Origin of the sequence: Kitasatospora sp. GP82 (genome assembly GCF_029892105.1) — a bacterium.
Taxonomy (GTDB): domain Bacteria; phylum Actinomycetota; class Actinomycetes; order Streptomycetales; family Streptomycetaceae; genus Kitasatospora.
The window spans coordinates 168,742-226,412 of sequence record NZ_JARZAJ010000005.1 but is presented as its reverse complement, the minus strand read 5'-3'; the positions used below and the strand labels follow the sequence as shown (position 1 = coordinate 226,412).

The following is a 57,671-nucleotide window of genomic DNA, read 5'->3' as shown; positions in this document are numbered from 1 at the left end:
CCGCCCCACCGGTGATCGCGGCCGGCCCCTCCGTCAGGGCACCCCGCAACTGGCCGAACATCGCCGGATCGGGGGCCACATGGGCGAACAACGCATGTACCGACCACCCGGGCAGTCGCGTGGGACCGGCCCACTCATCGGGCCTCAGCTGCGCCCCGCGTTCCGCCCACGATCGCCACAGAGTCGCCAACAGGTCTGTGTTCGAGTCGTTCTGATGCTGCATCATCTATACCTCCTTCGCTCGGCGAGCCTACGCTCCGCCCGCCCACCGATGGCCTCGCTGTGCAACTGTGCAGCCGATCAGCTCTCCGCCGTGCCGAGTTCATGTGCCTGGCGCAGCCAGTCGGCGAACAGCCCGGGCTCTACGTGTTCGGGCTCTGCGCGTCCAGGCGGGAGGGCAGGCCGAAGAGTGGGAAGAGCGCAGCGGTGTCGAGGAAGGAGTTGAGCCCGACGATCCGACCGGCTGACACCTCGATCACCTGGAGTGCCCACGGCTCGTAGCCGCCGTCGGGGCTCGGTCGGTACTGGCCGAAGGCGGGGGTGCCGTTGGCCGCGGTCGTGATCAACTGTGAGCCACGGCATCCGCTGCCCGGACCGAGCATCCACTCGCGGATGTCGGCGTGCCCGCGTAGCCACAGCTCGTACGGCGGCATCGACAGCGTGGCGTCCTCGTGCAGCAGGCCGGCCAGTCCGTCCATGTCGTAACGCTCGAACGCCGCGACGTAGCGGGACAGCAGTGCCGCCTGCTCCTGGTCCATCGGCCGGAGTGGATCGGTGGCTGCTGCCTTGCGCGCCGCCAGCGTCGAACGGGCCCGCTGCAGTGCGCTGTTGGCCGAGGCCACCGTGGTGCCGAGCAGCTCGGCGACCTCGGTGGCCCGCCAGCCGAGCACCTCGCGGAGGATCAGTACCGCCCGCTGCTTCGGCGCCAACCGTTGCAGCGCCGAGACGAACGCCAGCCGCACCGACTCCCGCTGCATGGTCAGCTCTGCCGGATCCCCGGACTCCGTCACCACCCGCCCGTCGGGCACCGGGCCGATCCACGTTATCTCTGGGAGCTTCGCGAGGCTCGCCGTCGCCACCGTGGACGGGCTCGCCAGGTCCATCGGACGGGCCCGGTTCTTCCGGCCGTTCAGCACATCCAGGCACACGTTGGTCGCTATCCGATAGAGCCACGACCGCAGCGCTGCTCGGCCCTCGAAGCCCTGGTGGCCCCGCCATGCCCGGATCATCGTCTCCTGCACGGCATCCTCGGCCTCGAACGCCGATCCGAGCATGCGGTAGCAGTATCCGGTCAGTTCGGTGCGGAACCGCTCCAGCTGAAGCTCCAACGGTTCGTCGGTCGGGGCTGACGCACCGTCTGCCAGCTTGAGATCAGCCATCGAAGCCCCCACGTCGAGTCCATGTGCAGCGAAACCTACCGGACGTCTCCGACACAGCTGCGGGGCCAGGCGTGGGCGGCGGGAAGGCGGACTTCTTCGGTGAGGCAGCTGGTGGGGGACGCCTGCCGGATGGGGACCGATTCTTTCGATCAAGAAGGGTCGGCAGGAACTGCCGCCGGCCGCCGCTCGATCCCGGGAATCGTGCGGGGCTGCAGCAGGGCGTAGTACGCGAAGGGTGGGCCGATGAGCTTTCGCACGGCAAGCCCTGCGGAGTCGGCGTGGGCGATCAGGTGGGCGGGCCGGATCTGATGGCGGTCGAAGAACTCGCCGACCACCAGCCTGCCGCCGGGCTTCAGCACGCGACGCAGCTCGCTCAGTGTCTGCGTCGGTTCAGGTATTTCGCCGAGTGCAGTCACGAGATAGGCGGCGTCGAAACTGGCGTCGGAGTAGGGAAGTCGGTGCGCATCAGCCAGGGCGGGCACGATGTTCCCGATGCTCCGCTCGTCTGCGCGACGCATGACATGGTCGAGCATCGGCTGCTGGATATCGACGATGTCCAACCGCCCCTCGGAGCCCAGCTGCGGTGCGACATGGAGGGACTGCAGACCCGTGCCCGGCCCGATCTCCAGCAGCCGCTCGCCAGGACGCGGGCCGAGCATCACATCCAGTCGACGCAGTGTCAGGAAGGGGAGTGGAAGGTCCAGCAGTCGGTGTTGGGCGTACGGGTAGGGAGCGGTGTCGAATGCCCACCAGGCGGCCACGGCCGCTGCGACGGAACCACCGATGGCCGTGCGCCGAAGGGCTCTGCGGGAGGTGGGTGAGGTCGGGACATTGATCACGGTTACAGGTGCCTCTCTCCGAGGAAGTGTGTCTGATTGGGTGGTGGCCATGCGGCCGAGGCGCCCGTGCGGATGCTTCATAGGCGTAGCTTCTGGTCCGAGCGGCCGAGGCCGGGCTTCGAAGCTGCTTCAACGATCGCGGAGAGCGCGCCCAGTGTCGTTAACGCTGGCACCCGACTTTGTGGTGGCGCTAGCTACACCATGAGCAATGTCCTTGTGGGTCGCGCCGGTTACGGAGCGGCGAGCGCGGTCGCGCCAACTGCCGCTCCAGCGTGAGGGAAGCGTGGTTCGAGCCGGGGATAGGTGAGAAGGAAGCGGGGACGCTGAGGCTGGACTGGGCGGAGGTCGGGGTGAGTTCAGCTCCCGGGGTGAGGGGACGCCCGGACGGCGAGCGTCGCGCATACGGCCGCCAGGGGCAGCTCGGCGCAGACAGCCATGGCCACGGCTATCGTGAAGTCGGAGCCGGGGGCCGCAGTCATTGTGTCGAACCACGCGTCGACCACGAGTAGAGTCGAACTGACCATGGCTGCCAGGGCAGTTCGGCCGTTTCGCCGCCGGAGGAGCATGCCGGTCGAGAACAGGGCCAGGGCCTCCAGGGAGTCCAGCCCCGTCCATGTCCAGGCCCAGCGTGAGGCCACCGCGGTGGCAGGCAGGCCGGTGTGCAGGACGATGACCCACGGGACCATGGCCAGACCGAGAAGCGCCAGCGCGGTCGCTGTCCACCGGTGCAGGCCGGTGGACGGACCGCCCGCATCGACGGCGCCGCCCGAACCACCCGCATCAACGGCTCTGCCGGCCCCGGCAACGCAGATGCGCTGCTCGGGAGCGCTCGCCCGGCCGCGTTCCGCCTGCTCGGAAGCGAGCGTTGTCTGCTCTGCGATGGCCATGGCAGCTGACTCCTTCCCGCACTCGGATTTCGAGCACGTTCTTGAGCATGGCCCGCGAAGAGAGCGGAAACAGTAGCCCAGCTATCCGACTTGGGGGTGGTGCTAGCTTCACCATGCCGCCCGAGGTGGCTGTCCGGAACGGCTCAATCTGCCGACTGTCGAAGGCGGTTGTGAGCTGTGGCGCTGCTGTGATCCGCTGCGGGTGGGCCGTTGGATCGCGGTTGCGACTATTGCGGGGGCGGCCGACGCGACGCGTACGGGGCGGTGGGCATCATCTGCTGCCTGCGACGCCCAGCTGGGCGAGCAGCGTCTGGTTGTCCTCGATGCGCCTAGTCTTCGACGGCCTCCTGCTGCGCTCCGGCCCTCCGGTGCGCCGCTCTCTCGTCGCCCGCACCCGCACCCGCAACGCCGGCGACCCCTTGCGCCGCGAGCTTGATCCACGGGTGGTCGGCCGTCGGTGCACCGAGGTCACTGATGTCGTGCGCGGAGGCGCGATAGCCTCGTCCCTCCGCGAGACCGCCGACGAACCATGAAGCGGTGGACAGCAGTTGGGCGGCGATGGCGCCCCAGGTGAGCGCCCTTCGCATCCCGCTCATCCGCCGGCCCCCCTTGCCTTCGGTGCTGTCACCCGTGGCGGCCGCAAGCACTCGCCCGCGCGACCGTAGGCGCGGAGCGGGATGGTGCCGGCAGCGTCGCACCCAGACTGGTGATACGGTTGTATCAGATCCTGGAGGTGCTTGAGAAGTGTCCACCCGCGTCGATCACGAGCAGCGCCGTGCTCAAATCGCCGAGGCGCTCCTGCGGATCGCCGACACCCAGGGCCTGCAGGCGGCCAGCATGCGGGTCGTTGCCGCCGAGGCCGGTGTGTCGCTGCGTCTGGTGCAGTACTACTTCCATACCAAGGACGAGCTCCTCATGGACGCGCTCGCCCGCCTGAGCGCACAGCTCCAGGTCCGCATGCAGAAGTGGATCGCAGCTGCGGGCAGTCCGCCCAACCCACGCAGCATCGTCACCGCGATCCTCTCCAGCATCCTGCCCACAGATGCCGAAAGTCGGCGGATCACCCGTACCTACGCCGCCTACTACACCCTGGTCCTCAGCGAGCCGAGGCTCGCGGAACAGCACGGCACCACGTATCCGGACATGCTGGAATCCTTCCTGGCCAAGCAGATCCGGGCCGCCCGGCAGTCCGGAGACGTCAGTGCCGAGCGCGACCCCGAGCTGACCGCCGCCGGCCTGCTGGCCATGACCAACGGCCTCGGCTCCAGTGTCCTCGGTGGCCAGCGCAGCGGCGAGGCCGCGCTCGCGGTCCTCTCTCACCACCTCGACGAACTGTTCGGACCGGCCGCCGCCACCGACCTTTCCCCGCGGTGAGCCGAGCGCCGCAGAGTGTTGGACCTGTCACCCCAACCCTCCTGGCGTGAACCGAGGTTGTGCATGTTCGGTTCGCCCGAGGTCCATTGCCCTCTTCGTGATACGCCTGTACCGTCAGGGCCGGCTCCTTGTCGTACTGAACGGAAGGCTCCCGATGACGCGATTCCCGATACTCGTGGCGGCCGCACTGATCGCGGCTCTCGCCTCACCCGCGGTGCCGGCCCGGGCCGCGAGCCAGGACGTGGTGGTCGCCACGCACTCCGGTCCGGTGCGCGGCACAGCCCATGACGGCTACCAGAGCTTCCAGGGTGTTCCCTACGCCGCGCCGCCGGTCGGCGAGCTGCGCTGGCGCGATCCGCAGCCGGTGGCACCGTGGTCCGGGGTACGCGAGGCGGCCGTACCCGGCAACCCGTGCCCGCAGGGGCCGGCAGACCACCTCACCGGCAACGAGGACTGCCTCTACCTCAATGTGACCGCACCGGCCGGGGCCAAGCGGCGACCGGTGGTCGTCTGGTTGCACGGTGGCAGCTTCGATTCCGGGGCCGGAAGCGACTACGACCCGCACCGGATGGCGGTCACCGGTGACGTGGTGGTGGTGACCGTCAACTACCGGCTGGGCGTCTTCGGCTACTTCGGCTACCCCGGGCTGCCCGACTCGGGCACCTTCGGGCTGGCCGATCAGCAGGCCGCGCTGCGATGGGTACGGCGAAACGCGGCCGCCTTCGGAGGCGATCCCCGGAACGTGACACTGGCCGGGCAGTCCGCCGGCGGAATGAGCGTGTGCTCCCAGCTGACCTCGCCCTCGGCGGCAGGCCTGTTCGACAAGGCGCTGATCCAGAGCGGTTCCTGCCTCATCGACTACCCGAAGAACCTGTTCTGGCCGGGTATGCCGGCCGGTTCGCCCTGGACCAGCCGGACCGCGACAGAGGCCACCGGCAGCGGGTTCGCCGCCCGGGTGGGCTGCGGCACGCTCGAGTGCCTGCGGCACAAGTCCACCGCCGACCTGTCCGCGATAAGCACCGGCATGTTCACCAAGCCCGCCTACGACACCCCTCTTCTCCCGATCGAACCGGGGTCGGCGCTACGCGAAGGCCGGTTCCAGCGCGTTCCGGTTCTCGAAGGCGGCAACCGCGACGAGCACCGGGGATGGGCGGCAGCCCTGAACGCGCACGAGCCGATCACCCCGCAGCGCTACCGGCAACTGCTCACCGACAGCTTCGGCAGCCAGGCAGACCTGGTCGCCGAACGGTATCCGCTCAGCGACTACCCGTCACCCGTGCTGGCCTGGGCTGCCGTCGCCACGGACCGCATCTGGTCCTGCCCCACCCTGACCGGTGACCGCCTGCTGGCCCGGCGCACCCCGCTCTATGCCTACGAATTCGCCGACCGTGACGCACCCGCTCCGCTCGGGCTTCCGCCCGGATTTCGCTACGGCGCCTACCACGGCTCGGAGTTGCCCTACCTGTTCGATGTCACCAACTGGCCGGCGAAGCTCACCCCGGACCAGCAGCTCCTCTCCGACCGGATGATCCGCTCCTGGGCGGCTTTCGCGAGTACCGGCCGGCCCTGGCCTCGGTTCCGGGACGCCGGCGCGGTGGCCCTCAGGCCCGGCGGCGTCCAGTCCGTCGACCTCGCCAAGGAGCACAACTGCGACTTCTGGTCCCAGCTGCCCTGACGAACATCACCCGGTGCACGCCAACCCCGGCGGCGGTGCCCTGGGTTTGGAGGCCGGGCAACTGCGGCCGACTCGCCCCTGGACGTCCGCACACGGCGTAGCCTTCGGGGCATGGCAGAGAGCAAGGCCCGAAAGGTCGCGGCAGTGAAGGCGGTCGCGAAGCCGAGGAAGCCGGAGTCGCACCTGGCGATGGTGCGGCGTGCCCGCAGGATCAACCGGGCGCTGGCGGAGCTGTACCCGTACGCACACCCGGAGTTGGACTTCGAGAACCCGTTTGAACTGCTGGTGGCAGTGGTGCTGTCGGCACAGACGACGGACCTGCGGGTGAACCAGACGACACCGGCGTTGTTCGCGAAGTACCCGACTCCGGAGGACATGGCGATGGCCGTGCCGGAGGAACTGGAAGAGATCATCCGGCCGACGGGGTTCTTCCGGAACAAGGCGAAGGCGCTGATCGGCCTCTCGGCAGCCATCCGTGACCGTTATGACGGCGAGGTCCCCGGGCGGCTGGACGATCTGGTCTCGTTGCCCGGCGTCGGTCGGAAGACCGCCAATGTCGTGCTCGGCAACGCGTTCGGCGTGCCGGGTATCACCGTGGACACCCACTTCGGGCGGCTGGCCCGGCGGTTCGGCTGGACGACCGAGGAGGACCCGGAGAAGGTCGAGGCGGCGGTGGCCGAGATCTTCCCCAAGTCCGAGTGGACGATGCTCTCGCACCGCGTGGTCTTCCACGGCCGCCGGATCTGCCACTCCCGCAAGCCTGCCTGCGGCGCCTGCCCGATCGCCCCGCTCTGCCCCTCGTACGGGGAAGGGGAGACCGATCCCGAGAAGGCACAGAAGCTGCTGAAGTACGAGATGGGTGGCCAGCCCGGGCAGCGGCTCAGGCCGCCGGCCGACTACCCGGGCCAGGCCGCCGGCGCGGCGAACGGGATCGGCGCGGCAGTGGGCGTGGAGACGATCGGGGGTAACGAGTGACGGGCGCGGTCGAGCGGGACGGGATGCCGGAGTGGCTGCTGCCGGTACGGGCGGCAGCCGAGAGGCTGCGGCCGGAGCAGATCAGCAGGTTCCTGCCGCCACCCGAGGGTGGTCGGCGCTCTGCGGTACTGATGCTCTTCGGGGAGGGCCCTTCGGGGCCCGACCTGCTGCTGATCGAGCGGGCTCGTTCGCTGCGCTCGCACGCCGGGCAGCCCTCGTTCCCCGGCGGCGCGCTGGACCCGGAGGACGGTGACCCGGACGGCGTCGGGCCGGTGGCCGCCGCGCTGCGCGAGGCCGAGGAGGAGACGGGTCTTGACCCCTCGGGTGTGCAGGTCTTCGCGACGCTGCCCGCGCTCTACATCCCGGTCAGCGCCTTTGTGGTGACCCCGGTGCTCGGGTGGTGGCGCCGGGAGACGCCGGTGGGTCCGGTGGATCCGGCGGAGACCGGTGCGGTGTTCCGGGTGCCGATCGCCGAACTGGCCGATCCGGCGAACCGGGCCCGGCTGGCGCATCCCTCGGGTCACCTCGGTCCGGCCTTCGAAGTGGCGGGGCGGCTGGTCTGGGGTTTCACCGCCGGGGTGATCGACCGCGTGCTGCACTACAGCGGACTGGAGCGCCCGTGGGACACCACCCGTACCCTCACCCTGTCCGAGGAAGCCGCCGGTCTCGCTCTCCGCAGCGCCGCTCGCCCGCGCAGCTGACGGACACGAGCAGAACAGGGCAGACGATAACGAGCGCAGGCCCTGGTTTGTCCGCCGCCGCACGCACAATGCAGTCAGGCCGACCGTGAGGACCGTGAAGACCAGGCAGCCCAGGCGGACCGGGCCGACCGGACAGACCGGACAGACCGGACCAATCGTGAGGACCGGGCCGACCGTCACCACCGGTCCGGCCGGGGCCGCCGCCCCCCGGGTGGGTGCACGTGGGAGGGTATCGGGGTGAATGTCCTGGATCTGCTGCTGATCGCCGCCGCACTCGGCTTCGCCGTGTCGGGATACCGGCAGGGCTTTGTGGTTGGTGTGCTGTCCGTCCTGGGCTTCCTGGGGGGTGGTCTGATCGCGGTCCAGCTGCTGCCCCTGCTGCTCAGGCACCTCAGCCCGGGGACCACGGCCTCGGTGGTGGCGGTGGTCGTGGTGATCGTCTTCGCGGCGGTCGGCCAGGCGGTGACCACGCACTTCGGCTGGAAGCTGCGTGGCCACATCGGCCGCCGCCAGGCCAGGGCGGTGGACGCGATCGGCGGCTCGGTGGTCAATGTGATCTCGATGCTGCTGGTCGCCTGGCTGATCGGCTCCGCGCTGGCCGGTACCTCGCTGCCCACCATCTCCAAGCAGGTGCGCACCTCCAGGGTGCTCAGCGGGGTGCAGAGCACGCTGCCCGCCGACGCGCCGAACTGGTTCTCCGACTTCACCAAGGTGCTGGCGCGCAACGGCTTCCCGCAGGTCTTCAACCCCTTCGAGCACGAGCCGATCACCGAGGTCGAGGCACCCGATCCGGCGCTGGCGGGCAGCCCGGCGGTGGCGATGGCCAGGCAGAGCCTGGTCAAGGTGGTCGGTACGGCGACTGCCTGTGGCAAGACCTTGGAGGGCAGCGGATTCGTCTTCGCCCCCCACCGGGTCATGACCAACGCCCACGTGGTCGGGGGTGTCAACGAGCCGACCGTGCAGGTCGGTGGCACCGGTCAGCTGTACGACGCCACGGTGGTCCGCTACGACTGGCAGCGCGACATCGCCATCCTCGACGTGCCCAGGCTGAACGCCCCCGCACTGGCCTTCGCCGGAGACGCCAGGTCCAACGACAGCGCCATCGTCGCGGGCTTCCCGGAGAACGGCGCCTTCAACGTCCAGCCCGCCCGTATCCGCGGCCGTATCGACGCCAACGGCCCGGACATCTACCACCGGGGCCAGGTGGTCCGCGACGTCTACTCGGTCCGCTCCCTGGTCCGCCAGGGCAACAGCGGCGGTCCGCTGCTCAGCCCGGACGGTCATGTGTACGGGGTGGTCTTCGCCAAGTCCCTGGACAGTCCGGACACGGGCTACGTGCTGACCGCCGACGAGGTCCGCCAGGACGCCGTGCTCGGCAGCCAGGCCACCGGTCGAGTGGACACCGAGGGCTGCGCCCTCTGACCTGCCGCGCCATCTGACGGGCCGTCGGCGCCCGAATCCGGCGGTGTGTCAGTTCCTCCTGATAGCGTCGGCCGCGCTCACCCGTTCGGCTCAACCGAGCAGCACCGGAACGGGTCCGACGGGAGGTCGTAGAACGTCATGATGGGTCACTCGCACGCGGTCAGCGGCGCAATGCTGTACGCGGTCTCCGCGCCGTTCCTGCCCCCGCTGCTGCTGGGCACCCATCTGAAGCCGGCGGACATCCTGATGGGTACGGTGCTCGCCGCCGGCGCCGCGCTGCTGCCGGATCTGGACCACCACGACGGCACCATCGCCAACTTCATGGGCCCGCTCTCCAAGGCGCTCTGCCGATTCGTCGCCTGGGCCTCCGGCGGCCACCGCCACGCCACACACTCGCTGCTCTTCGTCGCGCTGATGGGTGGCGGCACCTGGGCGGGTGTGACGTTCGGCGGGCGCTGGTTCACCGTCGGCATGACGTTCTTCCTGCTGGCCATGGCGCTGAAGGCGCTCAACGCGCACGTGCCGGGCCATGGCCACCACACCTGGCTCACGGTGGTGGGGCTGGCCGGGCTGGGCACCGTGGTGCTCGACCGCTACCTGCCGGACGCGCCGGGCTGGCTGCCGTACGCGGTGGCACTCGGCACGCTGGCGCACCTGCTGGGCGACTGCCTCACCAAGATGGGTGCGCCGCTACTCTGGCCGCACAAGGAGCGCTACGAGATCGTCCTCATCAAGCGCACGGGCAACAAGATGGAGACCAACATCCTGGTCCCGATCATGAGCGCGGTGACGTTTGTGATGTTGGGCTTCGCCTTCCTGGGGCCCACCGTCGTCAACTGACCGGATCAACGAGGTCCGGCAGACGGTACTCGGGGCGCTCGGCTCAACCCTCGCGCCTCAGGCGTGCGCTCACCCAACGGGCGCGCCGCCCAAGAATGCGCGGGATGCCCAGCCGATGCGCCCCTGAGCGCCGGGGCCGCCCGGTGCCGTCGTACGGCCAGTCGGGCTGCTGAACGAGGTGCTGCGAGCTGCTGCGGCGGCGTTGGCGCGGGGCAGCATCGCGGTCGGGCATCCAGGTCATACCGGATGGATGCCCGTGGGTCGAGGGAGGTAATCGTGCCGGGCGATCCATTTGTCCTATGCGATTGTCATATGATCCATCGTTACTAAATCGGCGCCCGGCCGCTCGGTACCTGACGGACCGGCGGCCGGTAACCGGTGGGGCCCTGCGTTACCCCTGTGGCGTTACGCCTTGTGCTCCCGCACCCAGCTGATCAGCTCCGCCGAGAACTGCTCCGGCGCCTCCTCGTGCGGGAAGTGCCCGACGCCGGGCAGCAGCCGCCACCGGTACGGCGCAGAGACGTACTCGCCCGCGCCGAGCGCCGTGTGCGAGAGCACGACCGGATCGGCCGCACCCTGGATGTGCAGGGTCGGCGCGGTGATCGGCTTCTTCATCCGCCGGGCGAACTGGATCCCGTCGGGCCGGGCCATCGAGCGCAGCAGCCAGCGGTACGGCTCGATCGAGCAGTGCGCGGTGCTGGGGATCTGGATCGCCTGTCGGTACGCCGCGAGGGCCTCGGGCGGCAGTTGGTTGGGGCCGGTCCAGGCGTTCAGGTACTCGGCGATCTGCGCCGCGTCGTCCGCGACCAGTCGGCGTTCCGGTATCCATGGCCGCTGGAAGCCCAGGACGTGGTCGAAGGCGGCCATCTGCCGACGGTCGGTCAGCAGGGCGCGGCGCAGCTGGCGCGGGTGTGCGGCGGAGACCACGGTCAGGCTCTGGATCACCGAGGGCCGCATCACGGCCGCGACCCAGGCCAGCGAACCGCCACTGCCATGGCCGACCAGGTGGGCCCGCCGCTCGCCGAGCGAACGGATCACGCCGGTGATGTCCAGGGCCAGGTTGCCGGGGTCGTAGCCGCGCGGGGTGCGGTCGCTGCCACCCATACCGCGCAGGTCGAGGGCGACGGCCCGGAAGCCGGCCTCGGCGAGTGCGGTGAGCTGGTGCCGCCAGGCCCACCAGTACTCGGGCCAGCCGTGCACCAGCAGGACCAGCGGGCCCTCGCCCGCCTCCGCGATGTGGAAGCGGGCGCCGTTGGCCGCCAGATCGCGGTGCGTCCACGGGCCGTCCGAGCGGACGGTCCAGGCGGTCTCGGCGGGCCTGGGGTCGGCGGCCGGAGCGGGCACGGGCTTCTGGTCCAACGGCATACCGAGAGCCTGTCATACCTCGGCCGAGAACACGTCCCCGGCACTCGTCCGGCCGGTGAACGCCCTGCCGCACACCGGTGCCGCCGTACATCGGCAGCGGCGCACATCGGCGCCGCCGCGCACTGACGCCGCCGCCCGCCGGCTCCCGGTTACTGCGGGATGCGGCCCAGGGCGCGGTCGATCTCCTCCTTGGTGGCCGGGCGCGGTCGGGCGTTCTTCAGCACGTCCGCCGTCGCCTGGGCGCCCTCGATGGTGCGGTGCGGCTTCTCGATCTTCTTGAACGAGCGCAGGGCCAGCAGCCCGAGCACCGCGGCCAGCAGCAGGTACGCACCGGCCACGATCAGGAACGACCAGCCAAGGGTCAGGCCCAGGGCCTGGAGCCCGTACGCGGCGGCGAAGCTCAGCATCGGGATAGCGGCCAGTGCCACGACACCCGCGACTGCCAGTGAGACGCCACCGGAGACCCCACGCTTGACGTCCTGTCGGATCTCCGCCTTGGCGAGCGCGATCTCGTCGTGCACCAGGGCGGACAGGTCGGCGGTGGCCGCCGCGAACAGCTGGCCCACCGAACGCTCGCCCTCGTAGGGCACCCGGCCGTTGCTGGACGGGTCTGCGGCTCCTGCGGGCATCAGCGGTTCTCCTTCGACACGGCTTCCGTTTGCTCGACAGCTCAGAATCATGCCCCTACCGGTCAGTCAGGCACCACTCCGGGGGCTCCGCCGGGCGACGTGTCATGGCAGCGCCCACCTGACACGCCGTCCTCTCAGGCCCGCTGCCGGTACACGTCCGGGCCCTGACCGTCGAGAGGGCCGTCGCCGTCCGAGTCGCGGTCCTCGTCCTCGCACAGCTGCCGGTAGTGGCGATTGCGCAGCTTCAGCAGCACGGTGGCGACCAGCGCGCAGAGCAGCGAGCCGACCAGCACGGCGGCCTTGGCCCGGTCGGCGAGGGCCGGGTCATCGGGGAAGGCCAGCTCGCTGATCAGCAGTGAGACGGTGAACCCGATGCCCGCCAGGGTGGACACCGCGAACAGGTCGGCCCACTTGAGCTGCGGGTTGAGCTCGGCCCGGGTGAACCGGGCGGCCATCCAGGTGCCGCCGAAGATGCCGACCGTCTTGCCGACCAGCAGGCCGAGGATGATGCCGAGCGGCGTCGCCTGGGTGAAGACCTCCTTCAGCGCCGGGCCCGAGATCGTCACCCCCGCCGCGAACAACGCGAAGACCGGCACCGCGACGCCCGCCGAGAGCGGGCGCACCAGGTGCTCGATGTGCTCGCCGGGGGAGTGTTTCTCGTCGCCCTCGGTGTGGCAGCGCAGCACCAGGCTCATGGCCACACCGGCCACGGTGGCGTGGATGCCGCTCTCGTGCATCAGCGCCCAGATCACCAGGGCCAGCGGCACGTACAGGTGCCAGCCCCGTACGCCGTGCCGGTGCAGGAACCAGAACAGCACCAGACCGGCGAAGGAGAGACCGAGCGCCCAGAACTTGATGCCCGAGCTGTAGAAGATCGCGATGATCAGGATGGCGATCAGGTCGTCCACGACCGCCAGGGTGAGCAGGAACGCCCGCAGTGCGGAGGGCAGGTGACTGCCCACCACGGCGAGTACGCCGAGCGCGAAGGCGATGTCGGTCGCCGTCGGGATGGCCCAGCCGGAAGGGTGGCCGCCCGCGCCGCTGTTGGCGAGGGCGAAAACGATCGCGGGCAGCGCGACGCCGCAGACCGCGGCGACCACCGGGAGCATTGCCGCGCTCGGCGTGCGCAGCTCACCGGCCACGAACTCGCGTTTGAGTTCGATACCGGCCACGAAGAAGAAGATGGTCAGCAGACCGTCCTTGGCCCAGGCTTCAAGACTCAGATCGAGGTGGAGCGGGACCGAGGGCCCTATATTCCAGTCGAGGACACTCGCGTAGGCATGTGGCCAGGCGTTGGCCCAGATGAGTGCGACCACGGCCGCGATCAGCAGGAGGATGCCGCCCACGGTCTCGGTGCGCAGCGCGTCGGTGATGTATCTGCGCTCGGGGAGCGAGAGCCGGTCGAGGAACTGGCGGCGATCGGTGGACGGCGGAGTGGCCACGAGGGGACCTCCAAGGCGGGGGCGGCAGATGGATGCACCTGTGGTGCAGTGCCGACCAGACTTCCCGGCGCGCCTCAGAAACCTTGTTGCGTTTTTGACAGTCTACTGGGAACTTCGGCACGATATCCGGTTTGTCGTATTTTATGGCCTATGTTCTGACCTATGCCCTGACCTTTGTCCGCCACTGTCAGGAGGGCACTCGTCGGCTCACCCTGGCCTCGGGGCCCGGTTCTCAGTGCCGAGGTAGCGCAGAACGGCCAGCACCCGGCGGTGATCGGCGGAGGAGACGGGCAGGTCCAGCTTCAGGAAGATGTTCGCCACATGCTTCTCGACCGCCCGCTCGGTCACCACCAGCTGCGCGGCGATCGCCGCATTCGACCGCCCCTCCGCCATCAGCCCGAGCACCTCGCGTTCGCGCGGGCTGAGCCTGTCCACGGCTCGGCGGCTCGGGCTCGCCCCGACCAGCTGGGTCACCACCTCGGGGTCGAGCGCGGTGCCGCCACCTGACACCCGCTCCAGCGCGTCCACGAAGTCCTGGGTGTCCAGCACCCGCTCCTTGAGCAGATAGCCGACCCCCGCCGAACCGCCCGCCAGCAGTCGGGCCGCGTACTCCGTCTCCACGTACTGGGAGAAGATCAGCACCGCCAGGTCCGGCTGGGCGGCTCGCAGTTCGATCGCCGCGCGCAGCCCCTCGTCCGTGTGGGTGGGCGGCATCCGGATGTCGGAGACGACGACGTCGGGCTGGTACTCGGTCACGGCCGCCCTGCCGTCTCGTCAGATCATCGTGATCCGGCGCACTGTTGCCGTCACAGTCTGCCGGGAAGATCGACTGTCACCGTGGTCGGTCCGCCCGGCGGGCTGTCCACCGTCACGATGCCGTCCGCAGTACGTACTCGTTCGGCCAGCCCGCGCAGGCCGCTCCCGGTGCCGTCCAGCCGGGCACCGCCTCGTCCGTCGTCCGTGACCAGCAGGCGCAGGCCGTCCCCGTGGCCGAGCACCGAGATCGCTATCCGCTCGGCGCCGCTGTGCTTGCCCGCGTTGGCCAGCAGTTCGGCGGCGGCGAAGTACAGCATCGTCTCGACCGAGGCAGGCGGCCGCTCCGCGGACTCGACCCGTACGGTGGCCGGGATCGCCGATCGCGCGGCCAGCGTGCTGAGTGCCGGCCCCAGACCGGAGTCGAGGGCGGGCGGATGGATGCCCCGGACCAGCTCGCGCAGCTCCTGGATGATCTCCTTGGTCTCCGCCCGGGACTCCTTGAGCAACTCCTGTGCCTTGACGGCGTCCCCCTTGGCCAGCCGGCTCTCCGCCCGCCCGAGACGCATTCCGAGTGCCACCAGCCTGGCCTGCGCCCCGTCGTGCAGATCGCGCTCGATACGGCGCAGGGTGGCTGCGGCTTCGTTGATGGCGTGTTCGCGGGTCTCGACCAGCTGGGCCAGCCGCAGTGCGGTCCGACTCGGCCCGAGCAGCCGGGGGAGCAGCAGCCGATCGAGCGCCAGCGGCCCCCGGGCCAGCCAAGGGGCGAGGAGCAGCAGCAGCACCCCGACCGCACTGACCGCCAGCGCGCGCGGCCAGGTGTCGAAGTAGAAGCCGTTCACCTCGAACCCGAAGGTGTGCCTGACGCCGTGCGAATCCGTCTTCCGCAGTGGCTCCAGCTTCCACAGCACCGGGTAGGCGAGGAACAGCACCCCGTACGTCCACCAGGCGAATCCGAGTACGAACTGCACCGGGCCCAGCAGCCCCCGCAGCGCCAGGTAGGCGACGGACCGCCAGGCCGCCGAGTCCCCGAGGTGGTACCCGAGGAGGCCGGAGAGACCGGGTGAGCGCGGCGGGCGCGGCGGGGTCGCGATCTCCAGCCGCAACAGCCGCCGGGACAGTCGGCGGTGCAGAACGCCGAAGGAGCGGTCGAGACTCAGCAGGAGTGCCAGCAGTGGCGTGATCAGCAGCCCGAACAGGATGGTCAGCACCACCGCGACCAGGCCGAGCAGCGCCAGCGGGAGGCTCAGCAGCGAGTACAGCAGCTCGCGCCAGGCACGCGCCGTGAACGGCTCCCGCAGGAATCGCCCGATGATGGAGCTGCCCGACGCAGACCGGCCTCCTGGGCTTTCAGCTGCACCGATGCGATGGGTCTCGTCCACTCTGCCCATGATGCCTATGCCCATGGTGCCGTCGCACATTCCGCTTCCTGAAACCCGATCAGGGCCGTGCGGACGCTGAAGCAGAGGGCCGCGATCGCGGGCCGAGTGGGCGAGGCAGGGGTGGAGTCGGTGAGGGGCGTACGACTCTCGGGTGTTCCGGCTGTCCTGGGCATGGGACAACGGTGCCGCCCGGCGGGGACCCCGGACGAGGGAGCTGCCACCCGTCCGCGGGGGTGGGGCCAGCACCGACCCGGGCGTTCGACCGCGACCGGACGCCGTACAACGTGCCCGGTCGGCTCGCCGACTGGCGGGCCGACCGGGCAGGGGTGGGGCTGGTGGGGGGCATTGCTCGGCGCCCCCACCAGCCGTCGATCAGTTCTCGCTGCCCGCACCGGCGTGGGGCAGTTGGGACTGGATCAGGTTCATCACCGAGGAGTCGGCCAGCGTGGTCGTGTCGCCGACCTCGCGGCCCTCGGCGATGTCGCGGAGCAGGCGCCGCATGATCTTGCCGGAGCGGGTCTTCGGCAGCTCGCTGACTACCTTGATCTGCTTGGGCTTGGCGATCGGGCCGAGCGTCTTGCCGACGTGGTTGCGCAGCTCGGCGATCAGCTCCTCGCTGTCGGTTGCGGTGCCGCGCAGGATGACGAAGGCGACGATCGCCTGCCCGGTGGTGGCGTCGCTCGCGCCGACGACCGCGGACTCGGCGACGGCCGGGTGGCCGACCAGTGCCGACTCGACCTCGGTGGTCGAGATGTTGTGGCCGGAGACCAACATCACGTCGTCCACCCGGCCGAGCAGCCAGATGTCGCCGTCCTCGTCCTTCTTCGCGCCGTCACCGGCGAAGTAGCGGCCCTGGAAGCGCGACCAGTAGGTGTCGACGTAGCGCTGGTCGTCGCCCCAGATGGTGCGCAGCATGGACGGCCACGGCTCGGTGAGCACCAGGTAGCCGCCGGAGCCGTTGGGCACCTCGCGGGCCTCGTCGTCGACCACGGTGGCCGCGATGCCGGGCAGCGCGCGCTGCGCGGAGCCCGGCTTGGTCTCGGTGACGCCCGGCAGTGGGCTGATCATGATGGCGCCGGTCTCGGTCTGCCACCAGGTGTCCACGATCGGGGTCTTGCCGGCACCGATGTGCTCGCGGTACCAGACCCAGGCCTCGGGGTTGATCGGCTCGCCGACGCTGCCCAGGACGCGCAGGCTCGACAGGTCGAACTTCGCCGGGATGTCGTCGCCCCACTTCATGAAGGTGCGGATCGCGGTGGGAGCGGTGTAGAGGATGGTGACGCCGTACTTCTGGACGATCTCCCAGAACCGGCCCTGGTGCGGGCTGTCCGGGGTGCCCTCGTAGATGACCTGGGTCGCGCCGTTGGAGAGCGGGCCGTACGCGATGTACGAGTGGCCGGTGACCCAGCCGATGTCGGCGGTGCACCAGTAGACGTCGGTCTCCGGCTTGAGGTCGAAGACCGCGTGGTGGGTGTAGCTGGCCTGGGTGAGGTAGCCGCCCGAGGTGTGCAGAATGCCCTTGGGCTTACCCGTGGTGCCCGAGGTGTAGAGGATGAACAGCGGGTGCTCGGCGTCGTGTGCCTCGGGCGCGTGCTCGGTGGCCTGGCGTCCGGTGATCTCGTGCCACCAGACGTCCCGGCCCTCGGTCCAGGAGACCTCCTGGCCGGTGCGGCGGACCACCAGCACGTGCTCGACCTGCGGGCAGCGGGTGAGCGCCTCGTCGATGGCGGGCTTCAGCGAGGTGGCCTTGCCACGGCGGTAGCCGCCGTCGGCGGTGACGACCAGTTTGGCGTCGGCGTCCTGGATCCGGGAGGCGACGGCGTCGGAGGAGAAGCCGCCGAAGACCACCGAGTGGGTGGCACCGATCCGGGCACAGGCGAGCATTGCCACGACCGCCTCGGCGATCATCGGCAGGTAGATGGCGACTCGGTCGCCCTTGGCCACGCCGAGCTCCAGCAGGGCGTTGGCGGCCTGCGAGACCTCGTCCTTGAGCTGGGTGTAGGTGATCGAGCGGCTGTCGCCCGGCTCGCCCTCGAAGTGGATCGCGACGCGGTCGCCGTTCCCGGCCTCGACGTGGCGGTCGACGCAGTTGTACGCCACGTTGAGCTTGCCGTCGGCGAACCACTTGGCGAAGGGTGGGTTCGTCCAGTCCAGGGTTTCGGTGGGCTCCACGGCCCAGTCGAGGCGGCGGGCCTGCTCGGCCCAGAAACCGAGCCGGTCCTCGGAGGCCTGCGCGTACGCGGTCGCGCCGACGTTGGCGGAAGCGGCGACCTCCGCAGGCGGCGCGAAGCGGCGCTCCTCCTTGAGCAGGTTGGCCAGGCTCTCGTTGCTCAACGCGCACTCCTCATCGAGTTTCATGTGCCGGGTGATCCCGTGCGGAGGGATTGTCCCGTGTGTCCCAGCGCACAGCTCACCAGGCGAACCGCCATGTTGACAAGAGGCTCCCGTCAATTGGTGTAGACCTTTGGATTGCGATCCGCCGAGTCCGCCCCCACGTGCCACCTGGTCGTGACCGTGTCGCGCTTCGGTGAACCCGCCCTGTCGCACGTTTGCGTAGGTGTCGGCAGGTACGGGTGCATCGGTGGGATTCTGCGGGAATCGGCGGGATTCTGCGACGGGAAGTCTTGACGGGTCGTCCGGCCGGTACTCCACTGACGGTACGGGCCCGCTGCCGCCACGTGCGGGCCCGCACCTCAACGCACCGCTTCTGCCCGGGGGTTGAGCCATGCCCGGAACTCCTACGACTCCTGCTGCCTCCGCCCACTCTGCCCTACTGCCGCCCCTGCCCGGGGACTTCGCCGTTGTCCGGATGAGTGGCCAGGTCGGCCGCCTGATACGGATCGGACAGTGGCTCAACGGTGGCGGCTTCGCCGACTTCGAGCACGCCTTCATCTACGTCGGCGACGGCGAGTTGGTGGAGGCCGAACCCGGGGGAGCCCGACTCGGGCCCCTCGCCGCCTACGACGGCCGACCGATCCGCTGGTCGACCAGCCGCTTCCCCCTCAGCGACGAACAACGGCGGGCCGTCGTCGCGGCGGCCCGCGGCTACATCGGCGTGCGCTACAGCGCGGCCGACTACTTCGCGCTCGCCGCGCACCACCTCCATCTTCCCGTCGGTCTACTGATCAAGGCCTATGTGGCGAGCAGTCGGCACATGATCTGCTCCCAACTCGTCGACCAGTGCTACCGGGACGCCGGCATCCAGCTCTTCACCGACAGCCGCTGGCCGGGGTACGTCACACCGGCAGACCTGGCCAAACTCCTGCACCCCTGAATCCCGACCAGAACCCCCTCGCTCCGAGCCGGTGGGCCTCTCCCACAGCGGTGGCCCCCGGATGGCCGGGCCCGGTCCTGCCCGACCGGGCCCGGCAGGCGCCGGAGCGCGCGACGTCAGGCTGCCACTGGCCGTTCGTCGTGCTCTTCCTCCGACACGGATACGAACCGGCCCTTCTCCCGGTCCAAGACGTACGCCTGGGCGGTGGCGAAGTCGAAGTACATGCCCACCAGCCGCAGGGAGCCCGTATTGACCCGACGCTCCACCGCCGGGTTCGCCAGCAACTGGTCCAACTGCTGGACCACGTTGGTGATGCAGAGCTGCTCGGCGAGATCGACCACCGGCCGGCCGGCGAACTCGGCGGGCGCGCGCTTCAGCCTGGCCAGCGACCCGCGCCCGTTGCGCAGCCAGCGGGCGAGCGGCGTCGGCGGCCCGGGACGCTCATGGACACCGTCCAGCAGGGCCTTCATGGCGCCGCAGCCGGAGTGCCCGCAGACGGTGATGCTGCGGACCTCCAGCACCTCGACGGCGTACTGCACCGCCGCCGCCACCGAGTCGTCGGTGGCCCCGGGCTCGTACGGCGCCGGGACGAGGTTGCCGACATTCCTTACGGTGAACAGATCACCGGGGCCGCTGTTGGTGATCATGCTGGTGACCAGGCGGGAGTCGGCGCAGGTCAGGAAGAGCTGCGAGGGCGTCTGGCCCTCGCGGGCCAGCCGGGCCAGTTCGTGGCGGACCAGAGGCGCGGTGTGCTGCTGGAATCCGCGTACACCGTCGAGCAGTCGAACGTGCGGGTCCTCGTCGCTCTGCTCGATGCAGTGGTGGCCGCCCCACGGTGTCCAGGCCCGGCAGCGATGCGGACCCGAAGAGCTGCCGGAGCGGACGGTGCCGTCCGGATCCAGCACCTCGTCGTCATGGCGTTCCGTCAGGACAGCGACCCGGCCGCCACCGGCCTGATGCCCGGCACGCCAGCTGTGTACCTGCTCGTAGGCCGCGTGGTCGAGGAACGAGCCGTCGTGGGCCACCGTCACTCGCGCGCCGGACGGGATCAGGGCGAGGGCTCGGCTCAGCCGGGGCACGGCGGCGAAGGTGAGCGGGCCGTGGGTGCTTACCAGGTACGAACCGTCGGGTTCGGCCGACACATCGACATGGGCGCGGGTCAGCCGACACAGAGCGAGCAGGACGGCTACGGAGCCGCCCATCAGCACACCGAGCGGGACGCCCAGCAGGACCACTCCCAGTACGGTGACCAGATAGACGGGGAACTCCCGGTGCCGGTGCACCCGCCGGATGTGCGCGAAGCTCACCATCTGGATGCCGATCACCAGGACGAGCGCAGCCAGCGCGGCCAACGGGATCCGGCGTAGCCCGCCGACCAGGGTGAGGGCGGCCAGGGTGACCCAGAGTCCGTGCAGGACCGCGGACCACCGAGTGGCTGCTCCGGCACGGATGTTGGCGGTGCTGCGGACGGCGCCGCCGGCCACCGGAAGGCCGCCGAGCAGCCCGCTCAGCACATTGGCGGCGCCCTGCCCGCGGAGCTCGCGGTTGAGGTCGCTGGAGCCGTGGGCCATCCGGTCCACCGCGACGGCGGAGAGCAGCGACTCCACGCTCGCCACGGCCGTCACCGTCAGCACAGCGGCGAACAGGATGGACCAGTGCTGGCCGAGCACGGTGAGACTGGGGGCCGAGGCCAGGTCGTGCTGACTCCAGGCGGGCAGCTCGACCCGGGCGAGGCTGAGACCGAGGCCGATGGAGAGCCAGGTGGCGGCGGCGACGGCCACCAGCGCGGCGGGCACTCTGGCCAGCAGCCCGCCCACCCTGCCCGCCGAGCCGCTGAGCCGACCGAGCCTCGGCCAGCCGCAGAGGATCGCGATGGCGACGGCTCCCACCGCGAGCGCGGGGAGGTGCGGGCCGGAGAGCTGGCCGGGGAGCGCCAGGAGATTGGTCAGTGCGGAACTCTGTGGCGAGCCGCCGAGCACCACATGCAGCTGGGCGATGGCGATGGTCAGGCCGACGCCCGCCAGCATCCCGTGCACGATCGCGGGTGAGACGGCGAGCGCGGCGCGGGCCACCCGTAGCGAGCCGAGCAGCAGTTGAAGCAGCCCTGCGACCAGTGTGACGGCGCAGGCGACCTGCCAGCCGAACTGCGTGATCAGCCCGGCAGTGATCACGGTCAGCGCAGCCGAGGGGCCGCTGACCTGGAGGGGTGTGCCGCCCAGGAGGCCGACCACCAGCCCGCCGACGGCGGCGGCCACCAACCCTGAGGTGAGCGGCGCGCCGGTGGCCAGGGCGATGCCGAGCGAGAAGGGCACGGCGACCAGAAAGACCACCAGTGAGGCTGTGAGGTCGTGGAGGAGCACCGCCTGCCGCCCTGGAACGTGCTCGGCGGTGGCCTGTGGAGGTGCGTTGTCGGTGGTGTCGGAGGCGATGGGTGCGCTGGAGATGTCGAGGGTCATGTCTTCCCGTCTTTCCGGGGAACGAACGCAGTCAGGTCCGGCGGTGGGCTAGGGGGTCGGATCGGCTGTCGTGGGTTGCGACGGTGTGGCGGGATGGCTTGGGCGCAGCGGGGAGTGTGGCGAGCGGCCCATGGACCATCAAGAATCGGTAAACTGAGAGTAATGGGATCCTCGCACAGGGTAAAATCGGGCGGAAGGGTATGGCCCTGGGTTCATCCCTATGGGTGGTAGTCGCGCCGGGTGGGAATGCGCACTGAGCAGCACGGAGGCCGACGCCCCGGCAAGGTCGTCGGCCTCCGTGCTGCTAGCTGTCGGCGGTCAGGCGCGGGCGGCGTCCAACTGATCGGCGTCGCACTCGGAGCCGAGCACGAATCCATCGTCGACCTGTGTGGCGAGGTCGATGCCGAGCTTCGTGTTGCCCCAGCTCTCCGCGTTGCGGAGGTGGAAGTGGACGGCCTGCTGGGTGTACCGCTGCGGGTCGCGGAGCTCGAAGGCCGCGTCCGCCTGTGACTTGAGCTCGGCAAGTACCGCGCGGTTGGCCGGCTCCAGGGTCTTGAGCGCCGGTCCGGCGCCCTGTTCGAGCCGACGCACCCAGGTGGACTGGCCGAAGGCGGCCAACAGGTCGTCGCCCACCTCGCGTTGCAGGAAGGCGAGGTCCTCGGGTCCCTGCACCTTGTTGCCGACGACACGCAGTGCCACGCCGAAGTCGCGCGCGTAGTCCTTGTACTGGCGGTACACCGAAATGCCCTTGCGGGTCGGTTCGGCCACCAGGAAGGTCAGGTCGAAGCGGGTGAACAGACCGGAGGCGAAGGAGTCCGAGCCGGCCGTCATATCGGTGACCACGTACTCGTCGGGCCCGTCGACCAGGTGGTTCAGCAGCAGCTCGACGGCGCCGACCTTGGAGTGGTAGCAGGCGACGCCCAAGTCCTCCTCGGCGAAGGCGCCGGTGGCCAGCAGTCGGACGGAGCCTTCGTCGAGCGCGACCGGCCGGGCGCAGGCCGCGTACAGCGGGTTCTCCTCGACGATCCGCAGCAGGCGGGAGCCTCGGCCGGGCGGCGTGGTCTTGATCATCTCCTCGGCGGAGCCGATGCGCGGGTTGTTGCCGCGCAGGTACTCCTTGATCTGCGGGAGGTGTTCGCCGAGCGTCGGCAGCAGCGCGGTCTGATCGTCGGTCAGCCCGAGGGTGGTGCCGAGGTGTTGATTGATGTCGGCATCGACGGCGATGACCGGGCGCCCGGTGGCAGCCAGGTGGCGGATGAACAGGGCCGACAACGTGGTCTTGCCGCTGCCGCCCTTGCCGACGAAGGCGATCTTCATCTGAGACCCCGACTCTCGCTCTGGCGTGCCGATGTGCCGCCGAAAAGTTGTTGGAAACCGTTATCGTCACCGATAGCGCTCATGCTATCGGTGGTTTGGGGGGACACGGGGGCGGGAATCGAGGATTGCCTCAAACGGGTGATGCCGGGGTTGCCGTTCCGGTATGTGCAGGTGGTTCATTACTCTCGGGTAGGTGACCACTGGAACAGATCCCCTCGCCCCGCTGGCAGAGCTCCCCGGGGTGCCCGAGGCCGTCGCCGAGGTGCGCAAGGCCGTGGACCGGCTGTACGGACACCGCGTGATGCGCCGACGCGCTCCCGAGGTGACTTCGGAAGCCGCTCTGCGCGGGGCCCGCGCCTCCGCCGCCCTGGACGGGGCCGACTGGCCGCTCGAAGAGGTGCGCCGCCGCAGTGACTTCGGCGCCGACGCCGAGGCGCGTACGGTCGGCGGAGCGCTGCGGATCTCCGCAGAGGCGGGGCAGCTGCTGAGCATCTGGCGGCACTCCCCGCTCCAGGTCCTGGCCCGACTGCACCTGCTGGCGGTCGGGGATGCGGACGACTCGGCCGGCCGGCCCCGGCGCCAGGGGGAGGAAGTCGCCGAGCTCTTCCCGCTGGAGCTGAAGGCCGCGCAGGGCGTGGGGCCCGAGGTGCAGGGCGTGGGGCTGGAGACGTCCGCCCCAGCGGAGCCTTCGGCCACCCCGGCGGGGCTCCCGGCCGCGCCGTCGGCCGATGAGGTCGCGGCCCGTCTCGACCAGCTCTCCCAGCTGCTGGTGGCCCGCGCCGAGGGCACGGCGAGCGGCACCCCTGCGCTGGTGGTGGCTGCGGTGGTGCACGGTGAACTGCTCGCGCTGCGCCCGTTCGCCTCGCACAACGGTGTGATCGCCCGGGCCGCGCAGCGCATCGTGCTGATCGCGGAGGGGCTCGACCCCAAGGCGATCTGCCCGGCCGAGGTCGGTTTCGCGGAGCTGGGTACGGCGGCGTACCGAACTGCCCTGCAGGCCTACCTCGGTGGCACCGCCGACGGCATGGCCGCCTGGATCGCCCACTGCGGTCAGGCGCTCCGGCTTGGGGTGCGGGAGAGCACGGCGGTCTGCGAGGCGATGCAGCGCGGCATGGTCTGAGCGCACTCGGACCGGATCCCGGAGCCGAACTCGGAGGCGAACCTCGGGGCCGAATCCCGGGTCTGGGAACGATGTAGACGCTTCGCGCGCGGAGTCGTCGTTCGCAGGCACGGAGTTGCGGCGGCACCTGATACCGCTGGGTGCCGCCGCTGGTACAGGTACCGGGTTACCAAGCATGCACCGAAAGTGCCCATCAGGCGGGGATCCTGCCCGTTCACCTGGTGCGGCGGCCCGACAGCGGGTCGGCTGCATGTGGGTGCTCAGTTATCTGTACGCGGTCCGTGTGGCCTGAACTGCGTTGTCGGAATGACCCCTCTGGGTCCTGACCGGGTCTCGCGGGCCGTAACTCATTTCTATCGCGGTTTGGCGAAAAGCGGAACCCGAAACGAGAAGTCTTTACCTTTTGTCCGGTTCGTCCTGATTGATTGGAGAGCCCAAGTCGGGCCTGCGGCGGCCGGGGGAGGCGATCTCGACCCGGTGCGCCCGAGTTCCGTCTGGTCGGTTCAGGCCACCGGGCGCCGCCGCTTGGCCGCCGCGTACCAGACCGCCCCTGCGGTCAGCAGCGCGGTGCCGGCCGCGACGGCCAGCAGTACCGAACGGCTGGGTGCGGCGAAGTCCGGGAGCCGGCGCCTGAGTTCGACCGGGCGGTCGAAGACCAGGACCGGCCAGTCGCGGGCCAGCGCCTCCTTGCGCAGGGCGCGGTCCGGGTTGACCGCTGATGGGTGGCCAACTGCCTCCAGCAGCGGCAGATCGGTCACCGAGTCGCTGTACGCAAAGCAGTTGGCGAGGTCGTAGCCCTCCGCCTCGGCCAGCTCGCGGATCGCCGCCGCCTTGTTCTCGGCGTAGGCGTAGTACTCGATCTCGCCGGTGTACCGGCCGTCCTCGATCTTCAGCCGCGTGGCGATCACATGGTCCGCGCCGAGCAGGGCGCCGATCGGCTCCACCACCTCGGAGCCGGAGCTGCTGACGATCACCACATCCCGGCCGGCCGCGTGGTGCCGCTCGATGAGGGAGGCGGCCTCGTCGTAGATGATCGGGTCGATCAGTCCGTGCAGGGTCTCGGCGACGATCTCGCGGACCTGCTGGACGTTCCAGCCTCGGGTGAGTGCGGAGAGGTACTCGCGCATCTTCTCCATCTGGTCGTGATCGGCGCCGCCGGCCAGGAAGACGAACTGCGCATACGCGCTCTTCAGTACGGCTCGACGGTTGATCAGGCCGCCCTGGTAGAACGGACGGCTGAACGCCAGGGCGCTCGACTTGGCGATGATCGTCTTGTCGAGGTCGAAGAAAGCGGCGGTTCGTACCGCCCCGTACTGTCGCCGTGGGACGACTGCGGGTACCGGTTCGGCGGCGTCCGGAGCGGAACGGTGCGCGGAGTTCCCGCCGTGCTCGGCGATGTCGGCGTTCTCGGTGGTGTCCACGGGATCCGAGGATAGAGGGCCGGGCAAAACACCCCGCCATTCGGCGTACTCGTGGGCGTGCGGGTTTGTGTTTCTGGCCGCTCGGGTACACCATGGAAGTCACGGATCGTTCGCGACCGTGCTAACCCGGTCCGGCTCCTCCCCCCCGAGTCGGGCCGTGGATAGACGACCCCCGCTCTCCCCCCCGGCGGGGGTCGTCGCACGTCCGGGGCCATTTTCCGGGGTTTTTGCGCCTCCCAGAGGCGGCGCACCGACGAGTGGCGGGTAGGGCGGCAGCGGCCTGAGGACGCGGCCCACCGAGGCCGGATCGTCACTCTCCGTATCTATCGGATCTTGGCCTGTGAGACACGCTCCGCCCCCTGACTGTGGATCTCGTCCCGGTGGCGGCCACAGTGTTCTCGCTCTTCTCCGCAGCCTCGTTGGTGTCAATTCTTTGACCATTAGCCCCCCGCGCGAGTGAACAAAGTTATCCACAGCCCCGACTTATCCACAGGCAATCGGAAGGGGGCTGACGGATTCGGTCGGGCCGGTCACCGTGGTGTCCGGGCAGCTGCCATCTCCTCACTCGGGGAGGCCGCTGACAGCCCACCGGCAGGCGCCCGGTGCCGTACGGACGGCTTGGGCGCCTGGACAGCACCTCACCGGGGGAGACAGCTATGTCAACACCCACCACAGACCGCCACCAGGCCGATGGCCCGGCCCCCTCGGGCCCGCTCATCGTCACCGAGAACGAGGCCCTTGCCGAGAATCTGCTGCGGCTCTGCGCCGCCGCAGGCACCGACCCGCACCTGCTGTGTGGAGCGCCACCGCCCCGAGCGCTGTGGGAGAGCGCGCCGCTGGTGCTGGTCGGCGACGACCAGGCGGAGCGCTGCGCAGGCTTGGGACGCCGGGCCGGCATCCTGCTGCTCGGCCTCGATCTGGACGACTGCGAGGTCTGGGTCAGAGCCGTCCAACTCGGCGCCGAGCACGTCCTCTTCCTGCCGGACGCGCAGGCGTGGCTGCTGGACCGGATCGCCGACGCGGCCGAGGGCGTCGGCCCACCCGCGCTGACGGTCGCCGTACTCGGCGGCCGTGGCGGGGCCGGAGCCTCGACGCTGGCCTGCGCCCTTGCGATCACCGCAGCACGGACTGGCCATCGCACCATGCTCATTGACGCGGACCCGCTGGGTGGGGGCCTCGACGTCCTGCTCGGCGGGGAGGGCACTGGCGGTCTGCGCTGGCCCGACCTGGCGGGTTCGCGGGGGCGGGTCAACGGTACCGAACTCGCGAAGGCCCTACCCGAGTTGCACCACTTGACGGCCCTGTCGTGGGATCGGGGTGACACGCTCGCCGTGCCGCCCGAAGCCATGCGCAGCGTACTGGCGGCCGCCCGCCGTCGAGGTGGACTGGTCGTCCTCGACCTGCCCAGACACATCGACCCGGCCGCCGGGCAGGCCCTGGAACAGGCCGATACCGGCCTGCTGGTGGTCCCGGCGGAGCTGCGCGCGATGGCCGCCGCCGATCGGGTGGCCTCGGCCGCCCGGATGCGGCTCTCGGACCTGAGGGCCGTCGTCAGAGTGCCCGGTCCGGCCGGGTTGGCGGGCCCGGAGATCGCCCGCGGGTTGGGTCTCCGGCTGGCCGGCGAGCTGCCGCAGGAGCCGGGGCTCGGTACAGACGTCGAGCGAGGAGCACCGCCCGGAATCCGCGAGAAGGGCCCGCTGGCGCGCTTCTGCAGCGGCTTCCTGGCAGAGGCCATGCCGCCGGTGCTCGCGGACGGGGGAGGTGTGCTGTGACGGGTCGCATGCGTGGGCCTGGCAGGCCGGGGGAGTACGACAGGAGCACAACCGGGCCGCACCGAAGGCCCCTGGGCGTCGGGGTGCGCCTGGGCGGCCGGCCGCCGGGTGGGGGCCGAGCGGGCACGGATTCGGGTGTGGGTTCGGCTGCGGGCGCGGATCCGGACACGGGAGGGGAAGACCGGTCCGGTACTGGCGCATCGGGTGCGGGCGCAGCAGACGTGGGCCGAAGTGATGGTGGACGATGGGGCCCGGAAGTCGGGAGCGGCGCGGCTGTTACCGAGGCCGCTGGAGCTCCCGGACGGGAGCCGACGGAAACGGAAACGCTCCGACGGCAGAAGGCGGGTCGGCCGGGGCAGGCGAGTCGGCCAGGGTCCGGCAGTACGGGGCAGACGGCACCGGCGGCCGGGCCGCAGTTCGCCGCAGTCCGTGGGCGCACCGACCTGCGCGCGACCGCCCTGCTGGATGCCGTACGCCTGCGGCTGGCCGAGGCCGGGGCGCAGCCCACCACCCGGTCGGTCGCGGCGGCGCTGCGGGCAACCAGGCCCCCGCTGGGCGGTGACGACGTTCTCGACGCTGTCCGGGTGCTCCGCTCCGAGCTGGTCGGAGCAGGTCCGCTCGACCACCTGCTGAACGAGCCGGACGTGACCGATGTACTGGTCAACGGACCTGACGAGGTGTGGGTAGACCGAGGAGTCGGCCTGCAACGTGTGCCCGGTGTCCGGTTCCCGGACATCGGCGCCGTACGCCACCTCGCCCACCGGCTCGCCACCGCGGCCGGCCGGAGGCTCGACGACGCCAGACCGTGGGTCGATGCCCGGCTGCCGAACGGCACCCGGCTGCACGCCGTGCTCCCGCCGATCGCCGCCGGCTGTACCCATATCTCGCTGCGGATCTCCCGACCCCGGCCGTTCACTCTGGCTGAGCTCGTCGCGGGCGGTGCACTGCCGCCCGCCGGGGCGGACCTGCTCGCGGCGGTGCTGAACGCCAGACTGTCGCTGCTGATCAGCGGTGGTACCGGTACCGGAAAGACCACCTTGCTTGCAGCGCTGCTGGGGCTGGTCGGGCCGGGTGAGCGGATCGTCCTGGCCGAGGACTCGGCGGAGCTCAGGCCGGACCACCCGCATGTCGTACGTCTCCAGGGCAGGCCGCCGAACCAGGAGGGGCTCGGTGAACTCACCCTCCGGGATCTCGTCCGACAGGCGCTGCGCATGCGCCCCGACCGCCTGGTGGTCGGCGAGGTCCGAGGAGCCGAGGTGGTTGACCTGCTGGCCGCGCTCAACACTGGCCACGAGGGCGGCTGCGGGACGGTTCACGCGAACACCGCCGCGGACGTCCCTGCCCGGCTGGAGGCGCTCGGCTCGCTCGCCGGGCTGGACCGGTTCTCCCTGCACAGCCAGTTGCGCGCAGCCCTCGACGTGATCATCCACCTGGTCCGAGACACGGGCACGGGTCTCCGCAGGGTCGCCGAGATCCACCTGCTCACGGGCGACGAGCACGGGCTCGCGGTGACCACCCCTGCGGTCACCTTCACGGCCGACGGCAGCTGCGAGCCCGGCCCCGGCTGGGAGCGATTGCGGCAGCGCTGTGCCATCCGAGGGGTCGAACTGCCGGGGAGGCTTCGATGAGTGGGCGGCAGATCGAGTTGGTGTGGGTGCTGCTGCTCTGCGGGGTTGCGATCGGCGGCTGGAGGTTGCTGCAGTCGGCGGCGAGGGGGCTGCGATGACTGGACACCAGGTTTTGTGGGCGGCCGGGCTGGCAGGTGTCGCGGTCGGCCTGTGGTCGGGCCTCCGGGGAAGGTCGCGAGCGGCCGAGCGGGCGCGAGGACTCTTCGGCGAGTCGGCGTCTGCCTCCTCGGGGGTCAAGGCGGGCGGGGGCGCGGTGCTGAGCCGTCTGCGGGCGGTGGTTCTGGGGGATCGGCTGCGCTGGCTTGTGCCGGAACTGCTGCTCCTGCCCCTCGGGTTGGTGCTTGGCCAGATGGCGCGCTCTCCGGTGCCGCTGCTTGTGGCGGCCGCCGGTGTGCTGCCACTGCGGAAGTGGCGGCACAGGCGGCGTCGCGCAGCCGAGGCGTGCAGACGCGAGACGGCGGTCATCGAGCTCTGTGCGGGCCTGGCCGCCGAGCTTCGCGCGGGTGCGACGGCCGACCGGGCCCTGAGCGTGGTGACCGCCCGGCTGACGTCCCTGCGGGCCGGATTGGGTCCTGGGCCGACTGCCTCGTTGGCGGCCGGACAGTACGGGGCCGACATCCCGGCTGCACTTCGGGCCATGGCGGAGCTGCCAGGCGGCCGGGGCGCAGCCGCCGTCGCAGCCTGCTGGGAGGTGACGGCGGAGAGCGGTACCGGTCTGGCAGCCGGGCTGGATCAACTCGCCGACGCACTAAGGGCTGAACGAGCGCTCACCGAGGAGATCGCCGGAGAACTGGCCGGGCCGAGAGCGACGATCGTCGTGCTGGCAGCGCTGCCGCTGATCGGCCTACTGCTTGGCGCCGCGCTCGGGGCAGAGCCCGTACGGATCTTGCTGCACACGCCGGTCGGGTTGACCTGCCTTGCTGTAGGGGCGCTGCTGGAGGCCGCAGGGTTGGCCTGGACGGCACGGATCGTACGTGGGGCAGAGGACCCCGGGGTCTCGCCGGACCGAGGGGGATCGGCGAGTCACCCGGGCCCGCCCGGCGAGCGGTCGATGACGCGTGGGGCTGCTGGCCGAGGTGGCACGGCGGCGCCGGGCGCAGCGTCAACGCGCGAGGCAATGGGCTCGCGAAGGCTGGCAGTTGAGTGTGGGATCTCCCGTACTCGTCCCGACCGGATGGAGGCGGCATGGTGAGCGAGGGAGTCCCGGTGCTGTCGTTCACGCTGCCTGTGGTGCTGGTTGCAGTCCTCGGGGAGGCGGCAGCCGTCGGCCGACGGCGAGCTGCTCGACGGCGCGCCGGTCGCTGCGTCGGAGCTCCCGGCCGAATCCCTCTTCGGAATCGTGACTGGAGGCCGTTGCGCCGTGGCAGCGGGGGCAGTTGTGGCACACGGCCTCCGGGGCGGGGCACCCGGGCGGCCGGTCTGGCCGGGACGGCAGCCCTGTTGAGGTCTGAATGGGGGGTACCGGCCGCTGTCGGATGTGGCGCTGCGGCTGTGATCGGTGGGTTGATGGGTGTGGCAGCCGGGGTCCTGCTCGCCCTCGCCGCCAGGAGATGGCTGCCCCGGGTCCGGTCCCCGGCCGCTCGGCTGGTGGCACTGGAACAGGAGCGACTGACCCGCCAACTGCCGCTCACTGCGGAGCTGCTGGCCGCCTGTCTGGGGTCCTGCTCCTCTCCGGCCCAGGCCGCCGCGGCCGTGGCGGAGAGCGTCGGGTCGCCGATGAGGGACCGGTTGGCCGGTGTGGCGGCCGAGTTGTCGCTCGGGGCGCCGCCCGAGGTCTGCTGGGAACGGCTCGGCGAGGACTGCCCAACGCTCGCTCCACTGGCCCGCTGCCTCGTGCGGACGAGCATCAGCGGATCCCCGCCTGCCACAACGCTCTTGGGCCTGGCGCAGGCCCAACGGGAGACGGCCGGACGGGCCGCCCATGCTCGCGTACGGCGTGCCGGGGTGCTCGCCACGGCTCCGCTGGGGATCTGCTTCCTCCCCGCTTTCGTCCTGATCGGCGTTGCTCCCGTGGTGATGGGGCTGGCATCGCTCTTTGCCCAACGTATCTGACGTGGTGTCAATGAGACCGCCTGTCTTGTCCGTAGGGTCCGTGAAGTCTCTCGCGGACCTGACCCGAAGCCCGGGCGCGGGGTCAGGCGCAGCCCAAGGCCCAACCCCAACCCCAACCCCAACCCCAACCCCAACCCCAACCCCAACCCCAACCCCAACCCAACCCGAGTCCGAGTCCGAGTCTGAGCCCGAGTCCAAGTCCGAGGAGACCTGTCATGGCTGTTTCCGCAGCGACCGCAACCGACCGCAACCCCATCCTGGCCGCCCTGCTCGTACGGAAGCTGGGGGGCTGGCTGTCCACCCGACTGAGGCGGGTGCGAGGCGCGCAGGGCGATGCCGGAATGACGACGGCTGAGTATGCCGTCGGCACGGTGGCCGCCTGTGCCCTCGCAGCGATCCTCTACCGAGTGGTGACCAGCGGGACGGTCTCCGACGCGATTAACGAGCTGATCACCCGGGCGCTCCATGCCATCTGAGTCGACTCGGAAGCTTGGGCCGCTGAGGCGGTGCGGCTCGTCGCCATCAAAGCGCAGGCGGCCCAGGCCGTGCACGTTGCGGTGGGGCCGACGGACTGGGGACGGTGGCTCTGTGACGGCCGAGACAGCTGTCGCGCTGCCGGCCCTGGTGCTCCTGGCAGCCATGCTGATTTGGGGAGTTGTGGCGGCATCCGCGCAGATTCGTTGTGTGGACGCCGCCCGGATCGGGGCAAGGGCGGCTGCACGCGGTGATGCGAACGCCGCTGAATTGGCGCGGGCGGCAGCACCGTCCGGGGCCGCTGTCCAGGTCTCTCAGGAGGACGAGACCATGCGGGTCACGGTCGAAGCGCCCTGCCCCGGGCCAGGGCGGCTCGGCTCGGCGCTGACGATCCGGTTGAGCGCCACGGCGGTGGCAGCGCGCGAGGACATCATCGGGGCGGTGGAAGGAGGTGGGTGATGCTTCTTCAGAGACCCGTTCAGAGACCCGACGCTCATGACATCGAGAAGGGCGGAGCCGTTCGACCCGGCGTGCCGCGGTCCAGATCGGCAGGCGCTGTTCCCGATGGCGGTTCAGCCACGATCTGGCTGGTTTCGCTGGCCATGCTCGGTTGCGTGGTCTTCGCGGTCAGTCTGGCCGTCGGATCCGTGGTGGCCACTCGGCATCGTGCGGAGTCTGCCGCAGATCTGGCGGCACTCGCGGCCGCCGACCGACTGCTGCTGGACCCGGACGGCGGTTGCGGCTGGGCCGCCCGGATCGCGGAGGAGCACCGGGCCGCCCTGGTCTCCTGTGTCGTGGACCAGAGCGCCGATGCGGTCGCGGTAGTGGTCGAGGTCGCGGTACCCGGTGGGGTGCTGCCGATCCCGATCGGTCCGGCCCGGGGGAGGGCCAGGGCAGGTCCGGTCCGGTCCTGGGGCGCCGACGGACTGGACGCTGCAGTCACGTCCGTCCGGAGCGGCTCGACCATTCCCGCTCCGAGCACAGGCGACGTCCGACCAGGCAAGGCGTGTCGAGCCCCGTTGGACATTCACCGATTGGACCTTCACCACATGAGCCCTATGCCCTTCGCCCGTCCTCCACCATCCCGGGGAATGACCACCGGCGAGCACGCGGTGCCCGGTCTGGGTGGCACCGAGCCCGGTCAGCCGTCCCTGGCCTGGATGGCATCGAGCCCGGTCAGCCGTCCCTGGCCTGGGTGGCATCGAGCCCGGTCAGCCGTCCCTGGCCTGGGTGGCATCGAGCCGAGTCAGCCGTCCCCGGCCTGGGCGGCCCGTCCCGGAGCGTCGGCCAGCAGTACGTCGAGGAGCCGTACGGCTGCTGCCTTGTCGAGAGGATCGTTGCCGTTCCCGCACTTGGGGGACTGCACGCAGGACGGACAGCCGCGATCGCACTCGCATGCCGCGATGGCGTCCCGGGTCGCTGTCAGCCACTGTTCCGCTCGCTGGAAACCCCGCTCGGCGAAGCCTGCGCCGCCCGAGTGCCCGTCGTACACGAAGACCGTCGGTAGCTGGGTGTCGGGGTGGAGCGGGACGGAGACACCGCCGATGTCCCATCGGTCGCAGGTGGCGAAGAGCGGGAGCAGGCCGATGGAGGCGTGTTCCGCAGCGTGGGCGGCGCCCGGGAGCTGGTCGAACGGGATTTCCGCGTCGAGTAGTTGGTCCTCTGTGACGGTCCACCAGACGGCCCGGGTGCGCAGCGTCCTGGGTGGCAGGTCGAGCTTGGTCTCGCCGAGGACCTCGCCGGTGGCGATGCGCTTTCGCAGGTATCCCACCACCTGGTTGACCACTTCGACCGAGCCGAAACAGAGTCGGGCCTCTCCCCAGTCGATGGTGGTGTCGGTGCCGAGGACGGAGATGGAGGTGATGTCCCGGGCTGCGGTCGTGTAGGACGGGTCGGCCTGTTCGACCAGGGCGACCGAGGTTTCGAGGTCGAGATCCTGCACCAGGTAGGTACGGCCTTGGTGCAGATGGACCGCACCGGTGTGCACGGTGGTGTGGGCGGCGGAGGCGTCCACGGTACCGAGCAGCCGACCGGTGGAGGACTCCACGATCTGGACCGGATTGCCGCCGCTGCCCCGGAGGTCGACCGCGTCCGCAGCACGCTCACGCCGGGTCCAGTACCAGGAGTTGCCCCCTCGCCTCCGTAGTAGTCCGCGCTTCTCGAGGACCGGGAGGAGCTGCGCGGTGGAGGGGCCGAACAGGTGCAGGTCGCTCTCGCCGAGCGGGAGTTCGGCGGCGGCCGCACACAGGTGAGGTGCCAGGATGTGTGGATTGTCGGGGTCGAGCACGGTGGCTTCGACGGGGTTGGCGAACAGGGCCTCCGGGTGGTGAACCAGGTAGGTGTCCAGGGGGTCGTCCCGGGCGATCAGCACGGCCAGCGCGCCCTGGCCCTCCCGGCCCGCTCGCCCGGCCTGCTGCCACAGTGAGGCTCTGGTCCCCGGGTAGCCGGCCATCAGTACGGCGTCCAGGCCCGACACATCGACACCGAGTTCCAGAGCGGACGTGGAGGCAAGCCCGAGCAGCCGTCCGGAGTACAGCGCGCGCTCCAGAGACCGGCGTTCCTCGGCGAGGTACCCACCCCGGTATGCGGCGACGCGGGCGGCGAGAGGTGCGCCGAGTTGGTCCTGGGCCTGTAGCGCGACGAGTTCTGCGGCCCGGCGCGAGCGGACGAAGACCACTGTCCGCGTCCCGGCCTCGACCAGGTCGGTGAGCAGATAGCCGGCCTCGGCCGTGGCCGTGCGGCGTACCGGAGCGCCGTGTTCGCCGACGTTCTCGGTGAGGGGAGGTTCCCACAGGGCGAAGACCAAGGGGCCGCGTGGCGAGGCGTCCTCCGTCACCGCCACGGCCGGCAGGCCGGTGAGGCGCTCGGCGGTGGTCGCCGGGTCGGCGGTGGTGGCCGAGGCGAGCAGGAACACCGGCTCGGAGCCGTACCGGGCACACAGTCGCCGCAGTCGCCGCACTACCTGGGCGACGTGCGAGCCGAAGACGCCGCGGTAGCTGTGGCACTCGTCGACGACGACGTACTTCAGCGCCTTGAGGAAGGAGGACCAACGGGCGTGGGCGGGCAGGATACCGCGATGCAGCATGTCCGGATTGGTGAGCACGTAGGAGGCGTACTGGCGGACCCACTCGCGTTCCTCGGGTGGTGTGTCGCCGTCGTAGAGGGCCGGCCGGACGCGGCTCGGTACGAGTTCGGCGGCGCGGCGGCGCTGGTCGGCGGCCAGGGCCTTGGTCGGGGCCAGGTAGAGCGCGGTTGCGCCGCGCCCGTTGGGGGCCTCGGTGCCGTCGAGCAGATCGCTGAGTACCGGGGCCAGATACCCGAGCGACTTGCCCGATGCGGTCCCTGTGGCAAGCACCATAGTTTGACCGGTTTTGGCCAATTTCATGGCCTCGGCCTGGTGGGCCCAGGGTCGTTCGACTCCCAGGGCTTGCGCGGATGCCACGATCTCCGGCCGAATGCTGTCCGGCCAAGACGAATGCCGCGCCGGACGAGCCGGGAGATGCTCCGTATGGGTGAGGCGTTCGGAACGGGACCGGCCGGTGGTCAGGGCGGCCAGTAGGGCCTCGGGCGGGCGGTGGCGGGGCGGCATGAGGACCCAGTGTGTCACCGGCGTGACGGAGAATCGCCCCAAGCCATCGTGCGGGCATGGTCACAGGTGGTTGAATGAAGCCGTGACGGCCGCATGGCCGAGGGACGCAACGCCGAGGCGCGATCTGCCGTGGCGGTGTGCCCGGCCTGCGACCAAGCGATCGCGGCCGCCCGGCCGAGTCCGCAATGACGTAGCAAGGCAAGGTGCTGGAGGTTCCGTGGACCTGTCCCTGTCGACCCACACGATCGGCGACCGCACGGTTGTCGAGGTCGGTGGCGAGATCGATGTGTACACCGCCCCCAAGCTGCGCGAGCAGCTGGTCGAGCTCGTCAACGACGGTAACTACCACCTGATCGTCGACATGGAGGGCGTGGACTTCCTCGACTCGACCGGTCTGGGCGTTCTGGTGGGTGGCCTGAAGCGGGTCAGGGCGCACGAGGGCTCGCTGCGTCTGGTGTGCAACCAGGAGCGCATCCTGAAGATCTTCCGGATCACCGGTCTGACCAAGGTCTTCCCGATCCACAACTCGGTCGAAGACGCAGTCTCGGCGACTGACTGATCCACCTTCAGCACGCCGACGTGAGCACGCCGGCGGGGCCTTGTGCCTCGTCGGCCTGCGCGGGCGAAGCGGCGCCGACGTCGCAGTTGTTGAGGTGTGGGGAGCAACCCCGGAGGGGGAGAGATGGCAACCGTCGAACTTCGATTCAGTGCGCTTCCCGAGCATGTGCGGACGGCCCGGCTGGTGGCAGCGGCGGTGGCGAGACGCGCCGGGGTCGACGAGTCGGTGCTCGACGAGGTGCGCCTCGCGGTCGGCGAGGCGTGCTCGCGTGCGGTCGGTCTGCACCGGCGCGGTGGGATCGACGGTGCGGTGCGGGTCGCTCTGATCGACCAGGAGAAGCGTTTCCTCATCGAGGTGGAGGACGAGGCCGGTTCGGCCAGTGTGCCCTCCCGCGAGCACGATGAGGGCGCCGAGACGGACGAGGACACCCTGGGTCTCGCGGTGATCACTGGTCTGGTCGAGGACGTCGAGGTGACCCGAGGCGCAAGCGGTGGTCTGATCCGGATGAGCTGGCCGGTGTCCGACCCGTCGGTGGACGGCTGACGTCTCATCCGGCCCGATTGGGCGGCTGAGCCGCCGATACGGGGCCAGGAGGTCGGCCGCTGCGCTGACGGTGCGCGCTGTGGCTGCTGTCCACTTCCCCTGCCGGCCAGGTGATTGACAAATTGTTGAAGGTGGCTGTTCCCTGCTCTCGGGCGCGATCGGTTCGGTTCGAGACAAGGGGACACCCCCATGCGGATACGCATGCTGTGGCCGGCCGGGCAGACGACGGCAACGCTGCGGCCGACGCCCACCTCCGAGGCGCTCTGGGAGGCGCTGCCGATCAGTTCCTCGGCCAGCACCTGGGGCAAGGAGGTCTACTTCGGGACCCCCGTCAGCGTCCCCAGGGAAACCGATGCCCAGCAGGTCGTGGAGCCTGGCACGGTCGCGTTCTGGACGGACGGGGACAGCCTGGCGCTGCCGTACGGCCCGACGCCGATCTCGCGCGAGGACGAGTGCCGACTGGCCAGTCCGTGCAATCTCCTCGGCAGCTTGGACGGTGACCCGCAGGTGCTGCGTACCGTTCGCAGCGGTGATCCGATCCGGGTCGAGCGGGCCTGACCGCAACCCGGAAGCCGGTGGTGCCGGCGGGTGCCCGGTGATCGGCGTCCGCCCGGCCCGGCCCAAGGCATCCCAGCCCCACACCCAGCCCCGGGCCGGGCGGTCGCCTGCGGCTGAGACAGGCGGCCGTGTAGGTTCGCAGGTCGATGACCGACACCGAAAGGGCTTCCCGGTGAAGAAGCGACTGCTGACCGTATCCGCGCTCGGTGCGCTGCTGGCGTTCGGCGCCGTCGCGTGCGGTGGTGACAACAGTGCTGCGCTCGACAACTGGGCGAAGAGCGTCTGCGACTCCGCCCAGGGCCCGATAGGACAGTCCGGCGATGCCCTCACCGACACCGGCAAGGTCAAGCCGGGCGAGGCCCCGGCCGACCTCCAGAAGCGGCTCGCGGCCGATCTCGGGGTCCTCGCAACTGCCAACCAGCAGTTGGCCGATGCGATCGACAAGGCAGGCGCGCCGAAGGTCGGCGACGGCGCGAAGCTGCAGCAGGGCGCCGTGGACGAGCTCAAGCAGGCGGCTCAGGGGTACGTCGATGTCCAGAAGAAGCTGAACGCCCTGCCCAACATGGACCAGGCTCGGTTCGCGGACGGGCTCAGGAGCGTCGGTGACCAGGTCCAGCGGCTGGCTCAGCAGTCGACATCCGCGCTGAACAACCTTCAGAGCGGCGACCTCGGGGCGGCGATCCGCAAGCAACCCGGTTGCAAGACCCAGCCGGGTGCGGGGTCCGCGACCGCCGGGGCGGCGGTGCCGCCGACCGGGGCCGCCACGGGCGCGGCGACCGGCGCCGCCGACGACAGCCCCTCGGCCCAGAACGGATCCCCCATGGCCTCCTCCTCCGTCTCGCCGTCGGCCGCAGCTTCCGGCGCGGCGCCCTCGGGCACGGCCTCCGACACCACCTCTGCCTCGGCTTCCCCGTCAGGGAACTGACGAGGCACGGGGACCAGGCACGGGGACGACACGCAGAGACGACGCGCAGAGACGACGCGCAGTACCGGCAGCACAGGCAGCCCCGGTTCTGCGCCGTGCGCGGGGCAGCGGCGCAGAACGGGGGACAATGGGCCGGTGACCAGTAGCCCCGCTCTTGACCCCGGCCGCCTCGCGAAGCTTCGTGAGGCGCTGCTCGCCGCCTCGTACACCGCCGACGGCTGCCTCGACCTGCTCGGGCCCACCGGCTATGCCGCGCTGGCCCGCAGCGAGGCGGTACCCGCGCTGCGGGCGACGCGTGGCGGGAGTTCCCTGGAGACGCTGGTGCGGCTGTTTCTGCTCCAGCAGCCGGTCCCGTACGCGGCCGCGGCGGCGGCTCTGCCGGTCGAGGACTGCCTGATGGACGGCTGGCTGACCCGTGACGGCGAGAGCGTACGGGCCACCGTCGACGTCCGCCCGTACGCCAACGAGGTCGCGGGCCTGCCGAGCGCGGATGCCTGGGTGGTCTCCGACCTGGGGTGCGCGGTCGGCGGCGCGGGTGGCATCGCCTCCGGGGAGACCGCCCGGGGCGTGGCTCGCAAGGACCTAGTGCTCGGTGTCGGCGGTGCCTCCACCACATTGGCCAACCTCGCCGTCCGGCGGCCCGTGCGCGCGGCACTGGACCTGGGTTCGGGCTCCGGTGTGCAGGCGCTGCACGCCGCTCGGCACGCGCAGCGGGTCACCGCCACCGATCTCAACCCGCGCGCGCTGCACTTCACCCGGCTGACGCTGGCGCTCTCCGGCTTCGAGAACGTCGAGGTGGCCGAGGGCAGCCTCTTCGAGCCGGTGGCGGACCGCACGTTCGATCTGATCGTCTCCAACCCGCCGTTCGTGATCTCGCCCGGTAGCCGCTTCGTCTACCGCGACGGCGGGATGGCCGGTGACGACCTCTGCCGCAACCTGGTACGGGGTGCGGCCGCGCACCTGGAGCCGGGCGGCTACTGCCACCTGCTGGCCAACTGGCAGCACGTCAAGGGCGAGGACTGGCACGACCGCCTGGCGGGTTGGGTCGCCGGAACCGGTCTGGACGCCTGGGTGGTGCAGCGCGAGGTCCAGGACGTCGCCCAGTACGCCGAGTTGTGGCTGCGCGACGGCGGCGACCACCGTGGCCCGGGGCCCGACTACCAGGCCCGCTACGACGAGTGGCTGGACACCTTCGAGGCGGCAGGGGTAGAGGGCATCGGCTTCGGCTGGATCACCCTGAGGGCGGGCGGCGCGGCCCGGCCGACCGTACGGATCGAGGAGTGGCCGCACCCGGTGGAGCAGCCGCTCGGCCCGCACATCGAGAGCTGGTTCGCACGTCAGGACTTCCTGCGGGCGCACGACGACGCCGCCCTGCTCGCCGCGCGCTATGTGCTCGCCGACGAGGTGGTCCAGGAACAGGTCGGACCGCCCGGGGCGGAGGACCCCGAGCATGTGATCCTCCGTCACAACCGTGGCATGCGGCGGGCGACGAAGGTGGACACGGTCGGTGCGGGCTTCGTCGGGGTGTGCGACGGCACGCTCACGGCCGGCGAGATCGTCGACGCGATTGCCCACCTGCTCGGCGAGGACCGGGTGGTGCTGCGGGACCGGGTGCCGGAGTCGCTGCGGCTGCTGACCGAGCAGGGGTTCGTGGAGCCGGTGCTCTGACCCGGTGCCCGGCCGCGGCCGCCGCTGCGTCTCAGGGGTGGTAGAGCTCCGAGATGTGGGTGATGTGGCCGGCCACGTCCACCGTGATGTCGTAGTTGCCGCCGAAGCAGCTGTACGGCCTGTCGACCGGGCGGTGGTGGCCGCAGTCGTCGGCGTGCTGGATCAGCTGCGCGACGGGGACGCCGCGCGTGGCGGTGGTGTTGCCGAGGGTGAAGAGTTCGCCCTGGGCCCCGGAGGCAATCTTGAACGTGGTGGGCGAGCCGGCGGGCTGGTAGTAGCCGTCGTCGTCCACGTTCGGGCCGCAGATGAACTTGGTCGCGGTGGCGGCGATTTCGGACGACCCGGCGGTGCCGCTGACGACGTTGACCACCCGGTGTCCGGGTCGCTGCGCGGCGGTCGTGCAGTCCGCGGCGGGCGTCCCCTGAGCGGGCTTCCCCGGGGCCGACGGGTGCGCGGTGGCCGTGTGCGAGATGGCCGGCGTGGCCGAGGACTGCTGCGGCACGGTTGCCGAGGCGCTCGGCGAGGTGGCTACGGCCGGCGAGGCCGAGGCGGCGGCGGTGGACGTCGTGCTGCCTGCGCCGCAGGCGGCAAGACTGAGGACGGTGGTCGCGAGGAGTGCTGCGGCAACGAGCGGACGGTGGGCCGACATGATGAATCCCCCTTGGTGTCCGGCCACTTGGTGAGAGTGACCGGGCGTGGCGTCTGGCATGGTTCTACACGTCGCCCGGCGCCCGCGGGTTACCGTCGTTTCCCAGCTGTGACGCAGTGGGGACGTATCGGCACCAACACCGGCCCGGGCGGGATCGGGCGACCGGGTCCCGGGGCAGTTCACCCGCCTGTTCCCCCGGTGTTCTCCGCCGTACTTCGGTCGTCAGCCCCAGGTTGTCCCCGGGCTGCCACGCTCCCCGTGCACCGGGTCGGGCGACCGGACGAGGACCGGAATGTGCACCGCGGGGAGGGAGACGTACATGGAGACGCCGACGGCGACCGCAGCAGGATTCGTCCTCATGCTCTTCGGTGGCGCACTGCTCCTCTGGTGCGCCCTCGAACTGCGACTTCGCCACCATCTGCGCCGCCACGGCGTCCCGGCCACCGCCCGGGTGGTCGCGGACGGAGATCCGTACGGGGAACCCTACGGCGACCCCTACGGCGAGCTGGACACCGCCCCGCTGCTCGCGTACTGCACCCTGCCGACGGTCGGTTCGGCGGGCCCGGGCCCGGCCGAGTCGGTGCTCTCCCGTCCACGCGGGCACACCCGGCTGTGCCGCCCGGCCGGACTGGCCCCGGGGGCCACCGTCCAGGTCGCGTACGACGCCAGGCGCCCGAGCCGCGTGGTGCTCGCGGCCTGCGAGACCAGGCCCTCGCTGCCCGGCGACGTCTTCTGGGCGCTGCTCGGTACGAGTGCCCTCGCCGGGGGCCTGACCCTGCTGGCGTCCGCGTTTTCGGGCTGACCGCTCAAGCCCGGGACTTTCCCGGTTACGCTCTGCGGGCGCAGCTCCGCAGCGGGCTTTCGGCACCTGACGGGCCGGTACCTGACTGATCCGTCATCAACCGTTCACGGCCCGCCACCGGCCGAATCCGGCCGCTTGGACACCCCGCTACCCCCTCCGCGCGGCGCGATCGAGCATCATCGGGTTACCGTTCGAGTGGCGTCGGTCGGCCTTGCCGGTGAAAAAGTGGGAACCGTCCGTTTGACAAGAGTGGCCAGGGTACGGTCACACTCCGCTGGTGGGGCCGTCGCGCAGCGGCAGCTCCGGACGGCGGTAGGTCGGGCGGAACGTCTCCTTCGCCGGCGCGCCGCCAGCACACGTAACGACCGGGAGAGAAGAGCGAAGGTGTCCCCGAGCAGCGAGACCGCGCACGGCAAGCGACTCGTCATTGTCGAGTCGCCGGCCAAGGCGAAGACGATCAAGGGCTACCTCGGCCCCGGCTATGTCGTCGAGGCCAGCGTCGGGCACATCCGGGACCTGCCAGGCACTGCCGCCGAGGTCCCGGACAAGTACACCGGCGAGGTGCGCCGGCTCGGGGTCGACGTAGACCATGACTTCGCCCCTATCTATGTGGTCAACGCGGACAAGAAGTCGCAGGTCACCAAGCTCAAGTCGCTGCTCGCGGAGTCCGACGAGCTCTTCCTCGCCACCGATGAGGACCGCGAGGGCGAGGCCATCGCCTGGCACCTGCGGGAGGTGCTGAAGCCCAAGGTGCCGGTGCACCGGATGGTCTTCCACGAGATCACCAAGGACGCCATCCAGGAGGCCGTCCGAAACCCCCGCGCGCTGAACCAGCGGCTGGTGGACGCCCAGGAGACCCGTCGTATCCTCGACCGCCTCTACGGCTACGAGGTCTCGCCGGTGCTGTGGAAGAAGGTCATGCCGAAGCTTTCGGCGGGCCGTGTGCAGTCGGTCGCGACCCGCCTGGTGGTCGAGCGCGAGCGCGAGCGGATCGCCTTCACCAGCGCCTCGTACTGGGACCTGACCGGTGTCTTCGCCACCGGCCGTACCCCCGCCGACGCCGCGAACCCGGAGACCTTCGGCGCCCGCCTCGCCGCCGTCGACGGCAGGCGGATCGCCAGCGGCCGCGACTTCGGCCCGGACGGGCAGCTCAGGACGGCCAACACCCTGCACCTGGACGAGACGGCCGCCCGCGCGCTGGCCGCCGCCCTGGAGCAGACGGCGTTCGCCGTCCGCAGCGTCGAATCCAAGCCGTACCGCCGCTCGCCGTACGCGCCGTTCCGCACCACCACGCTCCAGCAGGAGGCCAGCCGCAAGCTGGGCTTCGGCGCGAAGCGGACCATGCAGGTGGCCCAGAAGCTGTACGAGAACGGCTTCATCACCTATATGCGTACCGACTCCACCACGCTGTCCGACACCGCGATCGCCGCCGCCCGCGCCCAGGTCACCCAGCTCTACGGGGCCGACTACCTGCCGAGCGCGCCGCGCACCTACGCCTCCAAGGTGAAGAACGCCCAGGAGGCGCACGAGGCGATCCGCCCCTCCGGCGACCGCTTCCGCACGCCCGCCGAGACCGGGCTGAGCGGCGACGACTTCCGGCTCTACGAGCTGATCTGGATGCGGACCGTCGCCTCCCAGATGAAGGACGCCGTCGGCCAGTCGGTCACCGTCAGGGCGGGCGGCCGGGCCGCCGACGGCCGGGACGTCGAGTTCTCCGCCTCCGGCAAGATCATCACCTTCCACGGCTTCCTCAAGGCGTACGTCGAGGGCGCCGACGACCCGAACGCCGAGCTGGACGACCGCGAGCGCCGCCTGCCCCAGGTCACCGAGGGCGACCCGCTGGCCGCCGAGCAGCTCACCCCCGAGGGCCACGCCACCAAGCCGCCGGCCCGCTACACCGAAGCCTCGCTGGTCAAGGAGCTGGAGGACCGGGAGATCGGCCGCCCCTCCACCTACGCCTCGATCATCGACACCATCATCGGGCGCAAGTACGTCTTCAAGAAGGGCACGGCACTTGTGCCGTCCTTCCTCTCCTTCGCCGTGGTGAACCTGCTGGAGAAGCACTTCGGCCGCCTGGTCGACTACGACTTCACCGCCAAGATGGAGGACGACCTCGACCGCATCGCGGCAGGTGAGGCGCAGTCCGTCCCGTGGCTGAAGCGCTTCTACTTCGGTGAGGGCGAGGGCGCTGGCGGCGCCGCCGAGGCCGGGAACGGCGACGGCGACCACCTCGGCGGCCTCAAGGAACTCGTCACCGACCTCGGTGCGATCGACGCCCGGGAGATCAGCTCCTTCCCGGTCAGTGACGAGATCACCCTGCGGGTCGGTCGCTACGGTCCGTACGTCGAGAAGGCCTCGAAGGTCGCCGACGAGCCGGGCCAGCGCGCCGACATCCCCGACGACCTGCCGCCGGACGAGCTGACCGTCGAGCTTGCCGAGGAGCTGCTGGCCAAGCCCAGCGGCGACTTCGAGCTGGGCATCGACCCGGTCAGCGGCAACATGCTGGTCGCCAAGGACGGCCGCTACGGCCCGTACGTCACCGAGATCCTGCCCGAGGGCACGCCCAAGACCGGCAAGAACGCGGTCAAGCCGCGCACGGCCTCGCTGTTCAAGACGATGTCCCTGGACACCGTCACCCTGGACGACGCCCTCAAGCTGCTCTCCCTGCCCCGCGTGGTCGGCAACGACCCCGAGGGCAACGAGATCACCGCGCAGAACGGCCGCTACGGCCCGTACCTCAAGCGCGGCACCGACTCGCGCTCGCTCACCAGCGAGGACCAGCTCTTCACGATCACTCTCGACGAGGCGCTGGCGATCTACGCCCAGCCCAAGCAGCGCGGCCGGGCCGCCGCCGCCCCGCCGCTCAAGGAGCTCGGCACCGACCCGGTCAGCGAGCGCCCGGTGGTCGTCAAGGACGGCCGCTTCGGCCCGTACGTCACCGACGGCGAGACCAATGCCACGCTGCGCAAGGACGACGAGGTCGAGACCATCACGCCGGAGCGCGGCTATGAGCTGCTCGCCGAGAAGCGGGCGCGCGGACCGGTGAAGAAGGCCGCCAAGAAGGCCCCGGCGGCCAAGAAGACGGCCGCGAAGAAGACCACCACCGCGAAGAAGACGGCGGCCAAGAAGACCGCCGCCAAGAAGACCACCGCCACGGCTGCGGCGAAGAAGACGACGGCCAAGAAGGCCGTTGCCAAGAAGGCCGCCGCCGCACCCGAGGAGAGCTGAGCGCTTCTGCCGTGCCTGCGGGCCCGCACCCCTCCCCGGGGCTGCGGGCCCGCAGTACGTTCGGCGATCGGCGCCGACAGCGTCACAACCCTGTCATGAGGGGCCTGTCGAGGCCCGTTCCAGGGCTTGAGCGCGGAGCCCGCCCGCTACCCTGACGGTATGACGAGCGAGGAGCAGCCCACCGGCACGAGCGCCGCCGTACCCCATCTCCCCGAGGCGGCCCCGGCCGGTACGCACGGAGAGCGGGCCCGCGCGCTGCTCCGGCTGCGCCCCTACCGCCGCCTGTGGACGGCCCAGCTCGTCGGTGGCACCGGCGACCGGCTCGGTCTGCTGGTGCTGATCGCGCTGACCTGGGCGGCGGCGGTCGCCGGTGGCCCGTTCGGCCACGGCTACCGGGCACAGGCGCTTGCGGTGGCCGCGGTGTTCGGGGTCCGGATGCTCGCCACGCTGCTCTTCGGGGCCGTGCTGCTCGGGCCGCTGCACAACCTGCTCGCCGGGAAACTCGACCGCCGCTGGGTGCTGTTCGGCGCCGACGCCTTCCGTGCCGTGCTGATCGGTGTCGCGCCATGGTGGCTCGCCTGGAGCCCGGGATCGGCCACCTACCTGCTCCTCGGCACGGTCTTCCTGACCGGCGCCGCCGAACGCGTCTGGGCGATCACCAAGGCGGCCGCCGTGCCGTCGTTGCTGCCACCCGCCGACCCCGGCGCAGCCCCGTCCGAGCAGCGGCCTTCCGCTGCCGTCCTGGACACCGTACGGACCCTGGACCTGCGCACCGGCTGGGCTACCGTCCCGCTCGCCGCGACCGCCCTGGTCGGGCTGACCCTGGTCAACAACATCTTCGCCGCGCTCGGGTCGCACTGGCTGCGAGCCAACCAGGCCACCACGGCCGGGGTCGGCGCAGCGCTGCTGCTGGCCGCCTCCGCCGTCCTGCTCTACCTCCAGGAGCTGCCCGCCGGCACGGCCGCCGCACCGCGCTCCCCCCTGCAGGGCCTGCGTGCCCCCACCGACGCGACCCCCGGTCCCGCGCTGCGCAAGGGCCGCACCGGCTCCGCCCCGTACTTCACCTTCTCCGTCGCCGCCGCCTACGCCTCGATGGCCGGGGTAGCCGCGCTCGGACTGCTGACCGCCGTCGACCACCGCGCCGGGCCGATCGGCTACGGCCTGCTGGTCCTCGCCGCCGCCGGGGCCCCCGCGCTCGGCGTACGGCTGACCAGGGCCACCCTGCCCTCGCTCTCCCGGCGGCGACTGCTCGCGCTCGCCCTGCTCACCGAGGGCGTCGCGCTGATCCTGGCCGGGCTCGTCCTGGACTTCGTCCTGGTCCTGCTGCTCACCTCGCTGGCCGGTCTTGCCGCCGGAATCGTCATCGCCACCGGGCGGACGCTGCTCGCCCAGGAGGTCGAGGAGATCCGGCTGCCCAAGGTCACCGAGCACCTCTACGCGGTGCTGCGGGCCGTGGTGGCTGCCGCACTGATCGTCGTCCCGCTGATCGCCGCCGGGTACGGCGAGGTCGCGTACGGCGAGATCAGGCCGGGCAACTTCACCTTCATCCACGACGGGGCCGCACTGGCCATCGCCACCGCCGGGCTGCTGACGATGGCGCTCGCGGCGGTCGTGCTGCTGAAGACCGACGACCAGCGGGGCAGCGTCCCGCTCGGCCGCGAGCTGGTGCAGTCGCTGCGCGGCGGTGCGCCACTGGCGCCGCACCGGGTGAGCGGTACCGGATTCTTCATCGCACTGGAGGGCGGCGACGGCGCCGGGAAGTCCACCCAGGCGAACGCGCTCGCCGAGTGGATCCGCAGCAAGGGCCACGAGGTGGTGCTCACCCGCGAGCCCGGCGGCAGCCCGATCGGGCAGCGGCTGCGCGCGCTCGTCCTGGACGTCGGCAACACCGGCCTCTCGCACCGCGCCGAGGCGCTGATCTACGCGGCGGACCGGGCCGAGCACGTCGAGAACGTCATCCGCCCGGCGCTGGAGCGCGGCGCGGTGGTGATCACCGACCGGTACATGGACTCCTCCATCGCCTACCAGGGCGCCGGCCGCGACCTCGCCGCGACCGAGGTTGCCCGGATCTCGCGCTGGGCCACCGGCGGTCTGGTGCCCGACCTGACGGTCGTGCTGGACGTCGACCCGACCAAGGCCAGGGAGCGCTTCACCGAGGCTCTGGACCGGCTGGAGTCCGAGCCGACCGAGTTCCACACCCGGGTACGGTCCGGGTTCCTCGCCCTGGCTGCCGCCGACCCGGCGCGCTACCTGGTGGTGGACGGCAGCCAGCAGCCGGCCTTCGTCACCACCGCGATCCGCCACCGGCTCGACCGCGAGCTGCCGCTCTCCACCCAGGAGAAGGCCGCCCAGGCAGAGCAGGAACGCCTCGCCCGTGAGGAGGCCGCCCGGCGCGCGGCCGAAGAGGCCCGTAAGAAGGCCGAGGAGGAGGCAGCCGAGCGCAAGCGGCAGGAGCTGCTGGAGCAGCTGCGGGCCGAGCAGGCGGAGAAGGAGCGCCAGGCCGAGCTGGAGGCCGAGCGGATCGCCGCCGAGGAGGCCCGCAAGGCGGCAGCGGAGGCGAAGCTCAAGGCGGAGGCCGAGGCGCGCAGGCGCGCCGAGGAGGAGGCCGTCCGGCAGGCCGAGGCGGCGGCCCGGCAGAAGGCGGAGCAGGCCGAGCGGGAGCGGCTCGCCGCCGAGGCGGCGGCGCAGGCGGAGCTCCAGCGGCAGCGCGACCTACAGCGGGCCGAGCAGCGGCGGCGGGCGGAGGAGGCGCTCCAGCGGGCCGAGGAGGCCCGGCTGGCCGCCGAGGCGGCTGCGGCTGCGGCGTCGGTCTCGTCCTCAGCCTCGGTCGAGGGGCCGACGGTGACGGCCACCGTGGAGCTGCCGCAGGTCGGCGGCACCGAGGAGGCCACCCAGGAGATCTCCGAGCGGGAGCGGCAGGCTGCGGTCCGGGCGGCGGAGGCCGTCAAGGCCGGGGCGGCCGATGAGACGGCGGTACTGCCGGCGGTCCCCGCGGCCGACGAGACGGCGGTACTTTCGGCGGTCCCCGCGGCGGACGAGACGGCGGTGCTGCCGACCGTCCCGGCGGCGGACGAGACCGCCGTACTGCCCCGTGTGGAGCCGTCCGCACCCGGGCAGCCGGGCCTCCGGTCCGGCGGCGTGGCCGCCCCGAGGACGTCCTGGGCGCGGCCGGGCGGGCGCGACCAGGCCGAGACCACCACGTCGAAGAGCCCCCGCCTGGTCGACGACCGGGTGCCGCCGGGCCTGTGGCGCGGTGAGAAGCAGCCGGCCGGCCAGGACGCCCAGTCCCCCTCGGAGACGACCCGGGAGCTCCCGGCGGTCGAGCAGCGCCCCCGCCCGGCCTGGGCGGAGGAGACCCCGATGGACGACCTCCCGAGCCTGACCGACACCCTCCTGGGCTCCCGCGAGGAGTGGGCCAAGCGGGAGACGCAGGACCACCCCCAGCCGCCGAGCCCGCAGGAGCCGGAGCTGCAGGAGCCGCAGGCCGGACGCGGCAAGGGCCGCAGGTGGCGCGGCGGGCGCGACTGATACGTCGCGCACGCAGAGGGAGTTGCGTTCCGCACGGCGGCTGCTCCGGCAGCCGGGTGGATTACGGGCACAGTGGTCTGAGAGACTGCTGTGCCCGTTATGTCTGTCCGGCCCTGGTCCAGGAAGTCGTTCCACGTGAATCTGACCGAGCAAGCGCGGGAGTCTCCTCCGCGAACGACCCAGCGGATCGCCGCACTGGACGGCCTGCGATTCCTCGCCGTGTTGATGGTGGTGCTCTACCACTACGTGGCATACGGGTCGGGTTGGGGGCGACCGCGCTCGCATGTCTTCCCGATCCTCTACATGCCCGCCTCCTACGGGTGGCTGGGCGTGCAGCTGTTCTTCCTGATCAGCGGGTTCGTGATCTGCCTGAGCTGCTGGGGACGCTCGCTCTCGGATTTCCTCACCTCGCGGGTGGTCCGGCTCTTTCCGGCGTACTGGCTGGCGGTGGGGCTGACCACGCTGATGCTGGCACTCCTCCCGGGAAGCGAGCAGCCCCGGAAGTGGCAGGACGTGCTGACCAACCTGACCATGCTGCAGAACCCGCTCGGCGTCCCCTACGTGGACGGCGTGTACTGGAGCCTGTGGGCGGAGGCAAGGTTCTACCTGATCTTTGCGATCGTGGTCTGGGGCGGGCTGACCTACCGTCGGGTACTCGCCTTCTGCCTGATCTGGTCGGGCGCCGGAGTGCTCTCGTACGGGCTTCCCGACGTACACCTGCTCCAGATGCTGGCCATGCCCGAGTACTGCTGGTTCTTCATCGGCGGTATGGCCTTCTACCTGATGTGGCGCTTCGGTCAGGACCTGCTGCTCTGGCTGTTGGTCGGCTTCTCCCTGCTTGCGGGGATCCGGGCCAGCTGGCCGACCTACCAGTCCGTGCAGGCCAACTCGGCATACGACCTGCCCGACTGGGTCGTGGCGGCGGTGATCGCGGCCTTCTACCTGCTGATGGCGGGCGTGGCGCTGGGCTGGTTCCGGCGGATCGACTGGCGCTGGCTCGGTACGGCGGGAGCGGTCACCTATCCGCTCTACCTGTTGCACGAGTACATCGGGTGGAAGCTCATCGAGAACCTGCGGTACACGATCGACCCGTGGCTGCTGCTGGGGGCTCTCCTGCTGGTGATGACGGCGGTCTCCTGGCTGGTGAACCGCTATATCGAGCGGCCGCTCTCGCGATCCATGAAGGTGCAGTTGAGGAAGTCGTTCGAGCGGATGAGGGCGATCGACGGCCTGGACGGACGACCGGTGTCGATCGGGCGGCAGGCTAGGCCGGAGTCAGGGCTGCAGGCCGCGGCGGAGACGACGCCGAAGACCATGTCGGAGTCGGGTGTCGGCCTGCGGGGTTAGGCTCGACCGGTAGCGAGCAGTACGGGCGGTCGGCGGGAGCACGGCGTGAGTGTGTGGGACGACCTGGTCGGCCAGGATCGGGTGGTCGAGCAGCTGACGGCGGCTGCGCAGGCCGCGCGGGCCGCGGTGGCCGCGGGCCGGGGGGCTGCGCCCGGGCCGGGAGGGAACGCGTCGCTGATGACGCACGCCTGGCTGTTCACCGGTCCGCCGGGTGCCGGGCAGAGTACGGCCGCGCGGGCCTTCGCCGCCGCGCTCCAGTGCACCAGCCCCGATGTGGAGCTGGGCGGGGTGCCGGGCTGCGGCTTCTGCGACGGCTGCCACACCGTGCTCTCCGGCAGCCATGCCGATGTGAAGTTCGTACGGAGCGACGGTCTGTCGATCGGTGTCGGCGACATGCGGGACCTCGTGCTGCGGGCCTCCAGTTACCCGACCGGCGGGCGGTGGTCGGTGATCCTGGTGGACGCCGCCCACCGGCTCACCGAGGCGGCGGCGAACGCGCTGCTGAAGGGTGTCGAGGAGCCGTCCCCGCGTACGGTCTGGCTGCTGTGCGCGCCTTCCGTGCAGGACGTGCTGCCCACCATCCGCTCGCGCTGCCGTCTGCTGGTGCTGCGCACGCCCGCCGCCGAGGCGGTCGCCGACATGCTGGTCAGGCGGGACGGCGTCGAGCCGGAGACCGCCCGGCTGGCGGCGCTCGCCGGGCAGGGCGACGTGGAGCGTTCGCGCCGCCTCGCGGTGGACGAGCAGTCCCGCGCCCGCCGCCTCGACGTGCTGCGCATCCCGCTCGAGGTCGCCGACATCGGTGGCTGCCTGGCCGCCGCCCAGCGGCTGGTCGACACCGCCAAGGCGGACGCCGAGGCCCTGGCCGAGACCCAGGACGCCAAGGAGACCGACGACCTCAGGGCCGCGTACGGCGCCGCCGAGGGCAGCCGGGCGCCGCGCGGGATGGCGGGCGCGGTGAAGGAGCTGGAGAAGCGTCAGAAGAGCCGGGCGACGCGGACTCGGCGCGAGACGCTGGGCGTCGCGCTACTCGACCTGCTCGGCTTCTACCGGGACGTGCTCGCCGTCCAGCTCGGCTCGACGGGTGCGCTCGCCAACGAGGACCAGCGTCCCGCGCTCGCCAAGGTCGCGGCGGCCGGTTCGCCGGAGAACACACTGCGCCGGATCGAGGCGGTGCTCGCCTGCCGGGAGGCGCTGGACCGCAACGTGGACCCGCTGCTCGCGGTCGAGGCGATGACGGTCGCACTGCGGGCCGGCTGAGGGCTGCGGCCCGGGGGAGATGAGGCGCCGCGCCGGGGCGTGGGTGCCGCAGGCGCTCTGGCGGTGCACCGGTTGCCGTCCGCCCTGGTTGACGTACCGGTGGCTCGCTCGTTCGAGTGAACGTCGGGTCCGGCCAGGGAGCCCCGCGCACGGTGTGCCCGCTCGTCTTGCACCCTGTGGACCGAGTACGCCGTGGTGGTCCGTGCCGCTGATGGCCGGGACCGGGCGGTGCCGGTTCTCCAGAGGTTGGTGCGTCCTATGCCCCGTCCGCTCCTCGTCGTCCCCTTGCTGCTGGCGGCCGCCGCCGGGATCTGGCTGGTCAGGGCGGCCCTGCTGCGCTGGCGCGACCTTCGGGTGGCCCAGACCTACGAGTTGGCGGCCGAGCAGCGGCCACTGCTGCTGCGGGTCGGCGGGGCGATGGCCTGCGGCATGTGCGTCACCGCGCTGGCGGTCGCCGTGGCCCTGGACGGCCGGGGTCTGCGGGCCGTGCAGGAGGCCGGGGCGGCCGCCGCCGGGGAGAGTGCGGCCGCCGGGCGGAGTACGGCGCCGCGTCCCGCCGCTGCCCCACCCGCCGCGCCGTCCCCGGCGGCGAGTGGGGGCGCTGCCACTCCGGAGCGCCAACTTCAGCCGGTGGTAACCCAGTTCAGGAGTATCGGTCAGCCGGCCGGTGGCGAACTGATGGAGGGTGCGGTGGCTGCCCCTGACGGACGGCCGCGCACCGTACGGGTCTGGCTGCCTGCCCAGTACAAGACGGACGCGAACGCCCGGTTCCCGGTGATCGTGGTCCATGCGGGCGGCGCCAGGACCACCGCTGACGCGGAACTGCCGGACATCTTCGACGGGATCGCCTCGGCCGTGAAGCTGGGCCGGGCCCGCCCGTTCGTGGTGGTCGTTCCCCAGTCGCCGAGCGGCACCGCCCGTCCGTGCGAGCTGGTGGCCGCCGCCCCGCAGGCCGTGGCCGACGACACCGCCCTGCGCACCGCGGTCGGCACCGCCTTCCGCACCCTCCCGCCCGGGCCCAACGGCTGGGGCACCCTCGGCATCGAGGGCGGCGCCCCCTGTGCTGCCGCCGCCGGGCTGGCCCGCCCCGACCTGTACGGTGCGGCCGCCGCGGTCTCCGGCCGCTACGACCCGGCAGCCCTCGCCCAGTCCGGCGCCGAAGCGCCCGGCACGGCCACCGCCAGACTGCTGCTCGCCGCCGCGAAGAACGACGCCGCCGGTCTTGACGCCGCCCGAAAGCTCCAGAGCGCCCTGCACGACGGCAAGGGCCGCGCTGCCCAGGCCAGTGTCAAGGTCTCCGACATCGTCGTGGACTACACGCCCGAGCGGGAACGGCTGCGGCTGGTCCGGGCCGCGGTGCAGTACCTGGCGGAGAGCCTCGCCGTGTCGTCCTAGACCCTCCGGCAATCGGGGAGTGGGTGAAGGAGCGGCGTCCGGGCCGAGTCCGGCAAGGCGGAGGAGGGAGTAGCAGCGGCGCAACGGCGGCCGACGACGACGCAGTCCGAGGGGGGTCCCCCGGCCGGAGGCTGGGGGAGAGAGTCCGGGCGTCGCGACGCCGCCCCCACTGGCCGGAGGGTCCAAGGCTGCGGTCCGCGGTGAGGCGGTGGGGAAGGGCCGTCCGGGGTGCCGCCGGATGGGCTGTTCCCCGCCCGGCTGACCCAGGTATGCCCGGATATGGCGCCTGAGGGGAGCTACGCTCGGCTGAGCCGGCCGGTGATCACCGATCCGGCGAGCCGATCGGCCTCGCGGTCGGTGCCCGAGGGGAGAGAACCGCCATGCGAGCTGTCCGGTCGACCCGATTCCTGCCCGCCGCCGTGCCCGCCACGGTGGCCGCCGCCGCGCTGCTGCTGGCCGGATGCAGTTCGGGTGCCGGGACCTCGGCCCCCAACGCCGGTGGGCTCTCGTCCGCCAACGCGGACGGCGGCCAGGCCCGGGTCGCCACCCCGCTCGGAGCGCTTCCCCCCGAGATCCCGGCCGACCTGAACCCGTACTACACGCAGAAGCTCACCTGGCAGTCCTGCGACGAAGAGTTCGAGTGCACCACCTTCAAGGTCCCGCTCGACTACGGCAATCCGGCCGGTGGCGACATGACCCTGAGCGCCGTCCGCAAGACCGCCACCGGCGGCACGACCCGTCTCGGTTCGCTGCTGCTCAACCCGGGCGGCCCGGGCGGCTCGGCCATCGAGTACCTGGAGAACGTCGCCACCGGGTTCGACTCCGGGGTCCGCGCGGCGTACGACCTGGTCGGTCTCGACCCGCGCGGCGTCGGCCGCAGCAGCCCGGTGACCTGCCTGAGCGGTGCGCAGATGGACGCGTACACCGCCGTCGACACGTCCCCCGACAACCAGAGCGAGGTCGACGCGCTGGTGGCCGCCGACAAGGAGTTCGCAGCCGGCTGCCAGCAGCACGCCGGCAGCCTCCTCGGCCATGTCAGCAGCCAGGAGTCGGCCCGCGACATGGATGTGCTGCGAGCCGTGCTCGGCGACGACAAGCTGCACTACCTCGGCAAGTCGTACGGCACCTACCTCGGTTCCATCTACGCCGGGCTCTACCCCGGCCGGGTCGGCAAGATGGTGCTGGACGGCGCGATGGACCCCTCCCTCGACTCGCTGGCCGGAAACCGGGCCCAGGCAGGTGGTTTCGAGACCGCCTGGGCCGCCTTCGCCAAGGACTGCATCACCCACGACGACTGCCCCGTCGGCACCACCGAGAAGCAGGTCGGGGACGAGCTCGACGCCCTGCTGAAGCGGATCGACGCGCAGCCGCTGCCGACCGACTCCGGCCGCAAGCTCACCGAGTCCCTGGCCACGGCCGCGGTCATCCAGGCGATGTACGCGGACTTCCTGTGGCCGCAGCTGCGGACCGCGCTCACCACCGCCAAGGCGGGCAACGGCACCGCGCTGCTGAAACTCTCCGACAGCTACTTCCAGCGCACGGCGGACGGCAACTACCTCAACCTGATGTACGCCAACATGGCGGTCAACTGCCTCGACCTGCCCGCGCCCTTCGCCGGACCCGCGGACGTCGAACGAGTGGTGCCCGAATTCCAGAAGACCTCCCCGCACTTCGGCCGCGACATGGCCTGGATGGCGCTCTCCTGCACCTACTGGCCGATCAAGCCGACCGGCGAGCCGCACACCATCCGCGCCGCCGGGGCAGCCCCGATCGTGGTCGTCGGCACCACCCGTGACCCCGCGACCCCGTACCTCTGGGCGCAGGCCGTGACCAGCCAGCTGGAGTCCGGCCACCTGCTGACCTACGACGGCGACGGCCACACCGCGTACGGGCGGCACAACGAGTGCATCGACGGCGCGGTCAACAGCTACCTGCTCGGCGGCCAGGCCCCGAGCACGGGGACGCGCTGCGCCAAGTAGAGCGCGCGGGGACCAGTACCGATCGGAATGCCGGGAAATCCTGTTCGGGCTGATGGGCGTGGGGAACTACGATGGCTCGCCCACCCCCCACTGTCCCCCACACCCGCTCTGGGAGCTCACTGTGCTCGGAGTCAACGACCTGGCGACGTACGTCCTCGGCGCCCTGGTCATCGTCCTGCTGCCCGGTCCGAACTCGCTGTACGTCCTGTCCGTGGCCGCCCGCAAGGGCATCCGCACCGGCTACCGCGCCGCCGCGGGAGTCTTCCTCGGCGACTTCACCCTGATATCGCTGACCTCGCTCGGCGCCTCCTCGCTGCTCAAGGCCAACCCTGCGGTCTTCGCGGTGGTCAAGTTCGGCGGCGCGGCCTACCTGCTCTGGATCGGTGCCGGGATGCTCCGGGCAGCCCGCCGGCTCTGGCGCGAACACCGGGCTGCGGACCAGGCCGAGGGGGCGGGAGCGGCCGCCGTGCCCGCGGCGGAGAACCCGTTCCGTCGGGCGCTGGTGATCAGCCTGCTCAACCCGAAGGCCATCCTCTTCCTGCTCTCCTTCTTCACCCAGTTCGTCGACCCGTCCTACGGGCGGCCGGCTCTCTCCTTCGCCCTGCTGGGCGGCATCCTGCAGACCTTCAGCCTGCTCTACCTCTCCATGCTGATCTTCGCGGGCACCACGCTGGCCGCCGCCTTCCGCCGCCGCAAGCGCCTCTCCGCGGGTCTCACCAGCGCCGTCGCCGTCCTCTTCGCGGGCTTCGCCGCCAAGCTGGCCGTCTCCTCCGTCTGAGCCCCGCCAGGGCACGGTACGGATCGCGGTCGGAAAGTGTGTAGACTGGCGCGCGTTGTCAGAGCGGCGATCAACCCTCCGGTTCGGTCTCGTTCAACAGCGGTGCCGCCTTAGCTCAGTTGGCCAGAGCAACGCACTCGTAATGCGTAGGTCGCGGGTTCGAATCCCGCAGGCGGCTCAGGAAAGGCCCGGATCGCTCAGTCAGCGATCCGGGCCTGCTCGTTTTCGGTAACTGCCGCTCTGGATGCCGTTGTTGATCACGGCGGTCCTCAGCCGACGAGTGCCGGCTCCTTCGCGGGCTCCGGCACGGTGGCCACGGGCCGGGGCTTTCGTCCCGGCAGGGCGAAGACCAGGGCGAAGACGGCCAGCAGCCCGGCGGCCACCCACCACAGTGAGTGGGTGAAGGCGTCCACGAAGACCGGGCCCGTCGTCTGGGTGGGAGCGGCGCCGTCGACGACGGTGAAGAAGGTCACCGAGGAGAGACCCAGACCGAGCGCCGTGCCCAGCTGTCCGGTGGTGTTGATCAGACCGGAGGCCGAACCGGAGTGCTCGCGCGGCACCTCGCCGAGCACGGCATCGGTCAGCGGCGCGACGATCAGCCCCATGCCCGCGCCCATCACCACCAGCGGCAGCGCCATCTGCCAGGACTGGATCCCGGTGCCGAAATGCTCGGCCTCCGCGAGGTAGAGCAGAGTCCCAGCGGCCATCACCAGTGCCCCGGCCTGAAGTACCTTCCGCCCGAACCGGGGGACCAGCTTCTGCACCGAGACCCCGGCGGCGACCGAGACCGCGATCGAGAACGGTACGCCCGTCAGCCCCGCCCGCAGTGCGCTCCAGCCGAGGCCCAGCTGCATGTAGAGCGTCCAGACCAGGAAGAAGATCCCGCAGACCACGCCGAAGAAGAGCTGCACCCCGATACCGCCCGCGAAGCTCTTCACCCGGAACAGCGCCAGTTCCACCAGCGGCGAGCCGTCGCGGCGGGTCTTGGCCCGCTCGTACACCACGAAGAGCAGCAGCATCGGCAGGCTCAGCGCCATCGAGACGAAACCCCACACCGGCCAGCCGGACTCCCGGCCCTGGGTGAGCGGGTAGAGCAGCATCAGCAGCCCGGCGGCGGCCAGCAGCATGCCGACCAGGTCCAGCTTCAGCGCCTGCGGGGCGCGCGACTCGTCGACGTACCGGGCGCCGAGCAGCATTCCGGCGATGCCGATCGGCAGGTTGACCAGGAAGATCGGCCGCCAGCCGAGGCCGAACAGGTTCCACTCGCAGAGCAGCGCACCGACGAGCGGGCCCAGTGTCGCGCCGAGGCCGACCATCGCCCCGAACATCCCGAAGACCTTGCCCCGCTCCTCGGCCGGGAAGGTGGCGTGGATGATCGAGAGCACCTGGGGCACCATCATCGCCGCCGTGCCGCCCTGCACGATCCGCGCCGCGACCAGCATCTCCGGGTCGGCGGCGAGTCCGCAGAGCGCCGAGGCGACGGTGAAGCCGCCGATGCCGAGCAGGAACAGCCGCTTGCGGCCGTAGATGTCGCCCAGGCGCCCGCCGGTGATCAGACCGACGGCGAAGGCCAGCGCGTACCCGGCGGTGATCCACTGGAGCGCGCTGAACGAGGCGCCGGTGTCCTGCTGGATGCCGGGCATGGCGATGTTGACGATCGTGACGTCGACCAGGTCCATCAGGCTGGCCGTCATCACCACGGCCAGCGCCACCCAGCGGCGGCGGTCGGGTGCTGTCTGGGCGGATGGCATGGCGGTACTCCTGCGAGAGACAAGGGGGAGGTGGGGCAGTGCCCCGGACGACTCCGAAGATAGGACCCATACAGGTCAGAACCTGTCCGCTACCTCGGGCATGCTGGCCGTTATGACGGACACCCCCGCACGCCTGCTGAATCTGCTCTCCCTGCTGCAGACCCCACGCGAGTGGCCCGGCAGCGAACTGGCCGACCGGCTCCAGGTCACCCCGCGCACCATCCGCCGTGACATCGAGCGGCTGCGCGACCTCGGCTACCCCGTCGAGGCCACCAGGGGCCCGGTCGGCGGCTACCGGCTGGTCGCGGGCGCGGCGATGCCGCCGCTGCTGCTCGACGACGAGGAGGCCGTGGCCATCGCGGTCGGGCTGCGCGCGGCGGCGGGCCAGGCCGTCGAGGGCATCGAGGAGGCGTCCGTCCGGGCCCTGGCCAAGCTGGTCCAGGTGCTCCCCGCCCGGCTCCGGCACCGGGTCGGCTCGCTCAACGCCGCCACCGTACGGCTGGACGCGGGCGGGCCCCGGGTCGATCCGGAGGTGCTCACCGTCCTGGCCACGGCGGTCGCCGCCCGCGAACGGATCCGCTTCACCTACCGGGCCGGGTGGGGCCGGCCCCAGGGCGGCGGTGCCGAGACCAGGCGCCTGGTCGAACCCCACCGCCTGGTCGCCGCCGGACGGCGCTGGTATCTGGTCGCGTACGACAACGAGCGCGAGGACTGGCGGATATTCCGCGTCGACCGGCTGCGCGAGCCACAGCCCACCGGGGCCAGGGTGCCCCCGCGCGAACTGCCTGCCGAGGACGCCGCCGCGTACGTCGCGCAGAAGCTCTCCAGCCTCACCACCAGCCACACGGCGGTCGCCACCCTGTACGCCCCTGCCGAGCGGCTGGCCGGCTGGCTGAGCGGCCCGGCCGACGAACTGGAGCCGATCGACGAGCACAGCTGCCGACTGCGCACCAGTGCCGAGTCCCTGGAGTGGCTGGCGATCCGACTGGCCATGCTGGGCTGCGAGTTCGAGGTGCACGAACCCGCCGAACTGCGCGAGCGGCTCCGCGCCCTGGCCGCCCGCGCCGAGCGCGCTGCCGGCGGCGCAGCCCCAACGCGGGGCGGGGAGAAGGGAGTTGGGGGAGCCGGCTAGGGGTCCGTCGGGTGCTCGGCCGTGTGGTCCGCGGGGGCACCGCGCTGCGGGTGGGCCGGTGCAGGACAGAGCTTCGCGCCGATGGAGTGGGGCGTGGTTCCTCTCCACGGGGTCCGGTGGGGTGGCCGGGCTTCGGGCAACACGCCGAAGCCGGGGTGAGGCCGCGCGTCGGGGCCGGTGCCGTCGGATACTGCCAGTACCGACCTGGGCCCAGCTGGGGCTCCGAGCAGCAGGGACGGAAGCCATGAGCCAGAACCCCGAGAACCCCGAGTTCCCCGAGGACTTCGACGACTTCGACGAGGAGTCCCCGGTCGTCATGGAGGCCGACGACGAGGAGCGGGACGTCGACGGTCACCCCGGCGACGACTACGAGAAGCTCCGCGAGCGCCGTTCGCTCGGCTCGGACGAGGCCGACGACGCCGACGCCGCGGAACAGAACCGCGTCGTCGATCTGAACGAGGACGAGTACCGCTGACCGAACCGGGCAGGGCCTACAGCGCGCCGCGCCGCTGGAGCCAGGCGAAGGCCGCCCAGCCGGGCAGGATCGGCAGCAGGAAGATCAGCAGCCGCAGCAGGATCACCGCCGCGAAGGCCGTCCCCTTGTCGATCGACGCGGTGGCGGCCAGGCCCTCGGTGAGCAGGCCCTCCACCACGCCGGAGCCGCCCGGGGTCGGGGCGGCGGATCCGGCGGCGTTCCCGGCCAGGAAGGTGACGGCGACGGCGGCGAAGGCCGGCTGCTGTCCGACGGCCCGGGTGCAGCAGTACAGGCAGGCGACGAAGGTCATCGACACCAGCAACTGCCCGAT

The 57,671-nt window shown here is 71.1% G+C and carries 46 protein-coding genes, 1 tRNA gene and 2 pseudogenes (2 of these 49 only partly in view); 31 read left to right on the top strand and 18 right to left on the bottom strand.

All coding sequences use genetic code 11. The annotated features are described in order from the left end of the window. The 5 genes from P3T39_RS07595 to P3T39_RS07575 form a co-directional block, all read right to left on the bottom strand. Positions 1-223, bottom strand: partial view of a maleylpyruvate isomerase N-terminal domain-containing protein gene (locus tag P3T39_RS07595; protein WP_280696629.1) — the 5' portion only. It extends 407 nt beyond the left edge of the window; 223 of the gene's 630 nt are visible here — the first part of the coding sequence; it begins with the start codon at positions 221-223; its stop codon lies off the left edge, out of view. Positions 224-362: 139 nt separating this feature from the next. Next, positions 363-1,379: a sigma-70 family RNA polymerase sigma factor gene (locus P3T39_RS07590; RefSeq protein ID WP_280696576.1), complete on the bottom strand. Its 1,017-nt coding sequence runs from the start codon at positions 1,377-1,379 to the stop codon at positions 363-365. A gap of 149 nt (positions 1,380-1,528) precedes the next feature. Continuing rightward, complete coding sequence (locus tag P3T39_RS07585) at positions 1,529-2,038, bottom strand: methyltransferase domain-containing protein (RefSeq protein ID WP_280696575.1); 510 nt, start codon at positions 2,036-2,038, stop codon at positions 1,529-1,531. A gap of 536 nt (positions 2,039-2,574) precedes the next feature. Then, positions 2,575-3,105, bottom strand: coding sequence for a hypothetical protein (locus P3T39_RS07580; protein WP_280696574.1), 531 nt, complete (start codon positions 3,103-3,105; stop codon positions 2,575-2,577). 329 nt (positions 3,106-3,434) lie between these two features. Beyond that, positions 3,435-3,701: a hypothetical protein gene (locus P3T39_RS07575; protein ID WP_280696573.1), complete on the bottom strand. Its 267-nt coding sequence runs from the start codon at positions 3,699-3,701 to the stop codon at positions 3,435-3,437. A 148-nt stretch (positions 3,702-3,849) separates the two neighbouring features. Here P3T39_RS07575 and P3T39_RS07570 point away from each other — a divergent pair, with 148 nt between their 5' ends. The 6 genes from P3T39_RS07570 (at position 3,850) to P3T39_RS07545 (ending at position 10,092) form a co-directional block, all read left to right on the top strand. Further along, a complete protein-coding gene (locus tag P3T39_RS07570) occupies positions 3,850-4,479 on the top strand; it encodes a TetR family transcriptional regulator C-terminal domain-containing protein (protein ID WP_280696572.1) in 630 nt (209 codons plus the stop codon). A 154-nt stretch (positions 4,480-4,633) separates the two neighbouring features. After that, the gene (locus P3T39_RS07565; RefSeq protein WP_280696571.1) at positions 4,634-6,154 is read left to right on the top strand and encodes a carboxylesterase family protein; all 1,521 of its coding nucleotides are present in this window, start codon (positions 4,634-4,636) and stop codon (positions 6,152-6,154) included. 111 nt (positions 6,155-6,265) lie between these two features. Continuing rightward, complete coding sequence (gene nth / locus P3T39_RS07560) at positions 6,266-7,129, top strand: endonuclease III (RefSeq protein ID WP_280696570.1); 864 nt, start codon at positions 6,266-6,268, stop codon at positions 7,127-7,129. A 23-nt stretch (positions 7,130-7,152) separates the two neighbouring features. Then, positions 7,153-7,830 carry a CoA pyrophosphatase gene (locus P3T39_RS07555; protein ID WP_280696628.1) on the top strand — a complete coding sequence of 226 codons (678 nt, stop codon included), beginning with the start codon at positions 7,153-7,155 and terminating at the stop codon, positions 7,828-7,830. A gap of 237 nt (positions 7,831-8,067) precedes the next feature. After that, a complete protein-coding gene (locus tag P3T39_RS07550; RefSeq protein WP_280696569.1) occupies positions 8,068-9,252 on the top strand; it encodes a MarP family serine protease in 1,185 nt (394 codons plus the stop codon). Positions 9,253-9,393: 141 nt separating this feature from the next. After that, a complete protein-coding gene (locus tag P3T39_RS07545) occupies positions 9,394-10,092 on the top strand; it encodes a metal-dependent hydrolase (RefSeq protein WP_280696568.1) in 699 nt (232 codons plus the stop codon). A gap of 405 nt (positions 10,093-10,497) precedes the next feature. Here P3T39_RS07545 and P3T39_RS07540 read toward each other — a convergent pair whose 3' ends face one another. From P3T39_RS07540 to acs, 6 genes and pseudogenes are all read right to left on the bottom strand, one after another. After that, on the bottom strand, positions 10,498-11,457 hold the full coding sequence (locus P3T39_RS07540) for an alpha/beta hydrolase (RefSeq protein WP_280696567.1): 960 nt from the start codon (positions 11,455-11,457) through the stop codon (positions 10,498-10,500). A 149-nt stretch (positions 11,458-11,606) separates the two neighbouring features. After that, complete coding sequence (locus tag P3T39_RS07535; RefSeq protein WP_280696566.1) at positions 11,607-12,086, bottom strand: phage holin family protein; 480 nt, start codon at positions 12,084-12,086, stop codon at positions 11,607-11,609. Positions 12,087-12,220: 134 nt separating this feature from the next. Next, positions 12,221-13,528, bottom strand: coding sequence for a Na+/H+ antiporter NhaA (gene nhaA, locus P3T39_RS07530; RefSeq protein ID WP_280696565.1), 1,308 nt, complete (start codon positions 13,526-13,528; stop codon positions 12,221-12,223). Positions 13,529-13,735: 207 nt separating this feature from the next. Continuing rightward, positions 13,736-14,290: pseudogene (locus P3T39_RS07525) on the bottom strand (response regulator transcription factor); the annotation flags it as partial. 44 nt (positions 14,291-14,334) lie between these two features. Continuing rightward, a complete protein-coding gene (locus P3T39_RS07520) occupies positions 14,335-15,702 on the bottom strand; it encodes a sensor histidine kinase (RefSeq protein WP_280696564.1) in 1,368 nt (455 codons plus the stop codon). 333 nt (positions 15,703-16,035) lie between these two features. Beyond that, entirely contained in the window at positions 16,036-18,021 is a 1,986-nt protein-coding gene (gene acs / locus P3T39_RS07515; protein ID WP_280696563.1) for an acetate--CoA ligase, read from the bottom strand. A gap of 451 nt (positions 18,022-18,472) precedes the next feature. Here acs and P3T39_RS07510 point away from each other — a divergent pair, with 451 nt between their 5' ends. Next, complete coding sequence (locus P3T39_RS07510; RefSeq protein ID WP_280696562.1) at positions 18,473-18,937, top strand: hypothetical protein; 465 nt, start codon at positions 18,473-18,475, stop codon at positions 18,935-18,937. Between the two features lie 116 nt (positions 18,938-19,053). Here the strand turns inward: P3T39_RS07510 and P3T39_RS07505 are convergent, their stop codons facing one another. Continuing rightward, the gene (locus P3T39_RS07505; protein WP_280696561.1) at positions 19,054-21,393 is read right to left on the bottom strand and encodes a SulP family inorganic anion transporter; all 2,340 of its coding nucleotides are present in this window, start codon (positions 21,391-21,393) and stop codon (positions 19,054-19,056) included. 318 nt (positions 21,394-21,711) lie between these two features. After that, the gene (locus P3T39_RS07500; protein WP_280696560.1) at positions 21,712-22,710 is read right to left on the bottom strand and encodes an ATP-binding protein; all 999 of its coding nucleotides are present in this window, start codon (positions 22,708-22,710) and stop codon (positions 21,712-21,714) included. A 193-nt stretch (positions 22,711-22,903) separates the two neighbouring features. Here P3T39_RS07500 and P3T39_RS07495 point away from each other — a divergent pair, with 193 nt between their 5' ends. Next, positions 22,904-23,830 (top strand): Fic family protein, encoded by a 927-nt coding sequence (locus P3T39_RS07495; protein ID WP_280696559.1) that lies wholly within the window; start codon positions 22,904-22,906, stop codon positions 23,828-23,830. Positions 23,831-24,333: 503 nt separating this feature from the next. Here P3T39_RS07495 and P3T39_RS07490 read toward each other — a convergent pair. Then, complete coding sequence (locus tag P3T39_RS07490) at positions 24,334-25,251, bottom strand: HAD-IB family hydrolase (protein WP_280696558.1); 918 nt, start codon at positions 25,249-25,251, stop codon at positions 24,334-24,336. Positions 25,252-25,907: 656 nt separating this feature from the next. Between P3T39_RS07490 and ssd the strand changes: the two genes are divergently transcribed. The 7 genes and pseudogenes from ssd to P3T39_RS07455 form a co-directional block, all read left to right on the top strand. Continuing rightward, the gene (ssd, locus tag P3T39_RS07485; protein ID WP_280696557.1) at positions 25,908-27,023 is read left to right on the top strand and encodes a septum site-determining protein Ssd; all 1,116 of its coding nucleotides are present in this window, start codon (positions 25,908-25,910) and stop codon (positions 27,021-27,023) included. A gap of 443 nt (positions 27,024-27,466) precedes the next feature. Continuing rightward, the gene (locus tag P3T39_RS07480) at positions 27,467-28,651 is read left to right on the top strand and encodes a TadA family conjugal transfer-associated ATPase (protein ID WP_280696627.1); all 1,185 of its coding nucleotides are present in this window, start codon (positions 27,467-27,469) and stop codon (positions 28,649-28,651) included. A 94-nt stretch (positions 28,652-28,745) separates the two neighbouring features. Next, positions 28,746-29,843 carry a type II secretion system F family protein gene (locus P3T39_RS07475; RefSeq protein WP_280696556.1) on the top strand — a complete coding sequence of 366 codons (1,098 nt, stop codon included), beginning with the start codon at positions 28,746-28,748 and terminating at the stop codon, positions 29,841-29,843. A 314-nt stretch (positions 29,844-30,157) separates the two neighbouring features. After that, positions 30,158-30,703, top strand: coding sequence for a type II secretion system F family protein (locus tag P3T39_RS07470; RefSeq protein WP_280696555.1), 546 nt, complete (start codon positions 30,158-30,160; stop codon positions 30,701-30,703). A 215-nt stretch (positions 30,704-30,918) separates the two neighbouring features. Continuing rightward, positions 30,919-31,179, top strand: coding sequence for a DUF4244 domain-containing protein (locus P3T39_RS07465; RefSeq protein ID WP_280696554.1), 261 nt, complete (start codon positions 30,919-30,921; stop codon positions 31,177-31,179). Between the two features lie 112 nt (positions 31,180-31,291). Beyond that, complete coding sequence (locus P3T39_RS07460) at positions 31,292-31,636, top strand: TadE family type IV pilus minor pilin (RefSeq protein ID WP_348534314.1); 345 nt, start codon at positions 31,292-31,294, stop codon at positions 31,634-31,636. Then, positions 31,636-32,067: pseudogene (locus P3T39_RS07455) on the top strand (Rv3654c family TadE-like protein); the annotation flags it as partial. The gene P3T39_RS07460 and the pseudogene P3T39_RS07455, both read left to right, overlap by 1 nt. A gap of 356 nt (positions 32,068-32,423) precedes the next feature. Here P3T39_RS07455 and P3T39_RS07450 read toward each other — a convergent pair. Continuing rightward, entirely contained in the window at positions 32,424-34,766 is a 2,343-nt protein-coding gene (locus P3T39_RS07450) for a DEAD/DEAH box helicase (RefSeq protein ID WP_280696552.1), read from the bottom strand. 217 nt (positions 34,767-34,983) lie between these two features. Here P3T39_RS07450 and P3T39_RS07445 point away from each other — a divergent pair, with 217 nt between their 5' ends. The 5 genes from P3T39_RS07445 to P3T39_RS07425 all read left to right on the top strand — a co-directional run bounded on the left by P3T39_RS07445 (position 34,984) and on the right by P3T39_RS07425 (position 39,019). Beyond that, positions 34,984-35,325 (top strand): STAS domain-containing protein, encoded by a 342-nt coding sequence (locus tag P3T39_RS07445; RefSeq protein WP_280696551.1) that lies wholly within the window; start codon positions 34,984-34,986, stop codon positions 35,323-35,325. A 123-nt stretch (positions 35,326-35,448) separates the two neighbouring features. After that, complete coding sequence (locus P3T39_RS07440) at positions 35,449-35,868, top strand: ATP-binding protein (protein WP_280696550.1); 420 nt, start codon at positions 35,449-35,451, stop codon at positions 35,866-35,868. Between the two features lie 189 nt (positions 35,869-36,057). Continuing rightward, positions 36,058-36,426 (top strand): cyclophilin-like fold protein, encoded by a 369-nt coding sequence (locus P3T39_RS07435; RefSeq protein WP_280696549.1) that lies wholly within the window; start codon positions 36,058-36,060, stop codon positions 36,424-36,426. A gap of 172 nt (positions 36,427-36,598) precedes the next feature. Next, positions 36,599-37,351 carry a hypothetical protein gene (locus tag P3T39_RS07430; RefSeq protein WP_280696548.1) on the top strand — a complete coding sequence of 251 codons (753 nt, stop codon included), beginning with the start codon at positions 36,599-36,601 and terminating at the stop codon, positions 37,349-37,351. A 135-nt stretch (positions 37,352-37,486) separates the two neighbouring features. Beyond that, positions 37,487-39,019, top strand: a complete 1,533-nt coding sequence (locus P3T39_RS07425) for a methyltransferase (RefSeq protein WP_280696547.1) — start codon at positions 37,487-37,489, stop codon at positions 39,017-39,019. 31 nt (positions 39,020-39,050) lie between these two features. Here P3T39_RS07425 and P3T39_RS07420 read toward each other — a convergent pair whose 3' ends face one another. After that, the gene (locus P3T39_RS07420) at positions 39,051-39,668 is read right to left on the bottom strand and encodes a hypothetical protein (protein ID WP_280696546.1); all 618 of its coding nucleotides are present in this window, start codon (positions 39,666-39,668) and stop codon (positions 39,051-39,053) included. Positions 39,669-39,987: 319 nt separating this feature from the next. On the opposite strand from P3T39_RS07420, the gene P3T39_RS07415 reads away from it, so the two are divergent. The 9 genes from P3T39_RS07415 (at position 39,988) to P3T39_RS07375 (ending at position 54,160) form a co-directional block, all read left to right on the top strand. After that, on the top strand, positions 39,988-40,470 hold the full coding sequence (locus tag P3T39_RS07415) for a DUF3592 domain-containing protein (RefSeq protein ID WP_280696545.1): 483 nt from the start codon (positions 39,988-39,990) through the stop codon (positions 40,468-40,470). Positions 40,471-40,854: 384 nt separating this feature from the next. Continuing rightward, complete coding sequence (gene topA / locus P3T39_RS07410; protein ID WP_280696544.1) at positions 40,855-43,698, top strand: type I DNA topoisomerase; 2,844 nt, start codon at positions 40,855-40,857, stop codon at positions 43,696-43,698. Between the two features lie 159 nt (positions 43,699-43,857). After that, entirely contained in the window at positions 43,858-47,226 is a 3,369-nt protein-coding gene (gene tmk, locus P3T39_RS07405) for a dTMP kinase (RefSeq protein WP_280696543.1), read from the top strand. A 135-nt stretch (positions 47,227-47,361) separates the two neighbouring features. Further along, positions 47,362-48,573 carry an acyltransferase gene (locus P3T39_RS07400; protein WP_280696542.1) on the top strand — a complete coding sequence of 404 codons (1,212 nt, stop codon included), beginning with the start codon at positions 47,362-47,364 and terminating at the stop codon, positions 48,571-48,573. A 45-nt stretch (positions 48,574-48,618) separates the two neighbouring features. After that, entirely contained in the window at positions 48,619-49,830 is a 1,212-nt protein-coding gene (locus P3T39_RS07395) for a DNA polymerase III subunit delta' (RefSeq protein ID WP_280696541.1), read from the top strand. Between the two features lie 258 nt (positions 49,831-50,088). Then, a complete protein-coding gene (locus tag P3T39_RS07390) occupies positions 50,089-51,225 on the top strand; it encodes a hypothetical protein (RefSeq protein ID WP_280696540.1) in 1,137 nt (378 codons plus the stop codon). Positions 51,226-51,605: 380 nt separating this feature from the next. Then, positions 51,606-53,204, top strand: coding sequence for an alpha/beta hydrolase (locus P3T39_RS07385; RefSeq protein ID WP_280696539.1), 1,599 nt, complete (start codon positions 51,606-51,608; stop codon positions 53,202-53,204). Between the two features lie 121 nt (positions 53,205-53,325). Next, positions 53,326-53,982, top strand: a complete 657-nt coding sequence (leuE, locus tag P3T39_RS07380) for a leucine efflux protein LeuE (protein ID WP_280696538.1) — start codon at positions 53,326-53,328, stop codon at positions 53,980-53,982. A 104-nt stretch (positions 53,983-54,086) separates the two neighbouring features. After that, positions 54,087-54,160: transfer RNA gene (locus tag P3T39_RS07375), tRNA-Thr, on the top strand. 91 nt (positions 54,161-54,251) lie between these two features. On the opposite strand, the gene P3T39_RS07370 is transcribed toward P3T39_RS07375, so the two are convergent. After that, complete coding sequence (locus P3T39_RS07370) at positions 54,252-55,733, bottom strand: MFS transporter (RefSeq protein ID WP_280696537.1); 1,482 nt, start codon at positions 55,731-55,733, stop codon at positions 54,252-54,254. Positions 55,734-55,845: 112 nt separating this feature from the next. Here P3T39_RS07370 and P3T39_RS07365 point away from each other — a divergent pair, with 112 nt between their 5' ends. Together P3T39_RS07365 and P3T39_RS07360 are read left to right on the top strand one after the other, a co-directional pair. After that, positions 55,846-56,865, top strand: a complete 1,020-nt coding sequence (locus tag P3T39_RS07365; RefSeq protein ID WP_280696536.1) for a YafY family protein — start codon at positions 55,846-55,848, stop codon at positions 56,863-56,865. Positions 56,866-57,109: 244 nt separating this feature from the next. Continuing rightward, on the top strand, positions 57,110-57,340 hold the full coding sequence (locus P3T39_RS07360) for a hypothetical protein (protein WP_280696535.1): 231 nt from the start codon (positions 57,110-57,112) through the stop codon (positions 57,338-57,340). A 16-nt stretch (positions 57,341-57,356) separates the two neighbouring features. Here P3T39_RS07360 and P3T39_RS07355 read toward each other — a convergent pair whose 3' ends face one another. Beyond that, on the bottom strand, positions 57,357-57,671 hold the final stretch of the coding sequence (locus P3T39_RS07355; RefSeq protein ID WP_280696534.1) for a lysylphosphatidylglycerol synthase transmembrane domain-containing protein. Its footprint extends 2,070 nt past the window's final position; only the last 315 of its 2,385 coding nucleotides appear in the window; its start codon lies beyond the right edge, outside the window; its stop codon occupies positions 57,357-57,359.

Excerpts from the sequence above, each read along its gene's own strand:
- P3T39_RS07590 (WP_280696576.1), bottom strand. The coding sequence starts at position 1,379 with ATGGCTGATCTCAAGCTGGCAGACGGTGCGTCAGCCCCGACCGACGAA.
- P3T39_RS07585 (WP_280696575.1), bottom strand. The coding sequence starts at position 2,038 with ATGCTCGGCCCGCGTCCTGGCGAGCGGCTGCTGGAGATCGGGCCGGGC.
- P3T39_RS07580 (WP_280696574.1), bottom strand. The coding sequence starts at position 3,105 with ATGGCCATCGCAGAGCAGACAACGCTCGCTTCCGAGCAGGCGGAACGC.
- P3T39_RS07575 (WP_280696573.1), bottom strand. The coding sequence starts at position 3,701 with ATGAGCGGGATGCGAAGGGCGCTCACCTGGGGCGCCATCGCCGCCCAA.
- P3T39_RS07565 (WP_280696571.1), top strand. The coding sequence starts at position 4,634 with ATGACGCGATTCCCGATACTCGTGGCGGCCGCACTGATCGCGGCTCTC.
- nth (WP_280696570.1), top strand. The coding sequence starts at position 6,266 with ATGGCAGAGAGCAAGGCCCGAAAGGTCGCGGCAGTGAAGGCGGTCGCG.
- P3T39_RS07555 (WP_280696628.1), top strand. The coding sequence starts at position 7,153 with ATGCCGGAGTGGCTGCTGCCGGTACGGGCGGCAGCCGAGAGGCTGCGG.
- P3T39_RS07545 (WP_280696568.1), top strand. The coding sequence starts at position 9,394 with ATGGGTCACTCGCACGCGGTCAGCGGCGCAATGCTGTACGCGGTCTCC.
- P3T39_RS07540 (WP_280696567.1), bottom strand. The coding sequence starts at position 11,457 with ATGCCGTTGGACCAGAAGCCCGTGCCCGCTCCGGCCGCCGACCCCAGG.
- P3T39_RS07535 (WP_280696566.1), bottom strand. The coding sequence starts at position 12,086 with ATGCCCGCAGGAGCCGCAGACCCGTCCAGCAACGGCCGGGTGCCCTAC.
- P3T39_RS07520 (WP_280696564.1), bottom strand. The coding sequence starts at position 15,702 with ATGTGCGACGGCACCATGGGCATAGGCATCATGGGCAGAGTGGACGAG.
- acs (WP_280696563.1), bottom strand. The coding sequence starts at position 18,021 with ATGAAACTCGATGAGGAGTGCGCGTTGAGCAACGAGAGCCTGGCCAAC.
- P3T39_RS07510 (WP_280696562.1), top strand. The coding sequence starts at position 18,473 with ATGAGTGGCCAGGTCGGCCGCCTGATACGGATCGGACAGTGGCTCAAC.
- P3T39_RS07505 (WP_280696561.1), bottom strand. The coding sequence starts at position 21,393 with ATGACCCTCGACATCTCCAGCGCACCCATCGCCTCCGACACCACCGAC.
- P3T39_RS07500 (WP_280696560.1), bottom strand. The coding sequence starts at position 22,710 with ATGAAGATCGCCTTCGTCGGCAAGGGCGGCAGCGGCAAGACCACGTTG.
- ssd (WP_280696557.1), top strand. The coding sequence starts at position 25,908 with ATGTCAACACCCACCACAGACCGCCACCAGGCCGATGGCCCGGCCCCC.
- P3T39_RS07475 (WP_280696556.1), top strand. The coding sequence starts at position 28,746 with ATGACTGGACACCAGGTTTTGTGGGCGGCCGGGCTGGCAGGTGTCGCG.
- P3T39_RS07470 (WP_280696555.1), top strand. The coding sequence starts at position 30,158 with ATGGGTGTGGCAGCCGGGGTCCTGCTCGCCCTCGCCGCCAGGAGATGG.
- P3T39_RS07465 (WP_280696554.1), top strand. The coding sequence starts at position 30,919 with ATGGCTGTTTCCGCAGCGACCGCAACCGACCGCAACCCCATCCTGGCC.
- P3T39_RS07450 (WP_280696552.1), bottom strand. The coding sequence starts at position 34,766 with ATGCCGCCCCGCCACCGCCCGCCCGAGGCCCTACTGGCCGCCCTGACC.
- P3T39_RS07440 (WP_280696550.1), top strand. The coding sequence starts at position 35,449 with ATGGCAACCGTCGAACTTCGATTCAGTGCGCTTCCCGAGCATGTGCGG.
- P3T39_RS07435 (WP_280696549.1), top strand. The coding sequence starts at position 36,058 with ATGCGGATACGCATGCTGTGGCCGGCCGGGCAGACGACGGCAACGCTG.
- P3T39_RS07420 (WP_280696546.1), bottom strand. The coding sequence starts at position 39,668 with ATGTCGGCCCACCGTCCGCTCGTTGCCGCAGCACTCCTCGCGACCACC.
- P3T39_RS07415 (WP_280696545.1), top strand. The coding sequence starts at position 39,988 with ATGGAGACGCCGACGGCGACCGCAGCAGGATTCGTCCTCATGCTCTTC.
- tmk (WP_280696543.1), top strand. The coding sequence starts at position 43,858 with ATGACGAGCGAGGAGCAGCCCACCGGCACGAGCGCCGCCGTACCCCAT.
- P3T39_RS07390 (WP_280696540.1), top strand. The coding sequence starts at position 50,089 with ATGCCCCGTCCGCTCCTCGTCGTCCCCTTGCTGCTGGCGGCCGCCGCC.
- P3T39_RS07385 (WP_280696539.1), top strand. The coding sequence starts at position 51,606 with ATGCGAGCTGTCCGGTCGACCCGATTCCTGCCCGCCGCCGTGCCCGCC.
- P3T39_RS07370 (WP_280696537.1), bottom strand. The coding sequence starts at position 55,733 with ATGCCATCCGCCCAGACAGCACCCGACCGCCGCCGCTGGGTGGCGCTG.
- P3T39_RS07365 (WP_280696536.1), top strand. The coding sequence starts at position 55,846 with ATGACGGACACCCCCGCACGCCTGCTGAATCTGCTCTCCCTGCTGCAG.
- P3T39_RS07360 (WP_280696535.1), top strand. The coding sequence starts at position 57,110 with ATGAGCCAGAACCCCGAGAACCCCGAGTTCCCCGAGGACTTCGACGAC.